General features: G+C 61.1%; 47 protein-coding genes and 3 pseudogenes. 13 read left to right on the top strand and 37 right to left on the bottom strand.

Translation table 11 applies throughout. From position 1 onward, the window contains the following. The 11 genes and pseudogenes from DMY87_RS24660 to DMY87_RS21075 form a co-directional block, all read right to left on the bottom strand. A pseudogene (locus tag DMY87_RS24660) lies at positions 1 to 1,150 on the bottom strand (methyl-accepting chemotaxis protein); the annotation flags it as partial. 180 nt (positions 1,151 to 1,330) lie between these two features. Continuing rightward, positions 1,331 to 1,807 (bottom strand): annotated as a pseudogene (locus tag DMY87_RS24665) (MCP four helix bundle domain-containing protein); the annotation flags it as partial. A 158-nt stretch (positions 1,808 to 1,965) separates the two neighbouring features. Next, complete coding sequence (locus DMY87_RS21040) at positions 1,966 to 3,648, bottom strand: methyl-accepting chemotaxis protein (protein WP_110793602.1); 1,683 nt, start codon at positions 3,646 to 3,648, stop codon at positions 1,966 to 1,968. A 17-nt stretch (positions 3,649 to 3,665) separates the two neighbouring features. Further along, a complete protein-coding gene (locus DMY87_RS21045) occupies positions 3,666 to 4,178 on the bottom strand; it encodes a chemotaxis protein CheW (protein WP_110793603.1) in 513 nt (170 codons plus the stop codon). Further along, on the bottom strand, positions 4,175 to 6,178 hold the full coding sequence (locus tag DMY87_RS21050) for a chemotaxis protein CheA (protein WP_110793604.1): 2,004 nt from the start codon (positions 6,176 to 6,178) through the stop codon (positions 4,175 to 4,177). Before DMY87_RS21050 ends, DMY87_RS21045 begins: the two co-directional genes overlap by 4 nt. Continuing rightward, complete coding sequence (locus DMY87_RS21055) at positions 6,175 to 6,543, bottom strand: response regulator (RefSeq protein WP_110793605.1); 369 nt, start codon at positions 6,541 to 6,543, stop codon at positions 6,175 to 6,177. Before DMY87_RS21055 ends, DMY87_RS21050 begins: the two co-directional genes overlap by 4 nt. Further along, complete coding sequence (locus DMY87_RS21060; protein ID WP_165826390.1) at positions 6,540 to 6,866, bottom strand: STAS domain-containing protein; 327 nt, start codon at positions 6,864 to 6,866, stop codon at positions 6,540 to 6,542. The genes DMY87_RS21055 and DMY87_RS21060 overlap by 4 nt, the downstream gene beginning before the upstream one ends. Beyond that, positions 6,863 to 7,495 carry an HD-GYP domain-containing protein gene (locus tag DMY87_RS24445; RefSeq protein WP_245409002.1) on the bottom strand — a complete coding sequence of 211 codons (633 nt, stop codon included), beginning with the start codon at positions 7,493 to 7,495 and terminating at the stop codon, positions 6,863 to 6,865. Before DMY87_RS24445 ends, DMY87_RS21060 begins: the two co-directional genes overlap by 4 nt. 132 nt (positions 7,496 to 7,627) lie before the next feature. Then, positions 7,628 to 7,909 (bottom strand): annotated as a pseudogene (locus DMY87_RS24450) (response regulator); the annotation flags it as partial. A gap of 233 nt (positions 7,910 to 8,142) precedes the next feature. Then, positions 8,143 to 9,003: a helix-turn-helix transcriptional regulator gene (locus DMY87_RS21070; protein ID WP_165826391.1), complete on the bottom strand. Its 861-nt coding sequence runs from the start codon at positions 9,001 to 9,003 to the stop codon at positions 8,143 to 8,145. 263 nt (positions 9,004 to 9,266) lie between these two features. Beyond that, the gene (locus DMY87_RS21075) at positions 9,267 to 10,799 is read right to left on the bottom strand and encodes a sensor histidine kinase (RefSeq protein ID WP_110793609.1); all 1,533 of its coding nucleotides are present in this window, start codon (positions 10,797 to 10,799) and stop codon (positions 9,267 to 9,269) included. A gap of 246 nt (positions 10,800 to 11,045) precedes the next feature. Here DMY87_RS21075 and DMY87_RS21080 point away from each other — a divergent pair, with 246 nt between their 5' ends. Both DMY87_RS21080 and DMY87_RS21085 read left to right on the top strand, forming a co-directional pair. Next, positions 11,046 to 12,278: a M24 family metallopeptidase gene (locus DMY87_RS21080; RefSeq protein WP_110793610.1), complete on the top strand. Its 1,233-nt coding sequence runs from the start codon at positions 11,046 to 11,048 to the stop codon at positions 12,276 to 12,278. A gap of 128 nt (positions 12,279 to 12,406) precedes the next feature. Continuing rightward, a complete protein-coding gene (locus tag DMY87_RS21085) occupies positions 12,407 to 13,438 on the top strand; it encodes a LacI family DNA-binding transcriptional regulator (protein ID WP_110793611.1) in 1,032 nt (343 codons plus the stop codon). A gap of 4 nt (positions 13,439 to 13,442) precedes the next feature. Here DMY87_RS21085 and DMY87_RS21090 read toward each other — a convergent pair whose 3' ends face one another. The 17 genes from DMY87_RS21090 to DMY87_RS21170 form a co-directional block, all read right to left on the bottom strand. Continuing rightward, the gene (locus tag DMY87_RS21090; RefSeq protein WP_110793612.1) at positions 13,443 to 14,474 is read right to left on the bottom strand and encodes an aldose epimerase family protein; all 1,032 of its coding nucleotides are present in this window, start codon (positions 14,472 to 14,474) and stop codon (positions 13,443 to 13,445) included. Beyond that, positions 14,467 to 15,453: an ABC transporter permease gene (locus DMY87_RS21095; RefSeq protein ID WP_165826392.1), complete on the bottom strand. Its 987-nt coding sequence runs from the start codon at positions 15,451 to 15,453 to the stop codon at positions 14,467 to 14,469. The genes DMY87_RS21090 and DMY87_RS21095 overlap by 8 nt, the downstream gene beginning before the upstream one ends. A gap of 14 nt (positions 15,454 to 15,467) precedes the next feature. Continuing rightward, positions 15,468 to 16,970, bottom strand: a complete 1,503-nt coding sequence (locus DMY87_RS21100; protein ID WP_110793614.1) for a sugar ABC transporter ATP-binding protein — start codon at positions 16,968 to 16,970, stop codon at positions 15,468 to 15,470. A 100-nt stretch (positions 16,971 to 17,070) separates the two neighbouring features. Next, positions 17,071 to 18,018, bottom strand: coding sequence for a substrate-binding domain-containing protein (locus tag DMY87_RS21105; protein ID WP_110793615.1), 948 nt, complete (start codon positions 18,016 to 18,018; stop codon positions 17,071 to 17,073). Between the two features lie 59 nt (positions 18,019 to 18,077). Further along, positions 18,078 to 19,139 carry a carbohydrate kinase family protein gene (locus DMY87_RS21110; protein ID WP_110793616.1) on the bottom strand — a complete coding sequence of 354 codons (1,062 nt, stop codon included), beginning with the start codon at positions 19,137 to 19,139 and terminating at the stop codon, positions 18,078 to 18,080. Continuing rightward, a complete protein-coding gene (locus DMY87_RS21115) occupies positions 19,139 to 19,810 on the bottom strand; it encodes a D-lyxose/D-mannose family sugar isomerase (protein WP_110793617.1) in 672 nt (223 codons plus the stop codon). The genes DMY87_RS21110 and DMY87_RS21115 overlap by 1 nt, the downstream gene beginning before the upstream one ends. A 9-nt stretch (positions 19,811 to 19,819) precedes the next feature. Beyond that, positions 19,820 to 20,959, bottom strand: coding sequence for a Gfo/Idh/MocA family protein (locus tag DMY87_RS21120; RefSeq protein WP_110793618.1), 1,140 nt, complete (start codon positions 20,957 to 20,959; stop codon positions 19,820 to 19,822). Positions 20,960 to 20,985: 26 nt separating this feature from the next. Next, the gene (locus tag DMY87_RS21125; protein WP_110793619.1) at positions 20,986 to 21,810 is read right to left on the bottom strand and encodes a class I fructose-bisphosphate aldolase; all 825 of its coding nucleotides are present in this window, start codon (positions 21,808 to 21,810) and stop codon (positions 20,986 to 20,988) included. Between the two features lie 139 nt (positions 21,811 to 21,949). Then, entirely contained in the window at positions 21,950 to 22,939 is a 990-nt protein-coding gene (locus DMY87_RS21130; RefSeq protein WP_110793620.1) for an ABC transporter ATP-binding protein, read from the bottom strand. Continuing rightward, positions 22,936 to 23,961, bottom strand: a complete 1,026-nt coding sequence (locus tag DMY87_RS21135) for an ABC transporter ATP-binding protein (protein WP_110793621.1) — start codon at positions 23,959 to 23,961, stop codon at positions 22,936 to 22,938. The genes DMY87_RS21130 and DMY87_RS21135 overlap by 4 nt, the downstream gene beginning before the upstream one ends. 3 nt (positions 23,962 to 23,964) lie before the next feature. Continuing rightward, positions 23,965 to 24,936 (bottom strand): ABC transporter permease, encoded by a 972-nt coding sequence (locus tag DMY87_RS21140; RefSeq protein WP_110793622.1) that lies wholly within the window; start codon positions 24,934 to 24,936, stop codon positions 23,965 to 23,967. A 10-nt stretch (positions 24,937 to 24,946) separates the two neighbouring features. Beyond that, positions 24,947 to 25,969 carry an ABC transporter permease gene (locus tag DMY87_RS21145; RefSeq protein WP_110793623.1) on the bottom strand — a complete coding sequence of 341 codons (1,023 nt, stop codon included), beginning with the start codon at positions 25,967 to 25,969 and terminating at the stop codon, positions 24,947 to 24,949. Between the two features lie 71 nt (positions 25,970 to 26,040). Next, positions 26,041 to 27,738, bottom strand: coding sequence for an ABC transporter substrate-binding protein (locus tag DMY87_RS21150; protein ID WP_110793624.1), 1,698 nt, complete (start codon positions 27,736 to 27,738; stop codon positions 26,041 to 26,043). A gap of 76 nt (positions 27,739 to 27,814) precedes the next feature. Next, positions 27,815 to 28,708, bottom strand: coding sequence for a proline iminopeptidase-family hydrolase (locus tag DMY87_RS21155; protein WP_110793625.1), 894 nt, complete (start codon positions 28,706 to 28,708; stop codon positions 27,815 to 27,817). Positions 28,709 to 28,739: 31 nt separating this feature from the next. After that, positions 28,740 to 29,330, bottom strand: a complete 591-nt coding sequence (locus DMY87_RS21160; protein ID WP_110793626.1) for an ANTAR domain-containing response regulator — start codon at positions 29,328 to 29,330, stop codon at positions 28,740 to 28,742. Then, positions 29,327 to 30,502 (bottom strand): transporter substrate-binding protein, encoded by a 1,176-nt coding sequence (locus DMY87_RS21165; RefSeq protein WP_110793627.1) that lies wholly within the window; start codon positions 30,500 to 30,502, stop codon positions 29,327 to 29,329. Before DMY87_RS21165 ends, DMY87_RS21160 begins: the two co-directional genes overlap by 4 nt. 339 nt (positions 30,503 to 30,841) lie before the next feature. Beyond that, complete coding sequence (locus DMY87_RS21170; RefSeq protein ID WP_110793628.1) at positions 30,842 to 31,483, bottom strand: TetR/AcrR family transcriptional regulator; 642 nt, start codon at positions 31,481 to 31,483, stop codon at positions 30,842 to 30,844. Positions 31,484 to 31,588: 105 nt separating this feature from the next. On the opposite strand from DMY87_RS21170, the gene DMY87_RS21175 reads away from it, so the two are divergent. The 5 genes from DMY87_RS21175 (at position 31,589) to DMY87_RS21195 (ending at position 38,789) form a co-directional block, all read left to right on the top strand. Then, positions 31,589 to 32,701: an efflux RND transporter periplasmic adaptor subunit gene (locus tag DMY87_RS21175; RefSeq protein WP_110793629.1), complete on the top strand. Its 1,113-nt coding sequence runs from the start codon at positions 31,589 to 31,591 to the stop codon at positions 32,699 to 32,701. Continuing rightward, on the top strand, positions 32,698 to 33,774 hold the full coding sequence (locus DMY87_RS21180) for an efflux RND transporter periplasmic adaptor subunit (protein WP_110793630.1): 1,077 nt from the start codon (positions 32,698 to 32,700) through the stop codon (positions 33,772 to 33,774). The genes DMY87_RS21175 and DMY87_RS21180 overlap by 4 nt, the downstream gene beginning before the upstream one ends. Continuing rightward, positions 33,771 to 36,845, top strand: a complete 3,075-nt coding sequence (locus DMY87_RS21185) for an efflux RND transporter permease subunit (protein ID WP_110793631.1) — start codon at positions 33,771 to 33,773, stop codon at positions 36,843 to 36,845. Before DMY87_RS21180 ends, DMY87_RS21185 begins: the two co-directional genes overlap by 4 nt. A 264-nt stretch (positions 36,846 to 37,109) precedes the next feature. Then, positions 37,110 to 37,769 (top strand): peroxiredoxin, encoded by a 660-nt coding sequence (locus tag DMY87_RS21190; protein ID WP_110793704.1) that lies wholly within the window; start codon positions 37,110 to 37,112, stop codon positions 37,767 to 37,769. A 201-nt stretch (positions 37,770 to 37,970) separates the two neighbouring features. Next, on the top strand, positions 37,971 to 38,789 hold the full coding sequence (locus DMY87_RS21195; protein WP_110793632.1) for a PIG-L family deacetylase: 819 nt from the start codon (positions 37,971 to 37,973) through the stop codon (positions 38,787 to 38,789). A gap of 41 nt (positions 38,790 to 38,830) precedes the next feature. Here the strand turns inward: DMY87_RS21195 and DMY87_RS21200 are convergent, their stop codons facing one another. The 5 genes from DMY87_RS21200 to DMY87_RS21215 form a co-directional block, all read right to left on the bottom strand. Then, the gene (locus DMY87_RS21200) at positions 38,831 to 40,069 is read right to left on the bottom strand and encodes a glycosyltransferase (RefSeq protein WP_165826393.1); all 1,239 of its coding nucleotides are present in this window, start codon (positions 40,067 to 40,069) and stop codon (positions 38,831 to 38,833) included. Beyond that, positions 40,066 to 40,188 carry a hypothetical protein gene (locus DMY87_RS24555; protein WP_280953049.1) on the bottom strand — a complete coding sequence of 41 codons (123 nt, stop codon included), beginning with the start codon at positions 40,186 to 40,188 and terminating at the stop codon, positions 40,066 to 40,068. Before DMY87_RS24555 ends, DMY87_RS21200 begins: the two co-directional genes overlap by 4 nt. A gap of 214 nt (positions 40,189 to 40,402) precedes the next feature. Continuing rightward, positions 40,403 to 42,574 (bottom strand): exopolysaccharide transport family protein, encoded by a 2,172-nt coding sequence (locus DMY87_RS21205; RefSeq protein WP_110793634.1) that lies wholly within the window; start codon positions 42,572 to 42,574, stop codon positions 40,403 to 40,405. Between the two features lie 85 nt (positions 42,575 to 42,659). Then, positions 42,660 to 43,802: a glycosyltransferase family 4 protein gene (locus tag DMY87_RS21210; RefSeq protein ID WP_110793635.1), complete on the bottom strand. Its 1,143-nt coding sequence runs from the start codon at positions 43,800 to 43,802 to the stop codon at positions 42,660 to 42,662. Further along, positions 43,799 to 44,929 (bottom strand): glycosyltransferase, encoded by a 1,131-nt coding sequence (locus DMY87_RS21215; protein ID WP_110793636.1) that lies wholly within the window; start codon positions 44,927 to 44,929, stop codon positions 43,799 to 43,801. Before DMY87_RS21215 ends, DMY87_RS21210 begins: the two co-directional genes overlap by 4 nt. Positions 44,930 to 45,463: 534 nt before the next feature. Here DMY87_RS21215 and DMY87_RS21220 point away from each other — a divergent pair. From DMY87_RS21220 to DMY87_RS21235, 4 genes are all read left to right on the top strand, one after another. Continuing rightward, positions 45,464 to 46,435 carry an NAD-dependent epimerase/dehydratase family protein gene (locus tag DMY87_RS21220; RefSeq protein WP_205908202.1) on the top strand — a complete coding sequence of 324 codons (972 nt, stop codon included), beginning with the start codon at positions 45,464 to 45,466 and terminating at the stop codon, positions 46,433 to 46,435. 96 nt (positions 46,436 to 46,531) lie between these two features. Next, positions 46,532 to 47,422, top strand: coding sequence for a glycosyltransferase family 2 protein (locus DMY87_RS21225; protein WP_110793637.1), 891 nt, complete (start codon positions 46,532 to 46,534; stop codon positions 47,420 to 47,422). A 37-nt stretch (positions 47,423 to 47,459) separates the two neighbouring features. Further along, positions 47,460 to 48,368, top strand: coding sequence for a glycosyltransferase family 2 protein (locus DMY87_RS21230; RefSeq protein WP_110793638.1), 909 nt, complete (start codon positions 47,460 to 47,462; stop codon positions 48,366 to 48,368). A 92-nt stretch (positions 48,369 to 48,460) separates the two neighbouring features. Further along, positions 48,461 to 50,161, top strand: coding sequence for an alpha/beta fold hydrolase (locus DMY87_RS21235; protein ID WP_280953052.1), 1,701 nt, complete (start codon positions 48,461 to 48,463; stop codon positions 50,159 to 50,161). Positions 50,162 to 50,210: 49 nt separating this feature from the next. Here DMY87_RS21235 and DMY87_RS21240 read toward each other — a convergent pair whose 3' ends face one another. From DMY87_RS21240 to DMY87_RS21250, 3 genes are all read right to left on the bottom strand, one after another. Then, positions 50,211 to 51,689, bottom strand: coding sequence for an oligosaccharide flippase family protein (locus DMY87_RS21240; protein ID WP_110793640.1), 1,479 nt, complete (start codon positions 51,687 to 51,689; stop codon positions 50,211 to 50,213). Then, on the bottom strand, positions 51,689 to 53,122 hold the full coding sequence (locus tag DMY87_RS21245; protein WP_110793641.1) for a hypothetical protein: 1,434 nt from the start codon (positions 53,120 to 53,122) through the stop codon (positions 51,689 to 51,691). Before DMY87_RS21245 ends, DMY87_RS21240 begins: the two co-directional genes overlap by 1 nt. A gap of 171 nt (positions 53,123 to 53,293) precedes the next feature. Further along, the gene (locus tag DMY87_RS21250; protein ID WP_245408999.1) at positions 53,294 to 55,168 is read right to left on the bottom strand and encodes a sensor histidine kinase; all 1,875 of its coding nucleotides are present in this window, start codon (positions 55,166 to 55,168) and stop codon (positions 53,294 to 53,296) included. A gap of 203 nt (positions 55,169 to 55,371) precedes the next feature. Between DMY87_RS21250 and DMY87_RS21255 the strand changes: the two genes are divergently transcribed. Continuing rightward, the gene (locus DMY87_RS21255) at positions 55,372 to 56,499 is read left to right on the top strand and encodes a PAS domain-containing protein (RefSeq protein ID WP_110793707.1); all 1,128 of its coding nucleotides are present in this window, start codon (positions 55,372 to 55,374) and stop codon (positions 56,497 to 56,499) included. Beyond that, on the top strand, positions 56,496 to 56,894 hold the full coding sequence (locus tag DMY87_RS21260) for a response regulator (protein WP_110793642.1): 399 nt from the start codon (positions 56,496 to 56,498) through the stop codon (positions 56,892 to 56,894). The genes DMY87_RS21255 and DMY87_RS21260 overlap by 4 nt, the downstream gene beginning before the upstream one ends. Before the next feature lie 6 nt (positions 56,895 to 56,900). Here the strand turns inward: DMY87_RS21260 and DMY87_RS21265 are convergent, their stop codons facing one another. Beyond that, the gene (locus DMY87_RS21265; protein WP_165826395.1) at positions 56,901 to 57,551 is read right to left on the bottom strand and encodes a BA14K family protein; all 651 of its coding nucleotides are present in this window, start codon (positions 57,549 to 57,551) and stop codon (positions 56,901 to 56,903) included. Positions 57,552 to 57,671 lie beyond the last annotated feature (120 nt).

Raw genomic sequence — 57,671 nt, forward strand, 5'->3', positions numbered from 1 at the left:
GCTTGGCCGGCACGTCCGCTGCCATCTTCCGGGCGACCGACTGGAGCTGTTTTGCCTGCTGCATCACTGCCTTGCTCGATGCTCCGTCCACCTTGAAGAAGGCGATGGAGGCCTGCAGTTCCTCGGCCTGGGCTGCAAGTTCCTCCGAGGTGGCGGACATCTCTTCCGAAGCGCCGGCATTCTGCTGGGTCACCTTGTCGAGCTGCTGGATCGCCTCGTTGATCTGGCTCGAGCCGATGTCTTGCTCGTGGCAGGCGGCCGAGATTTCCGAGACCAGTTCGGCGGTCTTGCGGATATCGGGCACGAGGCGCGTCAGCATCTCGCCGGCCTGGGTGGCGACCGAGACGGTTTCGCTCGACAGGCCGGAAATTTCGGCCGCCGCCGCCTGGCTGCGTTCGGCAAGCTTGCGCACTTCCGAGGCAACGACGGCAAAGCCACGACCGTGTTCGCCGGCACGGGCCGCTTCGACGGCTGCGTTGAGTGCCAGCAGGTCGGTCTGGCGGGCGATTTCCTGGACGATCGAGATCTTCTCGGCGATCGTGCGCATGGCGGTCACGGCCTTGTCGACGGCCTTGCCGCTTTCCTCGGCATCGGTTGCCGACTGGCGGGCGATCTTTTCCGTCTGGGCGGCATTGTCGGCGTTCTGCTTGATGTTGGCCGCCATCTGCTCCATCGACGCCGAAGCCTCCTCGGCCGAGGACGCCTGTTCCGTCGCGCCCTGGGAGAGCTGTTCGGAACCCGAGGACAGCTGCTGGCTGCCGGCGGAGACGTTCTCGGATGCTGCGAGCGCATCGCTGACAACAGCTCGCAGCCGCTCGACCATGCTTTCCAGAGAGAGACCCAGGGTGTCCCTGTCGGAAAGTGGCTTCGGCGTAACAGTCAGATCGCCATTGGCAATCTGATCAGCAATCTGCGCAGTGCTTCGCAGGTTGATCACCATGCTCAGCATAGATTTGCCCAGTGTATCCTTCTCGGACAGGGGAACGGGTGTCAGCGTCAGATCGCCTGCTGAAATCTGACCAGCGATGTTTGCTGTCTGGCGCAGGTTGCCGGTCATGACTTCCATCGTACCGACCAGATCTTTGATCTCGTCATTGGTCCGGACCTCGACCTGCTGGTCGAGGTCGCCAATTGCGACGGCCTCTGCGACGATCTTGATGGTCCGTAGTCCACGGCTTATCGTTATCGCAATCCAGAAGGCGGCGCCCAATGCCACCAATACGCCAACCACCGAGACAACTGCGAGGGTTGCAAAGGTTGACCGGAATGCGGCATCGGCTTCCTCGTCGCCTGTCTCGATCGATTGGCGAGTCATGGCGGCGAGGGATTCCGTCAATTCATCAAGTTTATCTGATGCCTTGCCGCCTGCAGTCTGGTTGACGTCAATGGCTTCCGGCAAACGGCCGGCGCTTACAAGTCCCTGGATGCGATCGTTGATCTCAATATAATCACTCCAGAAATCACTGATCTCCTGCCATTTCTGACGATATTCTTCTGGCGCCGATTTTTGCCCCTCGGCCATTGCCGCTTCAAATTCCTTACGCTCGGTCGCAATCGTCGCCAGAGCGGCGTCGACGCGTTCCTTAGACGTCGCCAGAAGGAGATCCCCTTCTGCAAGTCCGAGTCCATCAAACGCGCCTGCGAGCTGCGCCGCGACGGTGGACTGATGTACCGCGCCGGTGACAAGGGCATCCTGCATTGACGCCACGCTGCTGACGCCGCTCATCCCGAAACCCGCGCATGCGCCCATTAGGACGACCAGAAGCCCGTACGAGCAAGCCAATTTCGACTTAATTGTAAAACGCATGAAGGTAGCTTTCTAAGTTGGGACTGCCACGGGCCAGGGCTTTGACTTCAGATCTGGATGGGCTGGTACCTTGCGATCTGTCGCGCGATACCGTGATTTCAAATAAATGTCTCAGGCTGGACAGAGCCGCAGAGGGCGGCTCTGTCCGAGTTCAAACCTCACGCACTCTGCCGGAAATCGGCGTCGTCGCTGTCTGGGCCGCCCATGCTCATGTCGAGGGCAAAGCCCTGGCTCTTGGAGGTCCCGGCGCTTGCCTTGGCTACAGGGCGATGTGCCGGTGCCTGGCTTGCCATCTTGGCTGCGACCGCCTTCAACTGCTTGACCGGGTTGGCATTGCCGTGTTTGCCCGAGGTGTCCACCTTGAAGAAGGCGATGGAGGCCTGGAGCTCTTCGGCCTGGGCTGCGAGTTCTTCCGAGGTGGCGGACATCTCTTCCGAGGCACCAGCGTTCTGCTGAGTGACCTTGTCGAGCTGCTGGATCGCTTCGTTGATCTGGCTGGAACCAATATCCTGCTCGCGGCAGGCCGCCGAGATTTCCGAGACCAGTTCGGCGGTCTTGCGGATATCGGGCACCAGGCGGGTCAGCATCTCGCCGGCCTGGGTGGCGACCGAGACGGTTTCGCTCGACAGGCCCGAAATTTCGGCTGCTGCCGCCTGACTGCGCTCGGCGAGCTTGCGCACTTCCGAGGCGACGACGGCAAAGCCACGACCGTGTTCGCCGGCACGGGCCGCTTCGACGGCTGCGTTGAGTGCCAGCAGGTCGGTCTGGCGGGCGATTTCCTGGACGATCGAGATCTTCTCGGCGATCGTGCGCATGGCGGTCACAGCCTTGTCGACGGCCTTGCCGCTTTCCTCGGCGTCGGTTGCCGACTGGCGGGCGATCTTTTCCGTCTGGGCGGCGTTGTCGGCGTTCTGCTTGATGTTGGCGGCCATCTCTTCCATCGAAGCCGAAGCCTCTTCGGCCGACGAAGCCTGTTCGGTTGCGCCCTGCGACAGCTGTTCCGAACCAGACGACAGCTGCTGGCTGCCGGCAGAGACATTCTCGGATGCCGTCAGGGCATCGCCGACGACGGCCCGCAGGCGTTCAACCATGGAGTTGACGTGACCGAGCAGCATGCCGATCTCGTCGCTGGTGCGGATATCCGCAAATTTGGTCAGGTCACCTTCCGATACACGCTGTACGGTCGTTACTGCTGTGCTGATGCCACGGCTGATGGAAATGATGATCCAGATTGCGGCGGCAAATGCGGCGACTGAAGCGACGGCGGCAACGCCGATCACGATGGAACGGATGTTCGTATATTCTTCCACCGCATTCTTGCTCGCTTCCGCCAGACGTTCGCGCTCCAGCTGGAACACGTCGGCCAAGAGCGCGTCGATCTCGGAGGTCGTCGCACGGGCAGTCGTCGTCGAAATGCGCGATGCGGCGTCGAGGTTGCCGGCCAGGATGAAGCTGCGGATCTGATCATCCTGCTTGCGGAAATCGGCGGTGAGGCCTTTCAGCTTGTTCCAGAGAACCATGCCCTGATCGGTGGCCTTGCCAAGGATGATGTTGAAGGTTTCATCGTATTCGGCGCGGGCCTTGTCGCTGCTGACGATGTATTTCTCGGTTTCGTCGGTCGAAGCCGATACCAGCATGTTCTTCTGCTGGCGAACCTGCTGCAGCTGGGCGATATTGAGGTCCTGTGCCGCGCTCAGGCGGGCGGCCGGACCGTTCAGGGTATCGGACCAATGGCTGTTCACATCGGCAATGCTCGACACGCTGTAGACGGCAGTGCCGACCAGCATGGTGATGATGAAGCCAAAGGCCAGGAGAAGTTTGAGTTTGATGGTGAAGCGCATTGCCCCCTCGCTTTCTATCAAGCTGTCGCTGAAATGGTTGATCCGCGCTGCGAGGCGAAAATCGCCTGCAGGTTGGGAAGAATGATGAATTCGCCTTCCCTCTTGACGAGGGCATGGACGTAATCGGGGCGCCACCGCATCCCCACGATCGGTGGCGGCTCGCTGGCGGACGCCGGAAGGCGGGTCACTTCGTGAACCTTGTCCGTGCGTATGCCGATCAGGGAGAGTTCCCCGTCGAGATCGAGTTCCGTGACCACGATCCGGCTGTCGATCGTCACTTCGCCGGCTTCCATGCCGAAGGCGACGCGGATGTCGGCAAGCGGGATAACCTTGCCGCGGAAGTTGATGACGCTGCCGACGAAGGGCAGACTGCCGGGAACGCTGGTTTCAGGCAGGAGATCGAGGATTTCCTGGACGATCGTCGCCTCGATGGCGAAGGTCTCGCCGTTCAGCGTGAAGGTCAGAACCGAGAGATCGTCCGCGCCCATGAAGACCGCGCGATGGTCCGATTTTGCGTTTTGTTGGTTCATCCTGCAGCCCGCATTTGCGCCTCCTGTTGCTGTCCGGCCGCGATCAGGTGCGCGACGTCGAGGATCAGTGCGACATTCCCGTCTCCGAGGATCGTCGCGCCCGAGAAGGACGACACCTGATCGTGCAGTTTCGACATGGATTTGATGACCGTCTGGTGATCGCCGATGATCTGGTCGACGACGAGACCCACGCGCTCCCGGCCGGTCGAAATGACCACGACCTTCTGGTGGGGATCCGGCTGGCTACCGGTGCGGAACAGTTCGCGAAGACGCAGGAACGGCACGAGATTGTCCCGCAGCGAGATGAAGCTGCGCCCACGCGAGCGGAGATCCTCTTCGACTGACAGTTCCAGGCACTCTTCCACGGCAGACAGCGGTATGACGTAATTGCCATTGCCCACCCGGATGAGCAGCCCGTCAATGATTGCGAGCGTGAGAGGAATGCGCAGGGCAATTTCCGAGCCTGAGCCTTCGTCGCTCTTCACGTCGATCGAGCCGCGCAGCGCTTCGATGGTTTTCTTGACGACATCCATTCCGACACCGCGGCCGGACAGGTTGGTCACCTTTTCGGCGGTGGAGAAGCCAGGCTGGAAGATCTGCTGCAGAAGTTCCTGATCCGACAGGGCTTGTCCAGGCTGGATCAGACCATTGGCTTCCGCCTTCGCGTGAACCCGCGCCCGGTCGATGCCACGGCCGTCGTCCTTGATGGTGATCACCACCTCGCTGCCGGTCTGGTGGGCAGAGAGTGTCACCTGGCCCACGGCCGGCTTCCCTGCGGCAAGACGGTCCTGCGGCAATTCCAGCCCGTGGTCGATTGAATTGCGGACCAGGTGGACCAGAGGATCTCCCAGCCGGTCGATCACGGTCTTGTCGACTTCCGTGCTCTCGCCTGTGGTGACAAGTTCGATTTCCTTGCCGGTCTCGCGAGCAAGGTCGTGCACCAGTCGCCGGAACCGGCTGAAAAGACTCGCGACGGGCATCATGCGCAGGACCATCATCGTGTCGCGCAGTTCACCGGCCAGGCGTTCGATTTCCTCCGAAACCGAACGCAAGCCGAGATCGACAACGGAGCCGGCCATCTGGCTCAATCGTGACTGCGCTATCACCAGCTCGCCGACGCGATCCATCATTTCGTCGAGGCGAAGCGCCGGGACGCGGACGTTGTCCGACTGCCTCTGGGACTTGGCGTCACCCGCCGGCGCGCGCTGATCCTCGCGGGCCACCGGCGTATCAACGGTCGATGCTGCTGTGGGTTGAGCGGCAACGGGTCCGGCGCTCGCCACTTCGCCCGCCGGGGTTACGTCCTTCAGGTCCATGACCATCTCGTCCATCACGAAGATGAATACATCCTCGATATCCGAACGGGGTTTGTCGGTCACAATGGTCGCACTCCAGCCGAGATAGAGCTGCGTTGGCTCGATGGCCTCAAGCGATGGCAACGAGTCGGTGTTGACGTTCAGCGTGCATTCGCCGAGGTCTCGAAGCTCGTCGAGCAGACCCAGCGGATTGGTGCCATTGACCATGGAATCGGCCGGCAGGCGGAAATCGAGCTGCCAGGTGCGCAGCGACGGCTCCGATGTCGCTGCGGCCGGCTTGGCGGCTGCGGGATGTCCTGCGCTCGATGCTTCCCGGCCGACGGCCTTGTGCAACTGGTCGAGCAATCTGGTGCTCATCGCATCGTGGTCGCCATTGGGCTGGTCGAGCAGAGCCTGCATGTGGCCCTGTGCATCGAGGACGGCGGCAATCAGCTCGCTTGTTGCCGGCGCCTCGCCTTTGCGTACACGGTCGAAAGCCGTCTCACAGTGGTGGGTAAAGGCTGCCAGCTGGTCGAAGCCGAACATGGAACCCGATCCCTTGAGCGTGTGCAGGCCACGGAACACGGCATCAATCTGCGCCTTGTCGTCGAGGTTGCGGGTCAGATCCAGGAGGCCGGCTTCGATGACCTCAAGCTGCTCGGCTGCTTCCGTGCGGAAAACCGCTATGGGATCGAGATTGTTCATCGGCCGAGGACCTTGCGTGCAATCTTGGTGAGGTTGTCGGCATCGAAGGGCTTGGTAAGCCAGCCCGTGGCGCCTGCGGCCTTTGCCTGCTGCTTGATGTCACCATCGGATTCCGTGGTGAGGAAGATCACCGGCGTGCCCATATAGGCGGGCAGCTGACGCAGATTGCGGATCATGGTCAGGCCATCCATGTTCGGCATGTTCAGGTCGGTCACGATCAGGTCGAAGCTGCCGGACTTCATCTTCTGCAGCCCGTCAGCGCCATCAACGGCTTCGGTTACGTTGTAGCCGGCATTGGTGAGTGCGATCCGGGTGGTCATTCGAATGCTTGCGGAATCGTCTACGGTGAGGATGTTTGCACTCATCTCTGGTCTCCATTCATGGTCACAAGGGAACCACCTTCGACCGCAGCGGACAGGCCTGCCCGTTCGAGCGTGGTTGAAAATCTGCCGCGCGCATCGGCGCGGATGCGAAGATCGATGCCGTCTTTCGCCGCTGTTGCCTTGGCCGAGAGCAGGAGCTGCGGCAGTGTGAGATCACAGTCGCAGTCTTCGGCGATTTCGATCTCCAGGGGGCGTCGGTCTGTCTTTGCGCTTTGGAAGGCGGCCAGCAAACGATCGCGGGTCTCCGCAGCCGTCTTTATGGTCAGTGCGCCTTCGAGGCGGAGCGTCGTCAAATCCTCGGTCATGCTGCTGTTTCCAATGTGTTGGTCTTTGCGTAGAGCGGGCGGATGAGGTGCCATTTGCGATCGAACGCGGCGACGCAGGCGGGGTCGAAATGCGCACCACTGCATTTCAGGATCTCGCGGTGGGCTTCGTCCACCGGCCACGCCTTCTTGTAAGGACGCTCGGAGCACAGGGCGTCGAAGACATCGGCAATCGCCACGATGCGACCTTCGAGGGGAATTGCATCACCGGAGAGCCTCTTCGGATAGCCGGTGCCATCCCACTTCTCGTGGTGACTGCCCGCGATAGTCGAAGCAATGCGAATGATCGCGGATTCGCTGCCCTCAAGGATCTCCGCACCCAAGGTGGCATGGGCACGCATCTGGTCCATTTCCCCTGCATCAAGCGGACCTGCTTTGAGCAGGATCGCGTCGGATACGCCGATCTTGCCGACGTCATGCAGAGGGCTTGCCAGGTAGATTTTTTCGCAGGTAGCGCTGTCAATGCCGAGTTCTTCGGCAATCATCCGGGCAATGACTGCCACACGTTCAAGATGAAGTGCTGTTTCTCCGTCGCGGCAGGCCATGGCTTTCGACAGGCGCCAGATGATTTCCTTTTCCTGCGCGGCAATTCTCGTTTGCGCAGCAGCCACGTCCCTCTCCAGAGCTTCAGCGTGATTGGCGAGCGCCTGTTGCGCCAATCGCAACGCGAGAAGATTGCGGACGCGGATGCTGAACTCCGCCTGGTCAATCGGCTTGGTGAGAAATTCGGTTGCGCCGGCCTCGATCGCGGCGAGCTTGATCGCCGGATCTGTCTCGGATGTCAGCATGATGACCGGAACCTCTTTGGCCCGCGGCAACTGCCGAAATTTCGAAATCAGTTCGATGCCATTCATGCCCGGCATGTTGTAGTCAACCAGGACAAGGTCTGCCTGCTGGGTTTGCAGAACAGAGAGTGCATCCTTCGGGTCGAGGAACGGCAGTATATCGCAGGCTTCAATCGCTCTGATCGCGCGCTGAATGAAAGATAAAATGGATGGACTATCGTCGATTGCGAAAATAAGCATAGTTGTTCCTCGGCCGAGCAGAAGTCTCTGCGTGGCGGGGCAGTTTTATACTGGGGATTTTGTGAGGTCCGCTTCATGCGGTGACGTTTGGCCTTCCATTGGGAGGCCCGTGCATGAGACAAGATTGGCGCTTGCGTGTTAACGCAGACTTAAGCGTGTATTCATTTCATCGGGGCACGCAATATTATGCGTTTTTCGGATACTGTTGCGTATTCGTGATGTCGGCGGCGGGCTTATTCGCCACCGCGACGCTCTCTGCGCGTGTCCGAGGGTGATTCGCCGTACAAGGCGCGGTATCGGGCGGCGAAGTATCCCATGTGACGAAAACCCCAGCGGGAGGCAATTCCTTCAATCGTTTCGTCACCGGAGCCGTTCAGCAACTCATCGTGGACACGGCTCAGGCGTGTCTGCAGGATGTAGGCATTCGGCGTGGTGGACAGATGATGCCGGAACGAATTCTGCAGGGTTCGGATGCTGGCACCCGATCTCCGGGCAAGCTGTTCGACCGAAACATCCTGATCCGCATGGCGATCCAGCCAGTCGATCGCGCGTTCGAGATGACGTGGCAGGGCCGACCCCTCATCCGCCTTGGCATCGGATTTGGGCCAGAGACTGACGAACATCATGATCAGAGCATCATGGATCAGCGCCGAGGCGGCATGATCCTGCGAAGACGCTTCCGCTGGATCGAACCCCTGGAGCAGGTGACTGGCAATCCGTTGAATGATCTCAATACCGGGCGTGTCAGGGCCGATGTGAGATTGGAATGCACCGAGCCCTCGTCCCACGCTGCCATACCCCCGGTGCAGGTGGGGCGCCACCTGTTCAAAGGGGACGAGGAAGGCAAGCTTGCTGGATCCCGGGCGGGCAACGATCTCAACTCGGCGCGTATCCTTCAGCAGAACTGCAGTACCGGCACCCGCTTCGATCTCGTCTTCTGACGCGGTGAACTTGAAGGTGCCGGTTTCGATGAAATGAATTTCGATCTGGTGTTGCAGCGAACAGCCATACCGCGTGCGGTATCCGGATTGCGTGCTCATGTGCCAGAGCGTCATGTCCTGGATTGAGGTGATGTCGCCATTGATGTCGAACAAGCCGGTATCGTGGAATCGCAGGATCTCAGCCGGACGAAAAACCGCTTCGGTTATCGTTTGCGTCTCGAAAGCGTCCTCTGAATGAATTCTGTGCTTCTTCAAAAGTGACATGGAACCGGGATTTATTGAAAAATCGTGTTAAGATCAGGCATCTTTTTGGACGCCTATTCTAATCCGGCGGGAATCGTCGAGCCACTGCTCGCCTTGGCGGTTGCCACGAATCGGCAGAAGTGCACTATGTGCCCGGCGAAATTGGCTGGGTCTCAGACCAGTCTTACACGAGCGGAAAAATGCGTCCCGGCATTGCCTTCAATGCTGAAGCTACCGTCCAATTGCCGAATGGAGCCCTCGATCAGGCGCGTGCCTGTTCCTTTTGACTGATGCGCTGGGTCGAAGCCACGGCCGTTGTCGATCACTTCGAGCCTGCAGAAGCCATCCTCGCCCGGCCCCCGCAATATCACTGTTACCACGCCTTCATCGCCATCCGTGAAGGCGTATTTCATGCAGTTGGTGACGAGTTCGTTGATCAGGAGAGCGAGCGATGTGGCCCGATCATTGGACACGGCGGTGGTCGCAAGGTCGAACTTTACCTGCACATCCGCGCCGTAGGCGGCAACGACGTTCTGCGCAACAGTCTGCACGAGTTCAGCGGCATCCACCTCGCTGAACGAGTCCCGCTGATAGATCTGTTCGTGGACCGCCACCATGGCCTTGATCCGGTTGCTCAAGGCCTCCGACTTCTCATTGCCCTTCATATGCAGACGGATCAGCGACATCACCGACTGGAGGTTGTTCTTGACCCGATGGTGGACTTCCCGAAGCAGAAATTCGTTGTTTTCCAAGGCGACCTGCAGGGCCGCAGACTGGTGATCCTGGATCCGTAGCAATTGCCGTGTTCGCCAGGTGGCGGCGAGAGACCCGAGACAGGCGAGAACGGTGACCGTGGCCAAGACCGCCATGTCACGCCAGAACGGTTGCATCAGCAGTCCGTAGTCCGCTGCGGCAACGGCGATGAAGGGGGTGCCTAAAACCTTGCGATAGCCAACCAAGCGGCGCACACCATCCACGGGCGAAGCCTCGGACAAGTAGGTGCCCTGATCGGCCTCTTCCAGATATTGGGTGAAGAGGGGATGCTCGCTCATGTCGAGCCCCTGGTCCGGCTCCGGATAGCGCGCGACCAACTGGCCGTCGTTTCGAATGAAGCTCACCGTAAAGCTTCCGCCGAGATCCACCGATTCCCAGATCGGTTTCATGATGTCACCAGACAGGGATACGGTGACTGCCCCGGCGAAGGCGCCGTCCCTTTCGAGGCGGCGACTGAAGACAAAGATCCGGTCGTTGTTCAACCGGCTGATCAGGAGAGCTGAGACATATTCCGACCGCCCCTCCTTGAGCGCGACGAAGTAATCCCGGTCGGTGATGTCAATCGGTTTGACCCCAGGGTCCGTCGAGTAGAGCGTCCGGCCGTGTTCGTCGATGACGTAAGCCTTGACTGATCCAGGCAGGCCCTCCACCGCATCCGCGATGTCTCGTACGGTGCCGCCGTAGCCGGGATCACGCGGCGCCCGCACGGTGTCGGCGATACGCCTTGTCGCTTGCACGCCAAGTTCGTAAACCCATGTCGCATGGGTCGCGACAATCTGCGTCGATGTCACGACCCTGTCTTGTGCCGTTCGCACCGTGTTTCTGTAGGATTGCGAGCCCCAGGTCACGGCAAGTGCGACGAAACCGATCCAGGCAATGAGACCGGCCCTTGCCGCGAATTTCTGCGCCGAACCGGATGACTGCCGCTCCATCTACACTCCTCAATCCCGATCAAAGTCGTGCATATGTGCGTATACCCGTCGCAAGTATCGCGTGCGCCCATGTCACACTTAGTCCACCGCGCAGGTGCCATCAAGTTCCATGCGCGTCTTGTCATATGCCACCGGGCGCTAGGGCGCATTTACCATTGTGGAAATGGTCGCATGTTCGGCATAACTCTGGCACTTCGCGGCGTGTCTCGGTAGATCCATCGCGGGACAAAGAAGGAGAGTGTCGAGATGAGCGACATCGACAGGATGCGAGCGCAGGCGCTGATGCGGGACGCCGACATCGACGCTCTGGTGCTCTTTCAGCCTGAGGCTTTCCGCTACGCGATCGGCGCGCCCGCGGGAGTCGCCACGATGTGGGGTCGAGCGGGCGCGGCCGCAGCCCTCGTGCCTCGCGATGCAGGATCGCCGCTTGGCGCCGTCGCCAGCGACCATGCCGCATCTGCAATCCGAGCGAAGGCACCGGGGCTCGACCTGCGCACCCACCGGATCTGGATCGATATGGTCGACCTCGGCGGCGCCACGAAGGTCGGCGAGATTGACGGCTTTTATCGACGCGCTTCAATCGGTGGCGCGCGACCGGAGACGTTCGACCGGACCCGGTGCTTCGATCTGCTTGGCGACCTCTTGAAGGAGCGGGGCATTGGGCGGGGCCGGATCGGTGTCGATCTGGAGTTCATGCCAGCCGCAGACTTCGAGGCACTGCGTCAGGCGCTGCCCGAGATCACCTGGATCGACGGCTCTGCCGTGCTGCGTCGCCTGCGGGCGGTCAAGACTGAGGGCGAGATTGGACGGTTGCGGCAGGCGGCAAAGGCTGCTGAAGGTGGGTTGGTTCGCATGGTTGCGACCATCCGGCCCGGTGTCGCGCTCGGCGAACTTTCGGCGGCCTGGAAGGCGGGTGCCCAGGAGACGGCTAAAGCCGCTGGCTTCGCCCTCAGCGGACATTGGGATTTCATCTCTGTCGGAACCGATCTCTCGGATATGACCGCCGTCGTGACGCCGGGCGCGCTGATCAAGGCCGATGTCGGCACGTTGGTCGACGGCTATTCTTCGGACGGCGCGCGCACGTTCACCTTCGGTCCTGCGCCATCCCTTGCACAGGACGTGTTCAAGGCATTGGAAACCGCCTTTGCCACCGGGCTCGAACAAGTCCGGCCCGGCAACACCTTCGGTGCCGTTCACCGGGCCATGTTGTCTTCCATGCGCCGTGATGGGTTTGGCGAATATTATCGCGGCCATTTCGGTCACTCGGTTGGCGGTAGTGTCGGGATCGAGGAATGGCCATTCTTTTCCGCTGACAATCCGGAAATTATCGAAGCCGGTATGGTGGTGGCGCTTGAGGCTCCATTTTACGGGCAGAATTTCGGAGCCCTGATGATCGAGGACCAGTTTCTGGTCACGCCATCGGGGATCGAGTGCATGAATGCGCTGCCACGTGGATTGCGGGATGTTTCCTCAATGTGAGCGTCCATAGATCGCGTGCGTCTGTGTCTTCCCCTTAAGTCGGGTCTCATAGGATTGCCGGACAACTTGTCCAGAGCTGGAATTGTGCGTACTCCAGTGTCTTGTGAAGCAATGCGGGAAGGCAGGGCGTGACAACCAGTATTCGGACGATAGCCAAGGTTGCCGAGACCTCGGTCTCCTCGGTCTCGCGTGTTCTCAACAACAGCGGCTATGTCTCGCCAGAAGTCCGGCAGCGCGTCGAGGCTGCGATCAAGGACCTCAATTATGCGCCGAGCAAGGGCGCGCGCATGCTGCGGGGCGAGGCAAGCCGGATGATCGGCCTGATGCTGCCATCCATCGACGTGCCGTTCTTCGGCATTCTCGCCAGCACCATAGAACGCGAGCTGTTCGAAAGAGGTTATCAGACGCTGATCTGCAGTTCCGCCGAGAACGAGGATCACGAGGCGCGTTATGTCGCGATGCTTCGGGCGCAACGCGTTGAGGGCGTGATCGTTGCCAGCGCCTATGGCGGCACGGCGCATTTGCAGCCGCTGGTCGATTCCGGCATCCCGATCATCGCGATCGACCGCGAATTGGTGGGCATTTCCGATGACGTCTTCATGGCGGATCATGTCGAGGGCGGGCGTATCATGGCCCGACATCTGGTCGATCTCGGTCACCGGCAGATTGCCGTGGTCGGGGCGCCGGGACATAGCCAGCCGATCCAGCTTCGCCTTGGCGGCATTCGAGAGGTCCTTGAGGAGCGCGGCTACCCCCCGGCTTTTGAAGCGATTGGCGAGGACCACAGTTTTGCCGCGACCTATGCTTTGGCCAAGGGTGTGCTGGAGCGGCGACCGGACGTGACCGCGATCATCGGCACCACCGATATTGCGGCTGTCGCAGCGATCCATGCCGCACGAGATCTCGGGCGCTCGGTGCCGGCGGACTGTTCGGTGATCGGCTTCGATGATCTGCCGGAGGCGAGCTATGTTCTGCCGCGCCTGACCACCGTCGCCCAGCCCATCCGCGAGGTCGCCCTTGAGGCGACGCGCAGGCTGGAGGAGCGGCTTGTCGATCGGCAGCAGGGATCTGACCGACGACCGGTCACGCGCGTCCGGCTGCCGGTTCGCCTGATCGAACGGGAATCTACCGGACCCGTTCCGGAAAGCTGTCAGGGATAGGTTCTCAGACGGCCTCGACACCAATCGTGTATTTTGTCGTGAACGGCGTTCCTGCCTGGAAGGGGTAGCTGGTTTCCACACCTGCCTGGTTCAGCGGATTGGGACATGTGGATATGCGCACGCCGAGATCGAAGGCTGCACGGACGGGTTCGATCCCAATTGCGAGATGGCGGCCGTTCCATGGCCGATACGCGCGGCCACGATTGGATATCCACAGCATCAGGCTCGGGAAGACCTTCGGATCCCACTGGAGCGTTGCCCGATAGCGCTCTGCCTTGTTGGTCAATACGACACGACCGCAGACACCTGTCAGCAGCAGCAGCGTTTCCGATTGACCGCCGAGCGGCAAGCGGGCCAGCGACAATGGCCTTTCTTGTCTGCTCCACAGCCTGTCGAGGGTTTCAAAATGGCGGTTGGGCTCGACCATGGACAGCGGCACATCCTCGTCCAGTGGATGGGACCATACCGTCCCGTGCGGGCCGACATCGAGGAGGGCGTCACCTTCGCCTTCCGGCAGGCGGAAGACAGGATGGAGGCCGATCGGCAGGTTGCAATCCCTGCGAGGTGTCACAGTCAGGCTGCAGGTGAGCTCCGTCCGTCCGTCCACGCCGTCCACGTGGCGTTCCAGCGCCTCGATCGGATGATCGTCGGGATAAAGGATCGTGCCACTCAGCCGGTTTCCGGTTGAAGCCTGCAGATCCCAGTGATGGTTTGCGCCATAGCCGTGCGGATGACCTTCCGAAGGGAGACGGTGATTGCCTATCCGGGCGACCTTGGCATGCCAGGGAAGGGGTAGGCGTCCGGCTGGCGGAGCGCCGAAGGGAATGCAGGGCCAGTCGCCGCGCAGCCGGCGCAGGACGCCCGGTTGATCGCGCATGTCCTCGTCTTCCCATGGCGCGACATGCAGGGGAGAGACGGAGCGGCCGTCCTCCAGATCGAAACGGACCGGGGCCAGCATACCACCAAGGCTTTGCAGTGTGGCTTCGCCGCGATCCCAGCGCATCGAGATGCGCTCGATGTGTTCCTCTTCAGCCATGGCTAGCCTTCGGGCGATCGATGATGAGGTTGATGAAGACGGCGCCGAGGATCAGGACCCCGCGCACGACCTGCTGGGCATAGGGGTTGAAGCCCCAGAGCGTCATGGCGTTGAGCAGGACGCCGAGAAAGAGCACGCCGACAAAGGCGCCCCAGATCGAACCCTTGCCACCGAAGAGGCTGACGCCACCGATGATGACGGCCGAGATCACCTCAAGCTCCATGCCCTTGGCGATGGTCGGATTGCCGGAGTTCAGAAGCGAGGAATAGACGATGCCGCCGACCACGGCGAAGAGGCTGGTGATGACGAGGCACCAGGTCCGGGTGCGGTTGACATGCAGGCCCGACAGGCGAGCGGCTTCGGCATTGCCGCCAATCGCATAGACCGAGCGGCCGAAGCTCGTGTAATTGGCCAGCACATGGGTGACGATGAAGGCAAGGAGCAGCAGGTAGACAGGGAAGGGAATGTGGAAGATGCGGCCGCTGCCGATGAAATAGTACCAGGAAGGGAAAGACTCGATCGGTGTGCCGTCGGTGATCAGGTTGGCGAGGCCCGCGAGTGTGGCCATCATCGCGAGCGATGAGATGAAGGTCGGCACCATGAAGCGGTTGCGCAGCCAGCCATTGAAGATGCCGATCGAGGCGCCGAAGGCGAGTGTGAGAACGCCAGCCGCGACCACATGCCAGATTTCAGGCTCGAAGGCGCCGCCCGAGATCAGGCTGACCAGCCAGGCGAGCACGCAGGCCGAGGCCGCGACCATCGAGCCGACGGAGAGGTCGATCTCGCCGACGATGATCAGGAGCGTCATGCCGAAAGCGATCATCCCGGGCACTGCGATGGTGCGCAGGATGTTGAGCTGGTTGTCGATGCTCATGAAGCCGCGCGCGGTGAAGGCGACGAGGATGTAGAGGGCGATCAGGATGATCAGCATCGAATTGCGTCGTGCGAAGGTCGCGAAGGTGTTGCCCGAGCGGGTCATCGGCCTCTCCGAATTCATGGGTTGGTCTGCCGCGCCATGCAGGCGGCATAGAGTGTTTTGGGATCGAGGCCATCATTGACGAATTCCTCGGTGATGCGGCCGTCGCGCAGGATCAGGATGCGGTCACAGCATTCGACGAGGTCTTCCAGTTCGGTGGAGACGACGATGCTCGACAGGCCTTCGAGGGCCTTCGACCAGATGATCTGGTAGATCTGCTGCTTCGCCTGGACGTCGACCCCTCGGCCCGGTTCGTCGAAGAGCAGGATGCGCGGGGCGTTGTTGAGCCAGTTTCCGACGACGACCTTCTGCTGGTTGCCGCCGGAGAGGCTGGAAACGGGGAGCGCCGGGCTGCCGATCTTGATCGACAGATCGTGGATCTGGCGTTCGACGGCGGGCCGCTCCTTTTGTTCGGTGACGAAGCCGCGATGGCTGAAGCGCTGCATGGCGGCAAGGCAGAGGTTGGCATGGATCGAGAGGATCTGGACCAGCCCGCTCTCCTTGCGGTCCTCCGAGGTGTAGCCGATGCCGAGGTGTTTCATGGTCGGGATCGAGACCGTCTCGACCTGATTGCCATCGACCAGGATCTCGCCGCCGCCGACAGGTCCGGCACCGTAAATCGCGCGCAGCAATTCGGTCCTGCCGGAGCCGAGCATGCCGGCGATCCCCAGGACCTCGCCCCGATATAGATCGAAGCTCACGCCTTGGACCATCGGCTCGATCCTGAGGTCGCGAACGCTGAGGATCGGTTGTCCAGCGGCGATCTGGCGAGGCGGTCGTGTTACCGGGGTGATGTCGCCGAACATCATCTGGAGGATGACGGCAGGGGTCGCATCCGCCATGGAGCAGGAGCCGGTGAAGTGACCGTCGCGTAGCGCCGTCACGGTGTCGGCGATTTCGCCGAGTTCGGCGAGGCGGTGGGAGATGTAGATGATCGTCACGCCCCGGTCGCGCAGGCGTCGAACCAGGCCGAACAGTTGTTGCACCTCTGCCTGGGCGAGCGCCGAGGTCGGTTCGTCCAGCTGCAGGACGGTCGGATTGAGCGACATCGCCTTGACGATTTCGACGAGTTGCTGGCGGCCGATCGAGAGGCTCGATACCGGTTGGGCCGGGTCTATGTCGCCAGCCCCCATTTCATCGAGGAGTGCCTTTGCCTGCCGGAGCAGGCCGGGCCAGTCGATGAAGGGGGTGTTCGCATGGCGGGGCAGGCGGCCGAGATAGATGTTCTCGGCGACTGAGAGATGCGGGACGAGGCTGAGCTCCTGATACACCGTGACGATCCCCGCCTTCAGCGCATCCGAGGGGTGGGCGAAGCTGCAGGGGTGGCCGTCAACGAGGATCTCGCCCGAGGTCGGCTGGACGGCGCCGGCGAGCATTTTGATGAAGGTGCTCTTCCCCGAGCCGTTCTTGCCGAGCAGCGCATGGACCTGGCCCTTCGCGAAAGAATGGCTGAAGTCGTTCAGTGCCTTGACGGTCCCGTAGTGTTTCGTCAGGTGCCGCAGTTCGAGCGCGTTTGCCATCGTTGCTCCGTGCATTCCAGCGTGCAATCGGGAAATGGGGGTGCAGAGCCCGGTCGTGCTCTGCACCCGTTCCAGCGGGATGGAGGTCTCTCCGCCGGCCTTACTTCAGCGACTCGGCGAAAGCCTTGACGCCGTCCGGCTGCGTGCGCGACAGGAGCAGCGTCGGGACAGAGGTCTGCTCTGCCACCTTTTCACCCTTGAGGATTGCCAAAGCTGCGTTGACGCCGCTGGCACCCATCTCGAATGGCGACTGGGCGGTCACGGCCTGCAGCACGTTGTCGGACGAGAGCAGGCCCTTGGCCAGCTGTTCCGAGCCGTCAATGCCGAAGACATAGACGGAGCCTGCCTTGCCGGCGTTGCGAACGGCCTGCATGGCGCCGATGGTGCCGCCTTCATTGGCTGCATAGATGACGTTGACGTCGGCGTTCGCCGTCAGGATATCGGTCGCGACGGAGACGGCCTTTTCCGGCAGCCAGGCGTCCTGTTCGGTGACGACGTCGATGGTGTTGCCGTCAGCGGCCGCTTCCTTGAAGCCTTCGGTGCGCTCGCCGCTCTGTTCCGGCAGAAGTGACTTGAAGCCGAGGATCGCGACCTTGGCCTTGCCGCCCAGGGTTTCCTTGATGAAGCTCGCAGCCGCCTTGCCGGTCGTGGCACCGAGATCCTTGTTGGAAGTCGAGAATGTCGCCTGGGCGATGCCTGCTTCCGTCAGGCCGCCATTGACGGCAACGACAACGATGCCGGCATCGCGGGCACGCTTCAGGGCCGGAGCTGAATTCTTGGCGGAGACGGGGGCGATGACGATCGCGTTCACCTTGCGGGCGATATAGGTGTCGATCGCCTGGCTTTCCTTGGCCTGGTCGCCGTCGATGTTGATTTCCAGCACTTCGGCGCCTGCCTTTTCGCCGGCGTCGCGCATACCGGCCTGCAGCGACTTCATGAACTGGTCGCCCTGAAAGACGATGCTGGCGATGACAGGTTTGTCTTCGGCCGCGGCGATGCCGGTGCTGGCGGTCAGGCCGAGCGTGGCTGCGATGATGAGTTTCTTCATGGTCTTTCCTCCCTAAGGTTTCGATTGTTGATCACGGCCTCCTCGCCGTGACCGGCCTGCTATCCGGCTGTCGGAACCCTGTCGCCGATTTCGGCGAGCAGGATCGACATGTCGGGTATGCCGTCGGTGGCTGTTGCGCCGCCGAGACAATGGACCGCTGCGCGATGGGCGACAGCGGATATGGTGTCGATCGGCCAGCCCTCGTGCAGACCGTGGAGAACGGCTGCACAGAAGGCGTCTCCCGCGCCGACGGGGCTGACGATCGCTGCGGGATCGACGGGGTAGGCTGGCGTTCTGACCGGCGCATTGCCGGGTGTGAACCAGATGGAAAGCTCTGGCGCATGGATGACCACGCCTTTGACAACGCCGCCGTCCAGCAGCTTCTGACCCGCCGTTTCCACTGATGACATCAGGAGCGCGCCAGCCTTGTCGCGAACCGCTATCCCCGTCGCGCGTCCTGCTTCGGTCTCGTTGACGATGACGTAGTCGCAATGGGGCAGTGCCACGGCCACCTGGTCCGCAAAGGCGGGATCCTCGCTGGAGACGAAGTCGACGCAGGTCGTTAGCCCGGCATCGCGCGCGGCTTTCAGCAATCGCGCCGCACCGGACGAGCCGTGTTCGCCTTTCCGGTCAAGCGCCGGCAGGAGCATCAGGTAACCGAGGTAGAAGATCCTGTGTCCGCTTGCGGCGTAGGCTGCGGGGTCGATAGCGCTGTCGGTCAACAGATCGTTGGACCCGCCGTGATAGAAGAAGGTCCGGCTCTGGCCCGGCACGTTCATCACATGGGTATGGGCTGTGGCATGGCCGGGGAGCGTGCGAAGCCCCTCGACGTCGATCCCGAGGGCCGCATGGCGATCACGCACATAGTCGCCGTCCCGATCGTCGCCCAGGGCGCCTGCCACTGAGAGGCGTCCGGGGAAGCCGAGCGAGGCAAGGTCGGTCACGACATTGGCCGCGCCACCGCCGACCCCCATGTCCTGGTGAAGGATATGTGCGAGGCTGCCTTGTTCCGGCCAATAGGACAGCGTGTGAATGCGGTCGACAATAAAATTGCCGACGCAGACGATGCCGCCCGGTTCTTGTCTCTCGCGCCTGTCTTGAACCTCCTCCCCGGTTCGCATCAGACGCCTCCTTCGTTCCAGAGAGGCCGGAGAGGTGGTTCGTCCTCCTCGATATCAGCGAAGCGACCGATCGGATCGAGGAAATAGTTGTCGGTCCGGTCGTCGTTGACCTGGCTGACTTCGCCGACCAGAACCGGACCCTTGCCCCTCGCGCCATAGAAGCGGTGGTAAAGGCCGGTCGGGATGGTGACGCTCTGGCCGGGATGCAGGATCAGCGGCTCCCAAGTGCCGAGCTGGTGTTCGATCCCGTCCACGAGGACGGTCACGTCGGAGGCGGTCGTCTTATCTGCGGCGTCGGCGGCGCAGAATTCGATGACGAGATCGCCACCGGCGCGGTTGATGATGTCTTCCTGTTTGGCTTTGTGCAGGTGCGCGGGTGTCAGCTGGCCTTCCTGGATGAAGAGCAGCTTTTCCGCATAGCTGCGTTCTCCGTCCAGACCGAGGATGCCGTTGCGCAGGCAGAAGAGCACGAGGCCCTGTTCGGTAAAACGGCCAGAGCCGAAGTCGGTGACGTCCCAGCCGAGCTGACGGCTGCGCAGATAATGTGCGACCTCCGGCTTGGCCGCGACGTCGACAGTTGTCCACTGACCCCAAGCAGGAAGAGCCCACCGCCAAGTGTCCAACATTCCGATGGCAAAACGCAGCGCGGCGTTGATTTCAGAGCGTTTCATTGCCGCGCCTCAATCGTAGTCGACGGTGACGACGCGGTTTTCGAGACCGGACTGAAGGGCTGCCGTCAGCACCGCATGGTGGGCAGCAGCCTCAGCCGGGCTGGCGCAAGGGAAGCCATTCGCCGCGCCACCCGCCAGTTCGTCGACAAAGGCCGCCCACATCTGCTGGATCGCATCGGCGAAACCGAATTCGAAGATCTTGCCGGTGATGGCGGGGAAGACCGAGCCGTAGCCGAGGTCCTCCGTGTTCCAGGACTGCGTGCTGCCCTGGTAGTCCATCCATTGCCATTGGCGCGGCTGCTTGGTGGAGAAGAAGGCGCTCTTTTTCATGCCGAGGATGCGGATGTACCAGGTGTTGGATTCGCCGGGTGCGATGCGCCAGGTCTTGAGCACCAGCGGGAAATCCTGATCCTCGGTGCGTACGCGGCTGCTGATCGTTGCATTGTCCCAGGTGGTGCAAGGCACCATGTTGCCCTTGCCATCCGGACGCTCGGTCACCCGCTTCACGAGATTGGCGTGCAGGGTCTCAGGCCGCCAGCCGAGGCGGAGCGGCACGTGCAGGACATGCATGCCGAGATCGCCCATGCAGCCATAGGCGCCGTTGATGTGCTCCATGCGCTTCCAGTTGATCGGCTTATTCGGATCAATGTCGGAAGAATGCAGGAAGCCGGCCTCGACTTCGAGGATCTCGCCCATCTGGCCGCTTGCAGCCAATGCGATCACCTTCTGGGCGCCGGGGAAATAAGGCATTTCGGACGAGCAGCGGACGATAAGCTCCGGATGTTCAGCGAGCATTGCCATGATCGCCTGATTCTGCTCCCGGTCCATGCCGAAGGGCTTTTCGCCCAGCAGGTGTTTTCCGGCTTTCAGAATGTCCGTGTAGAACTCCGCATGCAGGACATGCGGGACCGCGCAATAAATCGCATCCACGTCCGGATTGGCGAGCAGTTCGCGGTAATCGGTGGTTGCCTGCCGGACCGAGGGGACATGGGTTTGAAACCATGCCATCAGGTCGGGATTGGTGTCGCAGACCGCGACGATCTCCGGCCGGGCCTTGGCGTCCGTCAGATGCATCCAGCGCGCGGCGGCGCTGGCGAATTCGCGTCCCATCAGGCCGCAGCCGATGACGCCGAAACGAAAAGTCTTCATGGTTTTCCTCCTCCCGTCACGCACCCTCAGCTAAGGTGGCGCGACGCCTCTTCGGCGGTTGCGCCGTCATGGACGATCGCCATCAATGCCCGGGTCATGCCGCCCGGATTGGCGTGCTGGATGACGTTGCGGCCATAGACGATGCCGCGGGCGCCCTGTTCCATCAGAACCTTGGTGCGTGAGAGGATCTCCTGGTCGGAGACCCTGCCGCCACCGCGAACGAGGACCGGCAGGCCCTGTGCAATCTCGATGACGCGGTGGTATTCCGAGACGTCGTCGCAGGGATCGGCCTTGATGATGTCGGCACCCAGTTCGGCCGCCTGACGGACCAGCGGCAGGATCTTGTCGATCGCGCCGTCCACCATGTAGGCGCCCTTGGAATTGTCCTGCATGACCAGCGGCTCGACCATCAGCGGCATGCCGTAGATCTCGCATTCGCGCTTGAGGCTGTTCACGTTACGCACACAGGCGCGGTAGACCTCCGGCTGGTTCGGCAGCATCAGCAGGTTGACGACCACGCAGGCTGCATCGAGCGCGATGGCCTGTTCAACCGGGCGGTCGATGACTTCGGAAAAGAGCGCGCTGGGCAGCGGGTTGCCATAGATATTGGCGATGTCGGTGCGCAGCACGAGGGCAGGGCGAGCCTTGCCGGGGATCGATTGCAGCATGGGCGCGGTGCCCGGCGGCAGCTGGATCGCATCCGGGGCAGCGGCGGCAATGATGTCGATCGCCGTGCGCATATTCTCAATGCCGGCCAGGAAGGTGCGCTCGTTGAACATGCCATGGTCGATCGCGACGTCGAAGCAGTTTCCAGACGTGCCGAAGAGGCGGTTGAGCCGCGCTGATTTCATCGATTTTCCTCCCGATGTGGTATCGTTTTCATGGAGGCTATCGATCGATTGCTGCGTCGTCAACGACGAATGTGGAAACGTTACCACATTTTCTCAGGCGCGAGATTTTGTCACGTAATGCTGCTGCGCGACCTGACGTTCAGTCGAGAGGATAGTGACAGGCGACCTCGCGGCCTGCCGAAACCGAGGTGAGCTTCGGCCGGGTCTCGCGACAGAGGTCGGTGGCATAAGGGCAGCGCGTGGAAAACTTGCAGCCTGATGGCGGCGAGAGCGGGCTTGGGATTTCGCCCGTGAGCAGGATGCGGTCTCGCTTCCCCCGGTTGTGTGGCTGCGGAATGGCCGATAGCAGGGCCCGTGTATACGGGTGGTGCGGCCGCGCGTAGAGTGCTTCGGTCTCGCCGGTCTCGACGATCGAGCCCAGATACATGACAGCGACACGGGTAGAGACATGGCGCACGACGGCGAGGTCGTGGGCAATGAAGACATAGGTGAGGTTCAGTCTCTCGCGCAATTCGCCAAAGAGGTTGACCACCTGCGCCTGCACCGACACATCGAGAGCGGAAACGGGTTCGTCCGCGACGATCAGCTTCGGTTCGACTGCCAGCGCGCGGGCGATGCCGATGCGCTGGCGCTGGCCGCCGGAGAATTCGTGCGGATAGCGGTCGAGATATTCGCGGCGCAGGCCGACCAGTTCCATCAATTCGTCCAGCCGCTCGCCGATCGCAGCACCCTCACGGATGTGATGGACGGAGAGCACCTCCGCCAGCATGTCGCGCACTCGCCTTTTCGGATTAAGCGAAGCGGACGGGTCCTGGAAGATCATCTGCATCTTGCGGCGAACGGGTTTGAGGGCTTTCGTGTCGGCTTTGCCGATGTCCTGGCCATCGAAGGACAGTTCGCCTGCGGTGATATCGTAGAGCCGGGTGAGGCAGCGGCCCAGCGTCGACTTGCCGCTGCCGGATTCGCCGACCAGTCCGAGCGTTTCGCCGGGGCGAACCTCGAGATCGATCGCGTCGACGGCATGAAGCACCTTGCCGGAGCCGGGCATCATGGTCTTGCCGACGGTGAAATTCTTGGTGAGCCCCTTGGCCTGGAGGAGCGGGGCGGCGGGGGGGATCTGAGTGGTCATGCCATTTCCTCGAGGGGGAGGGCTGCTTGCCGCAGGGCGGGGCGTTCGTCGTCGTCGAGGACGCAAAGGGCCGTCTGGTCGCCGGCGCGGCGCAGCGGCGGGCGCTCGGTGCAGGCGGCGCGGGCGAAGTCGCAGCGGGGCGCAAAGCCGCAGCCTTCGCCGATCGTATCCGGTGTCGGCGGCATGCCGGGGATCGAGCGGAGCTTGTCCAGCCGTTTGCCGGTGAGCGGCGGAATGGAGGCCATGAGGCCCCAGGTATAAGGATGCAGCGGGCGCGCAAAGACGTCGTCGGTCTGCCCTCGCTCGACGATGCGGCCGGCATACATGACGGCCACCTGCTCGGCGACCTCGGCGACAACACCCATGTCGTGGGTGATCAGGATGATCGCCGAGCCGAAATCCTTGCGCAGGCGCAGCAGCAGGTCGAGCACCTGGGCCTGGACCGTGACGTCGAGTGCCGTCGTCGGTTCGTCGGCGACGAGCAGGGCCGGATTGCAGGAGAGCGCCATGGCGATGACCGCGCGCTGGCGCATGCCGCCGGACAGCTGATGCGGATAGCGGTCGACGGCCTCGCCCGGATTGGACAGTCCAACTTCGCCGAGCAGTTCGACCGCGCGGCGGCGGGCGGCGCGGGCGGAGATGTTCTCGTGCGCGCGGATCTGTTCGGCGATCTGCCAGCCGATCGTATAAACGGGCGTCAGCGCCGTCATCGGGTCCTGGGAGATCAAGCCGATCTCCTTGCCCCTGATGGAGCGCATCTGGCTTGCCGGCAGGTCGAGGATGGGCCGGCCCTTGAAGGACACCGCGCCGTCGACTCGGGTGGTCTTGGCATCGTGCAGGCCGAGCAGAGACAGCAGCGTGACCGACTTGCCGGAGCCGGATTCGCCGACGATCGAGAGAATCTCGCCTTCGTGGACGCGGAAGGAGACGTCGCGCACCGCCTGGACCGGTCCACGATCGGTGGCGAAGGAGACCGAGAGGCCGTCGACGTCGAGGAGAATGGGTTTGTCCGAGGTGGCCATCGCTCAGTTCCCCCTCACGCGTGGATCGATCAGCACATAGACGACGTCAACCAGCGCATTGGCGATGACGACGAAGAAGGAGGCATACATGACGGTGCCGAGGATCATCGGCAGGTCGAGGTTGAGCAGGGCCTGGTAGGTGAGGCGGCCGACGCCGTTCAGGCCGAAGACCACTTCGGTCAGCAGGGCAGCTCCACCGACGAGTACGCCGAAGTCGAGGCCGAACATGGTGACGAAGGGAATGAGCGAGGTGCGCAGTGCATGGCGCAGCATGACGCGGGCGGGCGACAGGCCCTTCGCGCGGGCCGTGCGGATGAAGTCTTCCTGGTAGGCTTCAACGAGATTGGCCCTCAAGACGCGGCCATAGATGCCGATATAGAGGGCGGCCAACGTGAACCAGGGGATCACGAGCGTCTTGAACCAGCCGATCGGGTCCTGCATCAGCGGCTTGTAGCCGAGGGCCGGCACCCAGGAGAACAGCCAGGTGTCGTGAAAGCGGCTCTGGCTGATCAGGTTCATCATCTCCCCCAGCCAATAAACCGGCATGGAAACCCCGATCAGGGCCAGCGCCATCAGCCCCCGGTCGATCAGCGTGTCGCGTGTCAGGGCCGCCAGCACGCCGACGAAGATGCCGCCGACGATCCAGAGCACGGCAGCGCCAGCGACCAGCGACAATGTGACGGGCGCGGCTGCGACAACGGCGGGCACGATGCGGTAGCCGCGATTGACGAAGGAGGTCAGGTCCTGGGTGATGAAGAGGCGCTTCATCATCACGCCGTATTGGATCGGAAGGGGCCGGTCGAAGCCGAATTCCTTGCGGATCGCCTCGATGGTTTCCTGCGAGGCATTGCGCCCGGCGAGACGCGCAGCGGGGTCGGAGCCGGGTGTGGCGAAGAAGATCAGGAAGACGAGCGCCGAGATGCCGAACATCACGAAGATCATCTGTCCGAAGCGCTGGAGAACGGCAATGGTCATGGAGCCCTCCTCAGGCCAATTTGGTGCGGGGATCGAGGGCGTCGCGCAGGCTGTCACCAAGCACGTTGAGCGAGAGCACCGTCAGGACGATGGCGATGCCTGGGGCGAGCGACACGATGGGCCGCGTGTAGAGCAGGGTCTGACCGTCCTGGATGATCGTGCCCCAGCTGGCATCCGGTGCCTGTACGCCGATCGACAGGAAGGAGAGGGAGGATTCGGTGATGATGTTGAGGCCCATCATCAGGGGGATGAAGACGATCAGCATGGTCGTCACATTGGGCAGGATGTCATGCAACAGAATGCGCCAGGAGGGGATGCCGAGGCCGCGGGCGGCGAGCACGAATTCGCTTTCGCGCAGCGACAGGACGCGACCGCGCAAAGGGCGCGCCACATAGGGGACGTAGATGATCCCGATGATGAAAATCGGCAGCAGGAGGCTGTCCGATCCGATCTCGATCGGGCCGATGACGATGCCGTTGGAGATCAGCACGATCGAGAGCGAGATGGCGAGCAGGTAGACCGGGAAGGCCCAGAGGATGTCGAGAATACGCGACAGGATCTTGTCGACCCAGCCACCGAAGAAGCCGGCGGATATGCCGATCAGGGCGGCAAGGACAAGACAGATGACGGTGGCGGAGGCGGCGATGAACAGCGAATTGCGCCCGCCATAGAGAACACGTGCTGCGACGTCACGGCCTTGCGTGTCGGCGCCGAGAAAATACTGCGCACCCCAAGTCGGACCGATGGGCGTGACGCCGAGGCCCAGGCCCTCCGTCGAGGCTTGCATGACCTTGACCCGCTTGCCATCGAGCATGATGCGGCCGCTGAGGTTAGAGCGGAACGGATCGCTACCGGCAACATAGCTGGCATAGAGCGGGGCAGCCAGGCTCGACAACACGATGACGAAAATGACGAAGGCTGCCAGCAGTGTTGGCCGGTCGCGCTTCAGGATACGCCAGGCACGCCGCCACGGACCCGAAGACGGTCGGGTCAGGGGAGCGTCGGCGTGAATGGTTGGAGTTGCGTCGGTCATCTGGTCCCCGTTAGCCCGATTGGTGGTTCGGGTGGCAGAGGACTGCCACCCGTTCGTCCGTCAAAGGGTGTTCACTTCACCCAGGACTGCGAGGCGATCCAGCGGTTCTGCTTGTTGAACAGGTAGTTGCCGAGGCGGGCCGAGGTGAAGTTGACGCTTTTCGGGGTGAACAATGGGGCCATGGGGGCCTGCTCCATGAAGCCCTTGTCGACTTCCGCCCACTTGGCATTGGCGGCATCGGGATCGGTGAGGGCCAGCGTCATCGCTTCCTTCATTTTGGCGTCGAGATCCTTGTTGCAATAGCCCGAGATGTTGATGGAGGAATCGCTGCCGGGGGTGAAGGAGCTGCAGGACAGGAGGACATTGAGGAAGTTCGATGCCGCCGGATAGTCCATATACCACTGGGATATACTGATCTGGACGTTGTTGTTGGTGTTCTGGATATAGGTGAACTGGATGTTGGGCGAGACGGCCTTCATCGAGGCATCATAACCCAGTTCGGAGAGTACGCTCTGGATGTAGGTGCCGATGCCGCGTGCGGTGGCATTATCCTCGGCGATCACAGTGACCTTCTGGCCCTTGGTGCCGGATTCCTCGACCAGCTGCTTGGCCTTTTCCATGTCGGGGCCGACCCATTCCGGGCCGGGCTCGGCGGTGTAGATGCAGTCGTCGACATGGCCGGGGAAGTCGGGCGGCAGGATCTGGCAGGTCGGCTGGGCCAGAACTTCGCCGCCGAACAGGCCGACGAGGGCGTCACGGTCGAGGGCATAGTTCAGGGCCTGGCGGGCCTTGACGTTGTCGAAGGGGGCGATGTTGGTGTTCATCGGCGCATACCAGAAAGCGGCGAGCGGATCGATGTGGATCTGGCTTGCATATTTGGCGCCGATTTCCGGCAGGCGGTCAGCTGGCGGCGTGTCGAACATCCAGTCGATCTGGCCGTTGACGATGGCGTTGATGGTCGCTTCTTCGGTCAGGCCGAACTTGTAGATGATCTCGTCGGCATAGCCGTCCGGCTGGGCGTCGACGCTCCATTCCTTGAAATGCGGGTTGCGTTTCATGACCAGCTGTTCTGTGGGATTATAGCTGTCGAAATAATAGGCGCCGGTGCCGGGGATCGGCGTGGTGCCGGCATCGGCGGCCGGCGCGTCGGCCGGCAGGATCGAGGCGTGCGGGACGGCGAGTTTGGAGAAGATCTCCGAATCCGGCGCGACGAGGTTGATCGTCACGGTGCCGGCCGTATCGTCGGCGATCACGCCGCCTTCGAGCGTGCAGGTTTCGGCTTCCGCAATGCATTTGTCGGCGCCGACGAAGCCGTTGTAGAAGCTGCCGGTGGTCGGGCCCTTGACCTTGAAGATGCGCTGGTAGGATGCCAGCACGTCCGATGGCTTCAGCTCCTTGCCATTGGAGAACATGATGCCCTTGCGGATCTTGAAGACATAGGTCTTGCCATCATTGGTCGGCTGGGGGATCTCTTCAGCGATCGACGGGACGATCTCGAAGCCGTCGGTGCCGCCGGCCTGCTTGAACTTGACGAGGCCGTCATAGGTCATCTGGTAGAGCTGCCAGAACTGGGCGGTGTAGTTGATCATCGGATCGATGGTGCCGGCGGCCGAAACGGCGGCCAGCGTCATGGTGCCGCCGCGGTGCTTGGCCATCAGTTCGGCGCGGTCCTCGGCCAGAGCTGCGCCGGATAGCGCTGTCTGGGCCAGTAGAATGCCGGCGGTCAGGAGACCGGCGCGGCGGGCAAGAGGCTTCAGATAGAGTGTCATGATGCTGTTTCCCTCTGTTTTTGTTTGAACGTCTTCGTCGCATGTGCCCGTTGGCCGGGCTTGTCGTTGGTGTTGGTCAGGGTGCCTTCTCGTCGAGGAAGGCAGAGACTTCGGCCATGCAGGCTTTGCGCTCCTCGACATGCGGCATGTGGCTCGATTGTTCGAAAATCCTCCAGCGCACATCCGGGATTTCGTCAGCATAGGGCTGCACGCAGGCTTCCGTCGCCTCGTCGTAGCGGCCGGAAATCAAAAGGGTGGGAACGTTGATGGTCGAGAGGCGACCGACGATCGACCAGTCCTTCATCGTGCCGATGACGTGGAACTCGTTGGGACCGTTCATGGTGTGATAGACGGTCGGATCTGTGCCGATCGCATCGAATGTGCGCTTCACCTCGTCCGGCATCGGCACGACGCGGCAGACATGGCGCTGGTTGAAGACATCCGTTGCCTCCATGTATTCCGCGCTGTCGGTCGTGCCGGCTTCCTCATGGCGCAGCAGCGTCGCCTGGACGTCGGCGGGCAGGTCGGCACGCAGGCGGTTGGCTTCCGAGATCCAGGTGCTCATCGCAGCCGGTGAATTGGCGATGATCAGCGCCTTCAGGCCGGCGGGACGTTCCACGGCGAATTCCGCGCCGAGCATGCCACCCCAGGACTGGCCGAGCAGGCAATAGCCGCCGCGAATGTCGAGGTGATCGATCAGGTTGTGCAGTTCGGCGCGGAAGAAGGGGACCGTCCAGAAGTCCGCGCCTTTTTCCGGCAGGTGGGTCGATTTGCCGTTGCCGACCTGATCGTAGTGGATGACGGCTCGGCCGGTGGCCGCGACGTCCTTGAAGCTGTCGACATAGTCGTGGGTGCAGCCGGGGCCGCCATGGGCGACGATCAGCGGCGGCTTGCCCGAGGCGAGATCGCCGGTGATCCGGTACCAGGTCTTGTAGTCGCCGTAAGGGGCGAAGCCTTCAGTGATCGACACGCGTGATGCTCCTTTGTGGTCTCATGATTTCTCAGCCGCCAGTCTTTGTGCGGCGGTCGTCGCGGCAGATCGCCTCCGCCGTTTCTTCTGTTGTCATGCCCCAATCCATGGCGATCTTGCGCAGCCGCTTCCAGGCGCCATCCTCGTCGAGCTGTTCGGCCTGCAAAAGCTTGAGGATGGCGCGGACGACGACGGGACGCTGGCGCAGCCTGTCTTCCAGCACGCGGATATCGTCTGCCTGGCTGCGAGCGATCTGGTAGGCGTGGGCGGCGATCAGGATCGCGCTATAGGCCCCGGTCGAGCCGATCGGTTTCAAGAGATGGGCGTTGGAGCCCTGCGCCAGCGCCCATTCGACGCGGCCGGGGGCTTCGGAGCCGATCAGGGCGACCATCGGCATCGGGGCAAAGCCGCGCGGCCAGGGGAACTGGCCGTCATGCCCCATGTCGGCGTCGAAGAAGACGATATCGGCATTGACATGCGAGGCATCGATCTGCGGCCAGACCACCTCAACCGTCATGTGCAGGAGATCCAGCTGGCGGGCGAGCGCCTCGACCGAGGGGTGTTCCCGATGCAAGATGAGGGCGCGCCAGGTGGCAAGGGAGAGGCGACCGGGGCGGCTCATTTGACCACCTTCAGATGACTGCCCTGACGCTGCAAATGGCTGTCGCCATCACCCTGCTTCGGTCGGTGAAAGGCGTGAACCAGATAGGGGTCGGCCTCTACCGGCTCGGCTGCGCTGTGGAAGATGTCAAAATCGCCGCTCGTGTCCGAAACAGCGAGATGCGGGCGAAGGGCGGCATGATGGGTCCGTGGGTGAATGGCGACTGGCCCCATGGGGGTGTCGAAAGATCGTGATGTCACGACGCGGAGAATAGCGTCCGGCGCGTCGGTGGCTGCATCCTTCATCGCCTGCGCCAGGATTGTCACGCTCATATACGTCGCACAGAAAGACGTTGTGATGCGTCGCTCGGCTCCGTAGCGCGCAGCCATCCGGGCTTTGAATTCGCGGTTCTCCGGAATATCCAGCCGGTTGAAATAGGGTGCAGCGGCGATGTGTCCGGCGCGGGCCTCGGGGGTCAGACTGTCCAGCTCCGTTTCCGAAAGGTTGCACCCAACGATGGGTGGCGCTGCGGGGCGATTGCGACGCCACAGGTCGTAGGCCGCGAAGAAGGCTGTGGCTGAGGCGCCGACGAGATTGCTGAGGATGAAATCCGGCCGTTTCTGCTCGATCTCCGTGATCAGGTGATCGACCTCAACCGCGCCGAGCGGAACGAAACGTTCGGAGAGCACCTGTCCGCCCGAGGCCTCGGTGAGTTCGCGCGCGATGCGACTGTTTTCCCAGCCCCAGATATAGTTCGAGCCGACGATGAAGGGCCTGTTGCCGAAGCGCGGCAGGACATGGTCGAAGAGGGGCAGGAGATGCTGGTTGGGGCAGGCGCCCAGATAGATGGCGCTGTCGCTCGCCTCATATCCCTCATAGGGAAAAGCGTACCACAGGAGCGCACCGTTCCGCTCGATGGCCGGCAACACATCCTTGCGGCTCCAGGACGTGATGGTTCCGATGACATGGCGGCAGCCGTGATTGCGGATGGCAGCTTCCGTTCGCAGCGGATAGAATTCGGCACGGCCGGCGGGGTCATCGATCCTTGGCTCAAGCCGAAATGGCAGTGCGCCGTCGGCATTGACTTCAGCGATGGCCGCAAGAGCGCCAGCCAGAGCTTCGCGACCGAGAGCCGCATAGGGTCCGGTGGTGGAGTACAAGATGGAAATGGGATGTGCTTCGCGTGTCCTCATGCGACGCCCCAGGTCTGGCGGTGCGGCCGCAAGACGAATCCCATCAGAACTTCCAATGCCTTCATGGTTGACACCCACGCCTGCTGTGGCCGCGTTCCCGCCCACTGGCTGTCAGAAACGAAAAAGGCCCCGCACCGCGTCTAACGCGGTATCGGGGCCCAATTGCCATCTGGCATCCAATGCCTTTTCGGGGTTCAAGCTAGGATATGGATGTTTTGTGGTCAATCACTTTGTTTGCCCAAATTTTGGGCCAAAGGGCTTTGAACGTCTCAGCTTCCTGCGGAAATCGGATCGGCGTCCACTTCATGCCGGCGGGAAATTCCTGCGACAAGGCGGCAATCACTGTTGTCGCAGAATGCGGCAAAGCAGCTTGGCCAGATCTTCCCGAAACTGCGGGCCGTCGTCCTCGAGATTGGTCAAGGCTGCCGCCACCGTGCTGATAGAGGAGATGAGCGCCACAGATCCGATGGCGAACATCAGCGAGAGCCCTGAGTCCGGCTCGCCCTCCATGTCGGCAAGGAGTCCCATTTTCTGGAGTGACACCAGGATCGTCTGATGCATCGGCTTCAGTAAAGCCTCTGTAATCAGCTCTTTACGATCGTCACTTACATTAGAAATGAGTTCGGTAAGAAGGACCCGTGAGAAGGCCGGAAGCTGGAAGATCAGGTCAACGAGATGGGTGCTGATGAATGGCAGCCTGTGCTCCTGTGGCAGGTCTTCCGCCTGACGCATGAATTCCGCAGCTTGAAGCCTCGAATCGTCACTGACAGAGCGCACGACGGCCTCCCACAGTCCGAATTTGGAGCCGTAGCGATAGGAAATGAGGGCGACATCGACCCCCGCTCGCGTTGCGATCAAACGCAGAGGTGTCTTGTCGAAACCGTGTTCCGCGAAGCTCGTCAGTGCCGCTTCGAGCAGGGTGTCGGTGTCTTGTTCGTCGCCCTTCCTGGGCCGTCCCCGGTTTCGCTCCGCTGAAGTCATATGTGCATACGCCTCTGAATTGACTTAATCGCCATTTGAATACATATATTCAATGCGTGATGAATAAAACTCTTTTCGTCGTCAACCTCACCACCGGAACGTCTCATGGTCAATCAATCCCAACGTCTGCAAGGCGGCAGATTGCGAAGGGTAACGCTGTTCGCCGCCTTTTCCGTTCTCGCGCTTTCCTCCTGCGAGGGTGACAACAAGAAGACCGAGGTTGATGTTCCTCAGGTCACCGTCGAGGTTGCCAAGCTCGACCGGGATGTTCTGCGTGCTGCAGGCACGGGGGAAATCAAGGCGCAGGTCGAAAGTGAGCTGTCTTTCAAGCTCAGTGGCCGGGTGATCGAGCGGCAAGTGGGTGTCGGGGATCGCGTGACCGCCGGTCAGGTGCTCGCGACGCTGGATCCGACGGAACAGCTTGCCGATATCCAATCCGCAGAGGCCGGCGTTTCGGCGCAGGATGCAACGCTGCGCAAAGCCAGCTCCATCCTCAATCGCCGCAAGACACTGATCCAGACCGGCGCGTTGTCGCAGCAGGAAGTGGATAGTGCGCAGCAGGAGTTCCTGTCTGCCCAGAAGGACCTGGATGCAGCCAAGGCCAGACTGGAGACGGCGCAGGAGGCGTTGAAGCAGACTGAGCTTCGAGCAGATGCGGACGGAACTATCACGGCCCGGAATGTTGAAGTGGGGCAAGTAGTGCAGGCGTCTGCCACTGTCTTCACCCTGGCGCATGACGGTGCGCGCGACGCGGTGTTCAACGTGCAGGAAAACGCCCTGAGCACCGGGGCAGAGCCGATCTCGCTCAATGTGAGCCTTCTGTCGCGTCCGGATATCTCGGTGCCGGCCAAGATCCGCGAGGTCAGCCCCACCCTCGATCGCTCGCTCGGAACCGTGCGGGTCAAGCTTTCGGTTGAAAATGCCCCTCCGGAAATGACCCTCGGCGCTGCCATCGTGGCAAGTGTCGTGCTGGCGCAGCAGGACCGCATCTCGATTCCCTGGCAATCGATTTTTTCCAAGGAAGGCAATCCGGCCGTCTGGGTCGTCGATCGTGATGCACTGACGACTGCGCTGAAGCCGGTCAAGATCGAGCGCTACGACGCCGATCGGGTCGTCCTCACGTCCGGCATTGAGCCGGGGGAACTCGTCATCGTCGATGGTGTGCAGTTTCTCCGAGAGAACCAGAAAGTTGCCATTCTGAAAGGAGCGGCTCAATGAGAGCTCCCGCCTTGATTCCACTTCTGCTTCTGGCAGGGGTCCTTTCTTCGTGTTCCGACGACCAGCCGGAAGCCGTTGCGCCGGTACGTCCGGTTCTCTTTGTCGTCGCCGAGCCGAGAGCGGCTGTCGTGTCCGGGTTTACCGGCACGGTTGAAGCCAAATTCAGTACGGACCTCGGATTCCAGGTGCTCGGGCGCATCACGGCCCGGCATGTCCATGTCGGCGACCTTGTTCAGAAGGGGCAGGTTCTCGCCAATCTGGATTTTGCGGCCCTGGAACTCAGCGTGAAACAGGCCGAGGCGGACCTCGCCTCCGCCAACGCCAAACTTGATCTGGCACGTGTTACCGAGCAGAGGCAGAAGACGCTGGTGGCCTCGAATGCCAGCACTCGAGAGCAACTCGAAGAAGCGGTGCAGGCCCGCGAGGCTGCCGAGGCGACTGTTCAGCAACTCGAGGCGAGCCTGGACAAGGTTCGCGAGCAGCTGACCTATGCCACGCTGACGGCAGATACGGACGGCGTTGTTTCCGCTGTTTCAGCAGAGGTCGGTCAGGTCGTTTCGGTGGGAACCCCTGTTGTCACCATTGCCCGTCTCGAAGCGCGCGATGCGGTCGTCGACATTCCGGACCGCTACGGTGCTCTCACCGCCATCGGCACGCCGTTCGAGATCACGCTTCAGGCGAACCCGGCAAAGACGGTACGCGGCACCGTTCGCGAAACGACGCCTCAGGCTGACCCCGCGACGCGCAGCCGGAGAACCAAGATCGCTCTCGAATCCCCTCCGGACAGCTATCGCCTCGGCAGCACCGTCACGGCCTCGCCGATCGCCCGCACGGACGATCACCTGTGGCTTCCGGAAAGTGCCGTCGGCGGTACTGATGGCAAGCCGTTCGTCTGGGTCATCGACGCCACCAAGAGTACCGTTTCCAGGCGCGAGGTCGAGGTGCAGCCATCGCTGGGCGGCGGTTTCGACATCATCAGCGGCATCAATCGCGGCGACCGCATCGTCTCGGCCGGAGTGAACTCGCTCACCGATAACCAGCCCATCCGATTTTCGAATGAGACCCCCCTATGAACAAGTCATTCAATCTTTCCGAATGGGCCCTGCAGCACAAGTCGCTCGTCTGGTATTTCATGATCCTGTCGATGGTGGCCGGCATCATGTCCTACATCAATCTCGGACGTGAGGAGGATCCGGATTTCAGCATCAAGACCATGCTGATCCAGGCCTCGTGGCCTGGTGCCTCCGTCGATGAAATGACGAGCCAGGTCACCGACCGTATCGAGAAGAAGCTGCAGGAACTGGATTCACTCGACTATACCAAGAGCATAAACACGCCGGGTCAGACGACGATCTACGTCAACCTGCTGGAAAACACCAAGGCAGCGGACGTGAAGCCCACATGGGTCAAGGTCCGCAATATGATCAACGACATCGCGCCGACATTGCCGCAGGGCGTCCAAGGTCCGGCCTTCATCGACAGTTTCGGCGATGTCTACGGCAATATCTATGCCTTCACGGCCGATGGCCTCACGCAGCGACAGCTGCGCGACTATCTCGAATCCGCTCGCCAGCAGATCCTCTCCGTGCCCAATGTCGGTAAGGTCGAGATGATCGGGGCGCAGGACGAAGTCGTCTACCTCGATCTTTCGCCCAAGCAGATGGCCGCCTTGGGCATATCTCAGCAAGACATCGTCCAGACGCTGCAGAATCAGAATGCCGTTGTGGCGTCGGGGACGCTGCTGACAAGTTCGGAACGAATCAATCTGCGCGTCTCCGGGCAGTTCGCCTCCGATGAAGCGCTGCGCAACATCAATCTGCGCGTCAACGATCGCTTCTTTCGCCTGAGCGACGTGGCCACCATCACCCGCGGTTACTCCGATCCGGAACAGCCGCTGTTTCGCGTCAATGGGAAACCCGCGATTGGCCTGGCGATCGGCATGAAGCCGGGCGCCAACCTGTTGCGCTTCGGCGAAGCTTTGACGGAAAAGATGGACAAGGTCATCGCGGATCTTCCGATCGGGATCGGTGTTCATCATGTCGCCGATCAGGCCGTCGTTGTCGAGGAAGCCGTCGGCGGATTTACCAAGGCTCTGTTCGAGGCGATCGCCATCGTGCTTGCGGTGAGCTTCATCAGTCTTGGCATGCGGGCCGGTTTTGTCGTCGCCGTCTCCATCCCACTCGTCCTCGCCATCACCTTCGTCTTCATGGAGTATCTCGGGATCTCCCTGCAGCGCATTTCGCTCGGGGCCTTGATCATCGCGCTCGGCCTGCTGGTCGACGATGCCATGATTGCCATCGAGATGATGGTGTCGAAACTGGAGCAAGGGGAACCCTTGCCCAAGGCGGCCACGGCCGTCTGGACGTCGACGGCCTTTCCCATGCTGACCGGGACGCTGGTTACCGTCGCCAGTTTCATTCCTGTGGGCCTGAATGACAGCGCGGCCGGTGAATTTACCTTCACGCTGTTCGTCGTTATCGGCATTTCTCTGATCGTCTCGTGGATCGTTGCGGTACTCTTCGCGCCGCTTCTTGGCATTCTCATTCTGCCAAGCGCCATGAAGAAGCACGCGGAAACCAAGGGCTTCTTCTCGCGTACCTTCAGCGGCCTGCTGAAAGTCTGCATGACCTGGCCGAAACTGACCATTCTGGCGACGGCCGGTCTCTTCGGCCTGTCGCTCTTCGGCATGGGCTTCGTGCAACAGCAGTTCTTCCCGGCTTCCGATCGTCCTGAGCTGATTGTCGACTGGACCGCGCGGCAGAACTACACGCTGGCGCAGACCAAGGCCGAGATGGATGGGTTCGAGGCAAAGCATCTCATCGGCAACGAGGACGTCGACCACTGGACGTCCTATGTCGGCCAGGGGGCGAAGCGTTTCGTTCTCTCCTTCGATGTTCAACCGAATTCGAGCAATTTCGGCCAGATGATCGTCGTGGCGAAAAGTGTGGAGGCGCGTGACCGGCTGATCGCATCGCTGTCTCAGGCTGCCACCGTCGAATATCCGGGTACGGATGTCTTCGTGAAGCAGATGGAACTTGGACCGCCTGTTGGCCGGCCGATCCAGTACCGCGTTGCGGGGCCGGACCCGCAGAAGGTTCGCACCTATGCTGCCGATCTGACCTCGGTTCTCGGCGACAATCCGCGACTTGGGCGCATCGTCTCGGATTGGAATGAGCCGGCGCGCGTTGTGAAGGTCGATCTGTTGCAGGACAAGGCGCGCCAGCTTGGTGTCAGTTCCTCGGATATCGCGACAGCGCTCAACAATGTGACGGGTGGTTCCACCATCACGCAGATCCGAGACAGCATCTATCTTATCGATGTCGTTGGACGTGCTCCGAAGGCCGAGCGGGAGTCGATCGAAACCTTGCGCAACCTGCAACTGCCGGGCAGCAACGGTCAGGCCGTCCCGTTGGCTGCGATTGCAAACTTCCATTATGAGCTGGAGCAACCGGTCGTCTGGCGCCGCGATCGAATGGCGACGATCACACTTCAGGCGGCGATCACCGACGGCTCGCAGCCGGCGACCGTCGACCAACTGTTGAAGCCGTCGATCGACGCCTTCTCGGCGAAGCTGCCGGACGGCTACACTGTTGAGACGGGCGGATCCGTCGAAAGCAGCGCAAAGAGCCAGGCACCGATCGTTGCCGTCGTTCCTCTCATGCTGCTGACCATGACCACGATCCTGATGTTCCAGTTGCAGAGCTTCCAGCGGCTTTTCATGGTGTTCATCGTTGCACCGCTGGGATTGATCGGGGTGGTTGTCGCCCTGCTGTCGAGTGGTGCGCCGCTCGGTTTCGTGGCGATCCTCGGCGTTCTGGCCCTGATCGGGATCCTGATCCGCAACTCGGTCATTCTCGTGGTGGAAATCGACTCATTGCGAAAAGCCGGAAAGGATGCGTGGGAGGCTGTCAGGGAGGCCGCAGAGCACCGGATGCGACCGATCATGCTGACGGCTGCGGCCGCAAGTCTCGCGCTGATTCCGATCTCACGCGAGATCTTCTGGGGGCCTATGGCCTATGCCATGATGGGGGGCATCGTCGTCGGGACCGTGCTGACGCTGCTCTTCCTGCCTGCGCTTTACGTGGTCTGGTTCGGTATCAAACGTCCAGAGACCGAAGAGCCTTCCGAGACCGTCGTGGCCTGACGTGCAAAGCAGCCGCGCCGGCGCGAACTGGCGCAACAGCAAGACAGCAATGGCGGCCGTTTCGTCGGCCGCCATCCGCGTTTGACGGCGAGCAATACGTATTCAGCCCGCCTTTCCGCGAACCTGCCTGTTCGGAATAATCTACTCCGATCTTCAGCGTGGCGGGAAAGATCTGACTGAATTCATGGGGGAATTGATACGAACGCGCTTCCTTGAGCCGGCGTTTTGGTCTTCACTGGCGGCAACCTTCAGGAGGATTTTTTCATGACCTTGCGCATCAACCAGACCGCTCCGAATTTCACCGCCGAGACGACCCAGGGGGCCATCACGTTCCACGACTGGATCGGTGACAGCTGGGCCGTGCTCTTCTCTCATCCGAAGAATTTTACGCCGGTTTGCACCACCGAATTGGGCGCCATGGCGGGCCTCTCGGACGAATTTGCCAAACGAAACGTCAAGGTTATCGGCATTTCGGTCGATCCCGTCGAAAGCCACACCAAGTGGAAGCAGGACATCAAGGTCGCGACCGGTTTCGACGTCGGCTATCCGTTGATTGGTGACAAGGATCTGAAGGTGGCCAAGCTTTACGACATGCTGCCCGACGATGCCGGTGAAACGTCTGAAGGTCGCACTCCGGCCGACAATGCCACGGTGCGGTCGGTCTATGTCATCGGGCCGGACAAGAAGATCAAGCTCATCCTCACCTATCCGATGACCACGGGCCGCAACTTCGACGAGATCCTGCGGACCATCGACTCGATTCAGCTGACCGCCAAGCATCAGGTTGCGACGCCTGCCAACTGGAAGCAGGGTGATGATGTGATCATCACGGCGGCCGTGTCGAACGAGGATGCTCTCGCCCGTTTCGGCGCTTTCGAGACGGTTCTGCCTTACCTGCGCAAGACCAAGCAGCCGGCAGCCTGACTGATTGCTCCCCCGCCCTTGCCGTTCACGGTGGGGGCGGGTGCATCGGCCCAGTGCGTCTATTGGCTGGCGGCAGCCGCTTAACCTTAACGCTAGCCCACCTCCCACCCCGTGTTGCAACACGGGAGCAAGGCGGGCAGTGTGGCCGAGTTAAAGGCTGCAGGACGGCGGATTTATTCGCCCTGGACCGAGATAGGCTCGATGCTCAATTCCAGCGATTTCCATCAGTGCGTCATCATCATGGCGCATCCAGACGACGAGATCCTCTGGGCCAGCTCGGTTCTGGCTGCGGCAAAGAAAGTCGTGCTCTGTTATGGGAACTCTGTCGACGCGGCTGTCAGCCGGGGACGGGAGGCGCTGCTGCGCGACTTTCCAATTCCCTCTGTTGTTAGCCTCAATATTCGAGAATCGCGCAGTTTTCTCACTACCGACTGGGAGCACCCTGTCGAGACGCCGCATGGGATCCTGTGCGGCCGCGACAGAGATTGTTATGCCCGCAACTTCCATCTGATCGCTGCGGCCATCGAAGACCATGTTGCAGACGGCGACGTAGTCGTTACCCACAATCCCTGGGGGGAATATGGGCATGAAGAGCATGTGCAGATCTATCGTGCGGTCTCGGAGCTGAAGAAGACGCGGAACTTCCGGCTTTTCGTCACCGGCTATGCGAGTGATCGGGTGCTTTCCTTCATGGAGATGAATGCACCACGGCTCAGTTCTGCCTTCGCGGTTCTTCCCACTGACAAGGTTCTGGCGGAGACATTGAAGCGCCACTATCAGAAGCACGACAGTTGGACCTGGGACGACGGTTACGAATGGCCGGAACAGGAGCTGTTCTACGAGATCACATCCGTCGACGCGCCCCTCCGGCCTGCACGGGGCATCATGGCCTCTCACCCGGTGAACATGCTGTGGATCGACGGGCGCCTTCCGCTCTGGCATCGCCTGTTACGTCGCCTGAAGCGGCAATTCGTTGTGGGGCTTGAGGCGGCTTTGCGTCGAGCGCGGCGCACACGCTGAAAGCTAACGGTCTCGACTATGGGGCTTTTTGGGCAACGCTGTCACATTTCGCCTGCCAGCAGGTCCGCGTAAATCCCGGTCAGTTTATCAGCCCAGCCGTCGGGCGTGTTGGCCATGGCGATCGCCCGGGCATAGGCCCGTTCGCTCATCTGTCGGATGTCTTCACGAGCCATGGCATCCATCGAATGCAAGGCCGCGGCAAAATGGGCCACATCCTGGGTGTTGCAGGTAATGCCGGTGCCGTCCTTGATCACTTCGTCGGCTAAAAATGCCATTTCGGTGAGGATCAAGGGAATGCCGCTTGCCGCCGCTTCCACAGCAACAAGACCGAAAGGTTCCGGCAGCCGGGAGGGGATGACGAGTGCGCGGGCGGTCGTGATGAGTTCGCCGATCTCCTCAGCCCGGCGCCAGCCGTGAAAGATCATTTCCGGGTATTGCGCGACGAGCGCCTCTTTCAGCGGACCGTCTCCGACAACCTCCAGCCTGACGCCTGCGAGCCTTGCTGCGGCAAGCGCATCCTGAGGACCCTTTTCCTGCTCCAGGCGGCCGATGAAGAAGTAGCTGCTGTTGTCTTCGACCGGAACCCGGTGGTCGACAAAAGGTGAAGCGGGGTTGCGAATGGCCAGGAGGTCCTCCGCGCGATAGCCGGCCCGCAGAAAGCCAGCGGCCATCTTTTCGTGAATCAGCAGGAACTTGCCCCAGGGAATGTCACTGCCCATGGCGGAGAAGAGCCGCGCCTGACGGGTGATCCGCCAAAGCTTGTGGGCATAGGACCGGCGATCGCAATGGGTCGTGAGACAGTCTCTTCCCAGAGGAACCAGCTGACACTGGGTCTCCCTGGGATAGTTCATATAGGCGCCATTCGGGCAGGCATGAAAGGAATCGTGCGCATGGATCAGCGTGCGTTCCGCGACGCGATGGAGCGGCACAAAGATTGAAGGCGAGAGGATCTGCGACCAGATGTGGACGTGATAGATGGTGCGCGGTGTATCGTTATGTTCGATCCAGTCGCGGATGAGGGCGCTTGCGGAGCCGTTGTGAATGCCGTTGAGCACCGTTTTCAACGGGTTGCCCTTCAGCAATTCCTTCTGTCCGAGCCGCACGACATCTGCGCCGAGTTCCGAGAAAAGCGGGTTGTCGCCGTCGTCACCAACGATCATGGTCACGGGAATATCTCTGGCGCGCAGCAGGCGCAGAAGCAGAAGCACAAGTGTGGTCGCTCCACCGCGGGCGATGGAGAAGTCATTGATGATGACGACACGCTCCGCCGGCTGGTTCACGGCTTGCCGACCTTCCATTGCTGCAGGCAAAACACGACGTTGCCATCGGCTCGAACGGCACGCGGTGTATGTGCCAAACCGGCTTTCGTGTGGGTGCTCGCTTCGACGGCGACCTTCATATCCAGTTCCTCAACCTCGCGACATCCGGTCGTTCAACCCCTGATATCCCTGCCGCACAGCCTTAGCCGCATTTCCTCTCGATAATGATAACCGGCTGCACTTGCTGGTGCGATCAACTGTTACTTGTGTCGTATTCTCAAGGCAGGCTTAAAATGGGCCTAACGGTCCAAGCCTCTGCGGGGCGAAGCCTAACCGGCGTAAGGGCTTCGCCGGTCAACCGGCGCGGGGAATAGTCTCCATCTCCTCGTCGAGGAAAAGGGGAGTGATCGGCGAAAGTCCGACCTGTTCCAGGGCGGAGACGGTGTCTTCAACGTCGTTGCGGTTGAACCAATTGCCGATGACGGCGAAGCTGTCAGCGGCGTCCTCCACCGCTGGCATCAGTTTTTGCCGGTTCCAGCGCCCCGAATAGACCAGGACCACATCGAACTGAAGCCCTTCTGCCTGCAGCCAGTCCTTCAATGACAGCGCAGTGTGGATACCCTTGGTCGAAATGCGCGGAGAACGTCTGCCGGCCGGCATCAACCACAGGCCGGGCGTGCGGTCCGGATTGACAAAGTCGCCTTCGATCCGCTGAAGCGAGATGGCATCGAGCAATCCCGGCTTCCCGGTTGCCGCAACGAACCGCGTAAGATTGGCCTCGTTCTCGGCATCCACCAGGAGCAGGTCCTTGCCTGTCCCGGCAAGGCTCTTGGCCAGGTTCATTGCAGTGCGATGACCATTGCGATGCTGGGGCGAGGTCAGCAGCACGATGCAATGGTTCGGCTGTCCCGTAGCCTGCCGCATCAACTGACGCATCGCCGTGGCGTATAGATCGCTTGCATCGTCGACTGGGCCGGTTACGCGGGGTTTGCGGTTCTTCACAACAACGGGGACATCTTCCGGCTCTTTGGTGTCGTTGTCGGGCGATGGATCAGGAACCTGGGCGGCCTTGCGCCGGAACCAGTCGCGCATGGGCCGGCGGCGCTTGGGCTCAACCAGTGCAGTTGTGGCCGTGGCTGGCGCAAGGTCGGCTTGTGTCGGCGTGCCAGCGGTGGTCGGTCTGGCGTCGCGCGCCAGGGCAATGCCGCAACCAACCAGGAAACCGAGGATCGTGGCGCCGGCAACGATCAGGGAGCGACGGGGGCCGGCCTTGGTGAGGGGTATCTGCCCTGCGGAAATGATCTGCGGATTTTCGCTGACGGTGCGTTCCTGCCCCGACAGCTGACGCGTCCGCAGCAGGAAGGATTCGTAGACGAGCCGATCGCTGGCCAGCTTGCGTTCCAGTTCGCGCAGCTGGACCATGGATTCATCGGACTCGTTCAGGCTGGCCTTGAGGCTGGCGAGATTCTTCAGCATGAGCTGTCGTTGGCTCTTCAGCTTCTCGGCATTGCGGGCCAGAGAAGTCTCGAAGTCCCTCAACTGGGTGTTGAGAAGTGCAGAGACGGCTTGCGTGCGGGCACGGGCGCTTTGAAGGGAGGGATGGCGATCCCCGAAGGAGGACTGCAGCACCGACTGCTGTTCCAGTGCTGCATGGTAGCGGGTGCGCAATTCGATGATGGCCGGCGTCAGTGACGAATCCGGCGTGTACCGCAGATATTCCGGGTTTGACCGCGCCAGCTTCAGTTCCGACATCAGCGCTTCATTCTCGGCGATCGTGCCGGAGATCCGGGTGATTTCCGTGTTGGTCTCGGCAATCTGCTGTTCGGCCGTCGGGCGCCCACCGACGTCAATGATGTTGTGCTCGGCCTTGTAGGCCTGCACGGCACGGTCGCCATCCTCTACCGCCTTCTCGAGGCTTGCAAGCTGCGCTGAAAGGTCTGTGGTTGCTTGGCGCACGACCCCGTTGTTCATCTGGATGCGGGTCTGGATGTAAGTGTCGGCGACGGCATTGGCCAGGCGCGCGGACTTTATGGGGTCGCTGGTGGTCACGGAGAGATCAATGACGAAGCTCGCCTTGTTGAGATCGGCGACGATCGCTTTCTGCAAAGCCTCAAGTGCTCGTTGGGCGCGCTTTCGGCGATCGGTCTCGTAGGGTTTGGCTGCTCCGAATTCCGGGTCGTCGACAAGGGATTCGGATTCCACCACAGCACCGAGGACCCTCACGGACGTCAGGATGAATTGCTGGTTCAGCGCGCGGGCTTCGGTGGCCTTACTGTCGCTGTAGATCTCGCCTTCGACGATCCTCGACCCTTCAGGGTCGACGAGGATGCTGACCGTGGAGACGTAGTAATTCTTCAGCAGCAGCGAGAAAATCACGGCCATGGCCGCAAAGAGCATGGTAATTGCAATGATTCCAACAAGGCGGCCGCGCAGCACGGAAAAGAAATGCGCCAAGTCGATCTGGGGGATTGCGCCAGTATCCTGCGTCTCTTCGCGCTCCACAGGGGGGATCGAATTCTCGACCATGCTACATACCGCTCAATGGTTGGCTGATTGTCCGGAATCACCGCTGATCCGAGCGAAGCCTATTGGCGATGTCTTAAGATATTATTTACCGTGATTGCATGTCAGTCGGACCGGCGTCGCCGGGTCGGTCGACTACGTTCAAGCCCAAGAGGTGTGCCAGTTTACGCGCGGCCGTATCCCAGGTGAAAAGAGCTGCCTGGTGTCGTCCGCTTTCGCGCATGTGCGCGCGCAATTTGGGATCGGCGGCAAGGCTCATGATCTTCTCAACCCATTCATGAGGCGTGTGCGGGTCGGCCTGCAAGGCCGCGTCACCGCAAACTTCCGGAAGAGCACCACACGGTGCGATGATCGCGGGACAGCCGAGGATCATGGCTTCGAGAGGCGGAAGGCCGAAGCCTTCAGTGGTCGAAGGACAGGCAAAGGCCAGCGCATGGATCATCAGCGCCGCGAGTTCGGCATCGTCGATCCGCCCGACGAAGCGCACATTGGGAGGCACTTCGAAGCCGAGGCTCTCAAAAGTCGACTTGCTGGCCGAGCCGAACAGCACAAGCGTCAGATGTGCGAGGCGCTGGTCGGCGAAGGCCTGGAACAGCACGCGGATATTCTTGTGTGACTGCGTACTCGAAAGCGCGAGCACGTAGCGCTCTTCGTCTAGGCCGCTCGCTGCGACGAAGCCATGGGCCGGAGCATTTGCGAGCACATGATCGCAGCCGTTATGAATGACGGTGATCTTCTCGGCGGGCGCCACGCCGTATCGGACCAACTGCTCCTTTGAGTATTCGGAGACTGTCAGGATGCCCCGGCTGGTGCGCCCGAGCAGCGGCTGGATCAACCGGTACCAGAGCTTGAAACCCAGCGAATAGGATGCCGGTGTCAGGTAGACCTGAGCGTCATGGATCATGGTCAGGGAATCGAAATGGAAGACGGGTCCCATATTGCAGAGGTTGACCAGAAGAGCGTTGCGCGCGATCCACGGGAGGTTGATCTGTTCCCACGGATATTCCCGGGGCAGTCCGCTCGCAAAGCCCCGTTTGATCACGCGTATCATTGAGAAGGACGGTTTGCGTTGTGCAGAGGTCGGAGCAACCACCGCCACGTCGGACAGTTCGATGGCACTCCTGCGGCTGATCACCAGCCGTTCAAAGGCATGGATCAATTCTTCCGCGACACGATGGACGCCGGTGGGTGCAACCGTCAGAAACTTGCCATTGAAGACGATCGGTTTCATGCGCTCTTGTCCCAAACCTGCCGCTCCAATGGGGTCTTTCGGCTCTGACGGTCAACGCAATCCGCTATGGATTTTTTCAGTTCTGCGCGGAAACGGTCGGGTTCAAAGCTCATTGCATGCGCCCGTATGGCCGCAGGATCGAACATGCTGTTGTCGGCTTCGAAGCGCGTCAGCGCCGCGCTGAGTGAATCGACTGTCTGCTCATGGAAAAAGAACCCGGTCTTGCCATCCATGACCGTTTCCAGTGCTCCGCCTCGGGCGAATGCGATGACCGGCCGACCGCTTGCCATCACCTCCAGAGGAACGATGCCGAAGTCCTCGACGCCGGGGTAGATCAGTGCGCGGCACTCGGAGAAGCACCGCTCCATTTCCGCGTCCGATACCGAGCCGAGGAAGCTGACAGTCGGTCCAGCCGATTGCTTGAGTTTGGCGGAGGCGCCATCGCCGATCACCACCAAGGGCAGGTTCAGCTGCGTGCAGGCGGCGACTGCGAGTTCGATTTTCTTGTAGGGCGTGATCTGGCCGGCGCAGAGGTAAAAGTCCTTCGGCCCGTCAGAGATCTTGAAGCGGCCGACTTCGACCGGCGGGTGGATGACCTCCGCTTCGCGGCGATAGAATTTCCGGATGCGCTTGGCCACGTAGTCCGAGTTGGCGATGAAATGGTCGACACGGTGCGAGGTGGTGACATCCCATTGCCGCAGACCTGGCGCTGCCATGAACAGCATGGCGCGCGCGAGCAGGCCGGATTCGGCCATGTATTGCGGGTATAGATCCCAGATGTAACGCATCGGGGAATGACAGTAGCAGATATGCAGAGCATCTGGGCGCGTGATAACGCCCTTGGCTGGGCCGGCTTCGCTCGAAATCACGAGGTCATAATCGGTAAGGTCGAGGGACTCCAGAGCGTGCGGCATCAGCGGCAGCATCTTCTGGTAATGCTTGCGTCCACCGATCTTCTGCAGGAACGAGGTGGTGATCTTGTGGCGACGGATTTTTGGCGACAGGCGATCCGGGTCGGCAACCAGCGTGAAGATGTCTGCGTCAGGAAATAGATCGCAGAAGGCTTCGAGGACCTTTTCTCCTCCCCGCATCGTGACAAGCCAATAATGTACCAGTGCGACTTTCAAGAGAGACTCCACCAAGGCGGTTGTTTATCCAGACCATCACAGCGATCAGTCGTAGGCGGCAGCGAATATCCGAAAAGCATGAAGAACAAGACCTGCATTCGCATGGGAGAGGGCGGTCTTGTATAATTTCTGTACGAAATCGGGATTGATGCGATGAGAAAAGATAAAGTTGGTTAATGCCTCCTCACATCTCGCGATCCCTCTGATGTGTCGCTCCTCGCCTCCAGGATGCGAAGATCTGCCATTTTAACGGGCCTCTCTTTGTTTTGCCGCTATCTGGCCCGAGACCAAGAATTAACCATTCCTGTCATTTCCGGTCGCGCTCGTCCCGGATTCATACAGAAATTACACCAAATGCGCATTGTATCGCAGCGGGGCCCGTCGCATCGCGGCGCCGCTGAGTGCCGGTATCCGGTTGCCAGGCCGATATGGCGTGGCGATCGTTCACTGCCGGTGCCTGGCGATCAGGAAGACTGAAATTTCGGGGTGCCGCTAACAAGCGCATCCGATATCTGATGCAGGAAGGCATAGCGCATGCAAGGCGAGGGTTTGAAAAACGTCCTGGTATTCGGCGGTTCCGGCTTTATCGGAACGCGTCTGGTTGCGCGGCTTTTGGGCGAAGGACATCGCGTCGTGTCGGTGGACATCAAGCCGCCGCGTGTCCGGTTGGACGGCGTTGCCTATCTGCAGGCCGATGTCCGGGATCTGTCCGGGTTCGACCCGGGCATGCCGATCGACCGCATTTACAATCTTGCGGCCATTCACACGACCCCTGGCCATCCCGATCACGAATATTACGAGACCAATATTCTCGGCGCGAACGCAATCACGGCGCTGGCGAGGCGGCTTGGTGTCAAGATGATCGTGTTCACCAGTTCCATCTCCGTCTACGGGCCGGGCGAGGAAACGAAAAGCGAAACGACGCTGCCGGCACCTGTGTCTCCCTACGGCTGGTCCAAGTTCATGGCCGAGCGCATCCAAATGGCCTGGCTGGAAGAGGACACCAGCCGGAGGCTGGTCATATGCCGGCCCGCGGTGATCTTCGGCCCCGGCGAAGGCGGGAACTTCACCCGCATGGCAACGCTCTTGAAGAAGGGTTTCTTCATCTATCCCGGTCGCAAGGATACGATCAAAGCCTGCTTCTATGTCGACGACCTGCTTGAGGCGCTGCAATTTGCCGTCGACAGGCAGGAACGGTTCGTCCTTTTCAACGGCTGCTATCCCGACCGCTATACGCTTGAACAGATCGTCGAGACCTTCCGCAAAAGCCATATGCCGGGTGTCAGAACCTTCATGGTGCCACGGATCGTGGTGACAGGCGCTGCTGCCCTGTTGAAGCCGTTCTCGGCCCTGGGGCTTGGGATCCACCCCGATCGCGTGACCAAGCTGGTGAAATCGACGGATGTCGTGCCAGACTGGCTGTCATCGGTCGGTCTTGCCCGCCCCGGTCGGCTTCCGTCGGCCATCGAGCGATGGCATGCGGCGAGCGGCGGTCGGTTTGCCTGACCGGTGCCTGCTATCCGAAGGCGGATTGGTGCCTGCGTTTCGGCATTGCTGAGCAAAAACAACAGGGCGGAAGAGGCCGCTTCGGGGATAGAGCGCATGGGCAAGGATAACATCACTCTGGCGGTCGCCATCGCGACAGCGGGGCGGCGTGACATCCTCACTGAGACTGTTGCTTTGATGAGCAACCAGATCCGCCAACCGGACGAGTTCCTGATCTGCCCGGCGCGGTTCGAGGATGTCGATGTCGAGGGCGTGCGGGGCCATAACGACGTTGTGCAGATCGTGGAAGGCGCCGTCGGTTCTTCCCACCAGCGCAATGCCATGATCGAGGCATCGAATGCCGACGTGATGGTCTTCTTCGACGATGATTTTTTACCGTCACCCTCCTATCTCGCCGAAGTCGAGGCACTGTTTGCCGCTGACCCACGGGTGATGGTTGCCACAGGTCATGTGATTGCCGACGGCGCGCTGGGACCGGGGCTCGAAATGGAACAAGGCCGGGCGATCCTGACGCAGGATACGTTTCGCGGACCGTACTCTGTGACGCCGATCTTCAATGGCTACGGCTGCAACATGGCGATCCGCCTGGCGCCGGTGCGCAGTCACGGCATTCGCTTCGATGAGAATCTGCCGCTTTATGCCTGGCTGGAGGATGTGGACTTTTCCCGACAGATGGCTGCTCACGGAAACGTCGTTCATGCCACGCAACTGCGTGGGGTCCATCTCGGCACCAAGAAGGCTGGTCGTAGTCCGGGACGCCGTCTGGGCTACTCGCAGATCGCCAACCGCATCTACATCCAGCGCAAGGGTAACATGAACGTCTTTCAGGTCTGGGACGGGAATATCCGCAACCTTTGCGCCAATCTGTTCAAGAGCCTCAATCCCGAGCCCTGGGTGGATCGCCGAGGGCGCCTTTCGGGAAATCTGATGGCGCTTAAAGACCTGATCACCGGCAAGCTTGATCCCAAGAAGATACTGGACCTGTGAACGCAGGTGCTCGAAAGGGCCGAAGGAAGAAACACAGATGCAATTCTCGCTGATCATATCGACGCTCGGGCGCAATGCCGATGTGCTCGAATTCGTTCGTACCATCGAAGCGCAGACCTGCCGTGACTTCGAGGTTGTCATCGTGGACCAGAATGATGACGATGCGCTGGCCAAAGCCATTCCGACGCTTGGGCCATCCTTCCCGCTGAAGTATCGCCATGTTCCGGGGGTTCGCGGTGCAAGCCGCGGCCGCAATATCGGCTTCGAGTTGGCCGAGGGCGATCTTGTCTGCTTTCCCGATGATGATTGCCTCTATCCGCCGCATCTCCTGGACGATGCCTTGGCACTCTTCGCCAGCAAGGGTGTCGACATCGTCTGTGGGCGGGCGGCGGACCAGAACGGTCGAGACATCAACGGGCGATACGAGCCACAGGCACAGGCGGTGTCCAAGGCGAATGTCTTCTCCACACAGATCGAATGGATGCTGTTTTTCACTCGCACCGCCTTCAAGGCTGTCTCGGGTTTCGATGAGGATGTCGGCGTCGGGGCATCGACGCCATGGCAGGCAAACGAGGGACAGGACATCGTCCTGCGTATGCTCGAACACGGTTTTCGCGGTTGGTATGATCCCGCTCTCTTCGGACATCATCCGGAACTCAATGTTGTTCATCCAGATGCACGCATGCGCAAGAAGGCACGCGGCTATGCCCGCGGTATGGGCTATGTGCTCGGCCGCCATGGCTACTCGTTCGGCTACTTCGTACGATATGTGGTGCGCTCAATTGGTGGCATCGTGCTGTCGTTGCTCAAGCTAAACGGCGCAAGGGCAGCCTATTACGCCCATGTCTCCGCCGGGCGCATCGAGGGTTATCTGGGCGGCCGGCGCGGCGCGATGAAACATGCACGGCTGGAAAGCACATCCATCGGGCAGGGGCGGGCACAATGAGGCGCGTGGCATCGGGCGAAATGCATGGGCCGGAGGTTTTCGCAAGCTCTGGCGAGTCTGCACAGCCCATCTGTTTCGACGGGCTGGCCGGCATGTATCACGCAGCTCACGGTGACACTGCTGTTCTTCTCCTGTCACCCTGGGGGTTCGAGGAGTTGTGTTCGCGCATGACCTACCGTCTGCTCGGGGAGCGGTTCGCTGCACTCGGCTATCCCTGCCTGCGCTTTGATCTCCCTGGTACCGGTCATTCGACCCTTGCCAGCGCCGAAATCTCGGACGAGAACTCTTGGCGGACGGCGGTCTGCAAGGCGTATGATCACCTTTGTACCCTCAGCCAGGCGCAAAGGGTCATAGTCGTTGGACAAGGCTTGGGTGGGTTATTGGCCGCTCACCTTGCACAACAAAGGCCTGTCGCTGGGCTCGTTTTCCTCGCGCCGGCCACGCAGGGGCGTGGACACTTGCGTGAGATCGCTGCGTGGACGGCCATGACCAAGGGCGAGTTCAAGGTCAGTTCGACGGATGGTCCGCCCGGAGGCTTCATGTCGGCCGGTTTCGTATTGTCGGCCGCGACGGTGAACGAGATCCGACAGTTGCAGCCCTTGGGAAGTCTACCGGCGGTGGTTCAGCGGGTTCTGCTTGCAACACGCCCGGACAATGCCGCTGATGCCCGGTTGTTGGAGGAACTTTCTGCCAATGGTCTCGTGGTTGAAACCACCGTGTTTGCCGACCATGCCGACTACGTCTCCAGTCCGATCTTCGGATCGATCCCGACCGACACCCTTGATAAGGTCGCGAACTGGGTGACGCAGCGCTTCCCTGTGCTGACCGGCCGACAGGCTCCCGTCACCGTCGGGCAGGCAGTGGCGCACCTCGACGGTGACGGCTATGACGAAAACTTCTTTCGCTTCGGGCCTTCCGACATGTTCTTCGGCGCTTTTACCAGGCCGACTTCTGGCCAGAAGACCAAGACAGCGGTTCTCATTCTCAATGCAGGGGCCGATCATTCCGTCGGATGGGGGCGCTATTCGGTCGACCTTGCCCGCGATCTTGCCCGCCAAGGTTTCTCATCAATGCGGATCGATCAGGCCGGCATTGGGGAAACGCCGCTCTGGCCTGGTCAGCAACAACCGGTGATGTATTCGCTGCGCGCGAATGACGATGTCGCCTGCGCGATCGGCTGGATGGAGGCCGAGGCCGGGATCGAACAAGTCGTTCTCCTCGGCCGTTGCAGTGGAGGATACCCGGCATTTCTTTCTGCGGTTTCGGATCGTCGGGTCGTGGCCTCCGTGATGATCAACGTGCGCAAACTGCATTGGGAACCGGATGAGGACATTCTCAAAGCTATCCGCGATCCGGTCGAACCGGTCGATACATATCGCCAGAACTTGCGCAGTGCGCGCCAGTTCAAGCGCATCATCAACGGTGAACTCAAGGTGTCGACGGTGTTGAGAAAGCTCTCGCGCACACTTGTCGAGATCGCAGCAAAGAAGCTGGCGCCATTGTTCGGCAACCGCTCGCGTCACACCCGCATCAGCCGTATCGTGCGGGCCCGGTTGCAGTCGCTGACGGCGAGGCATGTGCCGGTTGCCCTGATTTACAGCGAAGGGGATCCGGGACTTCGTGATCTGCAGGAATGGGCCGGTCGGGATCTTGCAAAGCTCGCCGCCTATCCGAATGTGGCAGTTCACGTGATCGGAGGGGCCGACCACAATCTCAGCCCCGTGTCCGTGCGTTCGGATGTGACCAACGTCATCGCTCAGTTCTTGAGAGGCAAGCTTTCTCCATCGAATTGATTGGAGGTTGCAGCCAATGACCGAATGGAGCCGCTCGGGCGGTGCGAATTCACTGCCTCTGCAGGATCTTCGACAGGATGCGGAAAGCGCTCGCCTCCACGCCGCCAGGACGCTTCGCAATCACCCATAATGCATAACCGGATACGGCGTAGGTCAGGCAAAACAGGATGCCGGACGCAAAGAATGCGACGTAGAGGTCCTGTTCGAAATCAAGATAATGCTTGCATGCAAGCAGAACCAGAACGCTCGGAATGATCGACAGGATCGGCCGTTTGGCGACGCGAAGCTGATCTACGATTCCAATTCCGGCCGCAGATCTCACCAGTGCCATCGAGGAGACGCTGACCGCGAGCGAACCGCCGGCGCGTGCAATGATCGCTCCTGGAATGCCGAAGAAGGTGACGCCGACGAGCGACAGCGGCACGCGAACGATGAGTTCCATCAGGGAACGCGTGGCCAGGCTGCGGGAGTGGCCGAGAACCATGACCAATGGCGGCATGGGGATCGCCGGGACTGCGAGCAGGCCGGCCAATGCCAGGCCCGCCAGGATCGGCGATGCGCCGTCCCATTGCGGCCCGAGAAGGACACGGATGACGGGGCCGGACAGCATCGCCATGAAGACGAAGATCGGCAGCAGCATGAGGATCAGGCCGCCGCTGCTGCTGAGATAGGCTTCGCGGATGCGTCCATTGTCGCGCGCGGATGCGAAGGCTGCCATCAGCGGACCTGAGGCCGGAGCAACCACAGCCTGGTAGGGTAAGGCGGACAGATCGTTGGCGGCGGCGAAGCGCCCGAAAGATGCGACGTCGATGAAGCGCGGAAGGAGAATACGGTCGATCTGCCAGTTGATGGCGCTGATCGTCTGGGAGATGAAGTTCCAGCCAACCAGATCGGCAAAGAGCGGCCAGTCCGCCAATGTCAGGCGCGGCCGCATCGGTGCCATCACGTAAGAGCAGAGCATCATCACAGTCGGCGTCATGACCGTCCCGGCCGTGATGGCCCAATAGCTGCCCGTGGTGACGGCAATGCTGATCGCGACCGTTGCCGCCAGTGTCTTGCCGAGCAGCTCCAAAACGCCTCTGCGGCGAAAATCCATCGCCTTTTCGAACAGGATCATCCGGGGGCTGATCAAGCCGCGCGTGGCCGGGGCGAGTGCCAGCGTGCAGACCAGCAAGACAAGTCGCTCGTCGCCGTAAATCCGCGCAATTGGCCATGCCAGCGCCGCCATCAGGCCCGCGACCAGCAGGCCGCGCAGCAGACCCAGCGTAAATGCCGTGCTGTAAGCACGGGCCGTGATCTCTGGCAGGCGCAGAAGCGCGGAGGCCAAAGGCAGTTCAAGCACGGCTTCGACGATGAAGATCAGCGTCATGGCCGTCGCGACCAGGCCGAAGTCGGCAGGCCCGAGGAAACGCGCCAGAACCAGCAAGGTCAGGAAGTCGATGACGCGCGAGGCCAGCCGGGCGCCTACGGTCCAGAGCCCGGCATGGATCGTCCTGTCGGTCAGCGGCGCGGCAGACGGTTCCGTCATCAAACCAGCCTTTGCGTGCCGGCCGACCGGCGGCGGGAGGGATTGGTCGCCGCACCTGACTTCACAGGCACCGTCATCGCGGTCGCAGCCGCAAGGGCATAGATGCAGGCGTTCATGATGCCGAAATCGGCCGAGGTGCCGGCGAGAATGCCCATGATCAAGACTGGCGGCATATAGAACCGTACGGCGGTCAGGATCACGGCACCTTCATCGTCGCCGGGCGCTGCCCGACGCAGGAAGGTCTGGATCATGAAGCCGTAATAGAGGAACCCGCCGATCAGTCCGGTATTGCTGAAGACGGCGACAAGGCCGTTCGATGCGCGCGTGCCGCCCATGCCGACGCCCAGTCCCCATGTGTCGAAGAGCGCCTTCAGCGACACCACGGTCCACATGCTGCGTTCCTCGAAGGAATCGGACGAGGCCTTCTGAAAAACGATGGTGTTGACCAGTTCGAGGAAGGGATCGAAGACGGCTGCGTTGAAAAGCGCGAGGAGATAGACTGCGCCCACCGCGAGTATGAGAGCCCAGAATTCCAGAACCAGTCCTTCGCGTGCTCTGCTGCCTTTGGCCGCCGTCAGCAAGCGCCAGAGCCATTCCGCCCCTGCGACGGCACCGAAAACGGCCAGTCCACCATAGGCGGTCGACGAGGTCGAGAGCAGGGCGAAGATGGTCAGTAAAACGATCAGGCATGGGGCGCCGATGAGCCGTAGCCAGGGGCGGGCAATGGCCCTGCGCAGGAAGTAGATCGCCGTCAGGAAGCCGACCGCAAGCGAGCCGAAGGCCGATGCTTCCGGCATCAAGCCCACCACACGCTTGACGTTGGCGATCTCGACATCTGTCAAATAGACGTAGGTGGCTGTCCGAAACATGTCGAGGTAGGGGCCGAGACCGGCGAGGTCGAGCATCCCTGTGACGATCACCATGACGGCGCCGATGCAGAGTGCGCCGAGAACGTGTTGGCGGATCGCCGAGGCTCGAAACGCCAGGGCACAGGCAAAGACGGTCAACACTGAAATCGACAGATACATGATCTGGGAAATGTTCTGCGGCGTGGGGTAGAGCGGCTCTCCGTTCGTCGCCTCCTCCAGGCGCATCGGTATGATGGTCACCATGCCGGCGAACATTCGTGGCATGAACAGTGTCGTCCAAATCGCGACGATCCAAAACAGTGTCAGGAACAGGCATTGCGACGGGCGCAAGGCGATGCTGAGCATGCGCGCCAGACCATTGGTGCCGCCGCCATACATGAAAACGATCACCAGCGCGATGATCGGCGGCGGGGTGAAGCTCAGCCCCTGCGTGAGTTCCGGGGGAATGACGGCAAAGGACCCGAAGGCCATGGAACCGAAGAGGAGATAGAAAATGAAGGGGCCACGGCTCAGTATTGCTGCCAGAAGCAGCACCCAGAACAGTATGATGGAAACGAAATCCATGTCGCTTTCTCGGCTGGCCCGACACAGGCGGAAGCGCTCGGCACCTGCCGCCAGGGTTCGACCAAACCACAGTGCCGTGAATCTTTGCTTAAACTTTTAGCCGACGGTCAAATTGCTCGCCATCGTGGTTCGCCGGCAAGAAACGGCATCGATTGTCTCCGCAGCCACCGCCTAGCGCTCAAGACGATCGATGGGGACGCGCAGGACAATGCGCAGGCCATGGGCGGCCCAGTCGAAATGGATCTCTCCGCCCAGTTGCTGAGCGGCGCTTGTCCGCGCGAGCTTGCTGCCAAAGCCGAGGCTTTGGGGAGCCGCGATCTGTCGTCCAACGAGCGCTTCATTCCACAGCAGCTCCAGGGCACCTTCGACGATGTCCCATCGAACGTCGAGTTTGCCTTCAGAATCGGCAAAGGCGCCGTATTTGGCGGCATTGGTGGCCAGTTCGTGGAGTATCAAGGCAAGGCTTGTCGAGGCCTTCAGCCCGATCTCTACCAGTGGGCCGGACAAGGAGACCCGTGCAGGATCCTCGACATGGGGGCTGAGGATATCCTCGACCAAGGTACCGAGGGAGCCGGTCTCGGGTGCCTGTGGCCCCGAAGCGATGGCGGGCTGGACCAGTTCGTGGGCCTTGGAGAGGGCGCGCAGGCGGCCTTGAAGCGTGTCGACCATCGCCGGCACTGTGGCGGCCGTCCTCGCGGTCATGTTGATCATGCCTGAGGTGATGGAAAAGAGGTTCTTGACCCGATGGTTGAGTTCCCGCAGCAGCAGCTGGCGCGCTTCCTCGGCAATCTTCAAATCATGGATATCGGTGCAGGTGCCATACCAGCGCGTGATCCTGCCGTCGTCATCCCGCACGCATTGGGCTCGACCGATTACCCAGCGATACGCGCCGGAGTGATGCCGCAGCCGATATTCGACATGATAGGGTTGCCCGGTGGCAAGGCTGTGCTGCCAGATCTTCCAGGCTTCCGCTCGATCGTCCGGGTGGAAGGGATTTTCCCAGGCAATGCCATCTGTCGCGCCCTCGCTCAGACCCGTGTACTCGTACCAGCGTTGATTGAAGTAGTCGTGATGCCCGTCGGGCGTCGTCGACCAGATCATCTGGTCGATCGAATTGACGATCGCTTCGAAGCGCTTCTCGCTTTCTCGCAGGGCGGCCATGGCCTTGGCAGCCTCGGAAACGTCGGTCGCCTGAACGAAGATGCCGAGCGTATGGCCTTCCGTATCGATGAACGGCTGAAAAATGAAGTCGACCTGATATTCCTGGATGCTGCCGTCCGGGCGGACGAACTGAACGGGCACGGTTTGCCCGACATGGGGCGTGCCAGTCCGGTACACGGTATCAAGGAGATCGGTGAAGCCCTGCTGCTCAATGCCTGGCAGCGCGTCTGCGACGGTCTTCCCGACCAGATCTCCGCGCTGCACAAGAGTCTCATAGGCGGAGTTCGCCAGCTTGAAGACGTGCGAGGGCCCTTCGAGAATGGCAATGGCGGCGGGAGCCTGGGCGAACATGCGGTCGAGCCGCGAAATTTCCTCCTGGGCCTGCCTGCGGGCAAGCACTGCGGCTGTCGTTTCGTTGCCCTGGTTGAAGATGCCAACGATGGCGCCGTTCTCATCACGAATAGCCGTGAGACTGTAATTCCAATAGGTCTCCGTCTTCGTGCCCGAGCGGACCATCGGCAGCATCTGGTCGTAGGTCGACAAGCCCTTGCCGGTCGCCAGCACCTCTTCGAATTGTGGGCCGACGACCTCCCAGATGTCCGCCCAGACTTTGCGAGCAGGCTGGCCGAGGGCTGCAGGGTGTCGTTCGCCAGGAATGGGCGCCCAGCTGTCATTGTAGAGCAGGCGCAGTTCCGGTCCCCAGTAGATTGCCGTGGGAAATGCCGAGCTCAGACAGATCGAAAGAGCCGACCTCAGTGATGGCGGCCAGCTGTCTATTGGCCCCAATCCGTCAGACCAGTCTCGGTCACGGATCAGTTCGGCCATATGGCCGCCGTGTTTCAGGAAAGCGGGATAGGAGGCGAACTCATCGGCCGTGGATGTCAAGTCTCAACCTCGAAATACGAACGCCCGCAAAGAGATTTGGAATACGCCAATTGCCGCACTAAGTCCATGTGGTTGCTTGTCTAAAATTCAGACCGGTGCAGATCGGAGCACGTCGTCATCTTTGTGATTTTTCTGTCAGGGAAGGGAACTTTTTCAATGAACGGATCATTTGTGTGGGCAGTCTGGCCCAGGACGATATGTATATGACTGATGACAATTCCCCTCAGCGTGATGCTCAAGACGCTGGTGACAGGCTTCTCGCGTCGCATCCGTCCGAGGATCCCTTCGCCGCCGCGTTCAAGGCCACGCGAATGCCGATGTTGATCACGGATCCGCGGCAGCAGGACAATCCCATCATCTTCTGCAATAGAGCCTTCGAGACGCTCACTGGCTACGGCATGGACGAGCTGATTGGGCGCAACTGTCGTTTGCTGCAGGGGCCGCAGACTGATCGCGCTGCTGTCCAGCGACTGCGTGATGCGGTTGCCGCCGAACGCGACGTGGCGCTCGATATTCTCAACTACCGCAAGGATGGCACGACATTCTGGAACGCGCTGTTCGTCAGCCCCGTTCGCGATATCAGCGGCGAGGTCATCTACTTCTTTGCGTCACAGCTCGACTTTACCAATATCAAGAGCAAGGAAGTCGAACTCGCGCAGGCGCGCATGTCGGCCGAGGAGGAAGTGGCGCGTCGGACACGGGATCTGAGCGAAGCACTGAACGCCAAGACCATGTTGGTGCATGAGGTCGACCATCGGGTTAAGAACAACCTTCTCACCATTGCATCCATCGTCAAACTGCAGGCTCGCATGTCCGAGAACGACGTGGTCAAGCGCACATTGTTTTCGGTGCTCAACCGCGTCGAGGCGCTGAGCACGGTGCAGCGGAAGCTGTTCAAAAACAGCGACCTTGGTCGCTTCGATGTGGCGGACTTTGCCAAGGATCTGATCGAGGACCTTGTTGGCGCACTGAAGCGCGACGATATCCGGGTCACGACCGACCTGTCCCCGGTGCTGGTACCGTCCGTCAAAGCCTCGCCTTTGGCGCTGATCGTCAATGAACTCGTGCTCGACGCCGTTCGCAGAGGCTTGAGCGATGGGGGTGGCGAGATTCATCTCCAGGTGAAGCGGACAAATGGGCATTTTGTCATTCGGGTTACGGACACAACCGATCCTGTTCCCGTCAATCCCGACGAGGAGGCATTCGGACGGCTGATGCTGGAAACCTGCGCGAAGCAGCTCAGGGCCGACGTCGAGCGAAGCGTCGAAGGTCACCGGACCGACGTGCTGGTGACCATGTTGGTGGAAGATATGAAGGGTGTCGACGCTTGAGAATTATGATCGTCGAAGACGAAGCGCTGCTCGCGCTCGAATTGGAACTGGAAGTGGAAGCTGCGGGCCACGAGGTGGTCGGCACGGCTGCATCGCGCACTGCGGCGCTCGACATCGTCGAACAGGCCGAACCTCAATTCGCCTTCGTGGACGTCCATTTAAGTGACGGACCGTCAGGGATCGAGATCGGACGCCATCTGGCCGTGACGGGAATTCCCTTTGTCTTCGTCACGGGCAATGTGAAGCGAATCCCTGACGACTTTGTGGGCGCGATTGGCGCAATCGAGAAGCCCTATACGATGAACGGCTTGCAAAATGCGCTTACCTATCTGACGGCACGCATCTCAGGGCAGGAGCCCGTGGCACCCCCGCCCGGTCTGATTCTGGCGGACTGAGTGCGCTCAAAACGAGCGCAATTCACACTGCTTGCGCGGTCCGCCACCATAGGGCTGGTAGGAATTGTCTTGCGCACGATAAGAGCGATAGCGCTGCAGGCAATTCTGAGCATGGGCAGAGCTGATCGCCACAGAAGTGGTGCCATCGGCTACGTCCTGAACCAGTATTGCATTTTCACCCTGAAGCTGACCGGTGGTGGGGCCCTCCAAATGGGGCGAGATGCAGGTGCGCATATCTCCACCGTATGACATGTAGCTGTTGTCATCCGCGCTATAGGATCTGTAGCGCTCCTTGCACCAATCGACATGCTGCTCGGGCAGACGATTCATGTCGCCGCTGTCCGCCAAAGCGCTCGTCTTGATGATGTCGAGGTCCGCCGCGACAGAGGTCGCTGTCAGCTGGACATCAGCCTCCTGCTTCTCTTCAACGCTCGCCATGACGACCTGGCTTCCGTAGCGCGGCGGCAGACGCTCGTAAGTCTGGGCCTGCGTATCGATCCTGACCGGTGTGAGGGTCCAGAGGTCCTTCACATCGAGACCGGTGAAGTGCGGTTCCTCCTCCTGAGGGACGAGTAGTGCCGATGCCATCACGACACCACCCAGCATCACGGTCACGGCAAGTGCGGTACCCGCGAGCAGCGAAGCTACGGATTTCATTGAAGTCTCCATCGATGCGACTATGTGGATGGAGAATGATTTGCTGCCCGGTCGGTTCCATCTGGAACAGGCCGGCTGCTGGAAATGGTTACCGTGTGGTATGACAGCCACCGAATTGAA

It is taken from the genome of Peteryoungia wuzhouensis, assembly GCF_003205195.1.
Taxonomy (GTDB): domain Bacteria; phylum Pseudomonadota; class Alphaproteobacteria; order Rhizobiales; family Rhizobiaceae; genus Allorhizobium; species Allorhizobium wuzhouense.

Bases quoted from the DNA above. Each gene is read 5' to 3' on its own strand.
- DMY87_RS21040 (WP_110793602.1), bottom strand. From the start codon at position 3,648: ATGCGCTTCACCATCAAACTCAAACTTCTCCTGGCCTTTGGCTTCATC.
- DMY87_RS21045 (WP_110793603.1), bottom strand. From the start codon at position 4,178: ATGAACCAACAAAACGCAAAATCGGACCATCGCGCGGTCTTCATGGGC.
- DMY87_RS21050 (WP_110793604.1), bottom strand. From the start codon at position 6,178: ATGAACAATCTCGATCCCATAGCGGTTTTCCGCACGGAAGCAGCCGAG.
- DMY87_RS21055 (WP_110793605.1), bottom strand. From the start codon at position 6,543: ATGAGTGCAAACATCCTCACCGTAGACGATTCCGCAAGCATTCGAATG.
- DMY87_RS21060 (WP_165826390.1), bottom strand. From the start codon at position 6,866: ATGACCGAGGATTTGACGACGCTCCGCCTCGAAGGCGCACTGACCATA.
- DMY87_RS21075 (WP_110793609.1), bottom strand. From the start codon at position 10,799: ATGGAGCGGCAGTCATCCGGTTCGGCGCAGAAATTCGCGGCAAGGGCC.
- DMY87_RS21080 (WP_110793610.1), top strand. From the start codon at position 11,046: ATGAGCGACATCGACAGGATGCGAGCGCAGGCGCTGATGCGGGACGCC.
- DMY87_RS21090 (WP_110793612.1), bottom strand. From the start codon at position 14,474: ATGGCTGAAGAGGAACACATCGAGCGCATCTCGATGCGCTGGGATCGC.
- DMY87_RS21095 (WP_165826392.1), bottom strand. From the start codon at position 15,453: ATGACCCGCTCGGGCAACACCTTCGCGACCTTCGCACGACGCAATTCG.
- DMY87_RS21100 (WP_110793614.1), bottom strand. From the start codon at position 16,970: ATGGCAAACGCGCTCGAACTGCGGCACCTGACGAAACACTACGGGACC.
- DMY87_RS21105 (WP_110793615.1), bottom strand. From the start codon at position 18,018: ATGAAGAAACTCATCATCGCAGCCACGCTCGGCCTGACCGCCAGCACC.
- DMY87_RS21110 (WP_110793616.1), bottom strand. From the start codon at position 19,139: ATGCGAACCGGGGAGGAGGTTCAAGACAGGCGCGAGAGACAAGAACCG.
- DMY87_RS21115 (WP_110793617.1), bottom strand. From the start codon at position 19,810: ATGAAACGCTCTGAAATCAACGCCGCGCTGCGTTTTGCCATCGGAATG.
- DMY87_RS21120 (WP_110793618.1), bottom strand. From the start codon at position 20,959: ATGAAGACTTTTCGTTTCGGCGTCATCGGCTGCGGCCTGATGGGACGC.
- DMY87_RS21125 (WP_110793619.1), bottom strand. From the start codon at position 21,810: ATGAAATCAGCGCGGCTCAACCGCCTCTTCGGCACGTCTGGAAACTGC.
- DMY87_RS21130 (WP_110793620.1), bottom strand. From the start codon at position 22,939: ATGACCACTCAGATCCCCCCCGCCGCCCCGCTCCTCCAGGCCAAGGGG.
- DMY87_RS21135 (WP_110793621.1), bottom strand. From the start codon at position 23,961: ATGGCCACCTCGGACAAACCCATTCTCCTCGACGTCGACGGCCTCTCG.
- DMY87_RS21140 (WP_110793622.1), bottom strand. From the start codon at position 24,936: ATGACCATTGCCGTTCTCCAGCGCTTCGGACAGATGATCTTCGTGATG.
- DMY87_RS21145 (WP_110793623.1), bottom strand. From the start codon at position 25,969: ATGACCGACGCAACTCCAACCATTCACGCCGACGCTCCCCTGACCCGA.
- DMY87_RS21150 (WP_110793624.1), bottom strand. From the start codon at position 27,738: ATGACACTCTATCTGAAGCCTCTTGCCCGCCGCGCCGGTCTCCTGACC.
- DMY87_RS21160 (WP_110793626.1), bottom strand. From the start codon at position 29,330: ATGAGCCGCCCCGGTCGCCTCTCCCTTGCCACCTGGCGCGCCCTCATC.
- DMY87_RS21165 (WP_110793627.1), bottom strand. From the start codon at position 30,502: ATGAGGACACGCGAAGCACATCCCATTTCCATCTTGTACTCCACCACC.
- DMY87_RS21170 (WP_110793628.1), bottom strand. From the start codon at position 31,483: ATGACTTCAGCGGAGCGAAACCGGGGACGGCCCAGGAAGGGCGACGAA.
- DMY87_RS21175 (WP_110793629.1), top strand. From the start codon at position 31,589: ATGGTCAATCAATCCCAACGTCTGCAAGGCGGCAGATTGCGAAGGGTA.
- DMY87_RS21180 (WP_110793630.1), top strand. From the start codon at position 32,698: ATGAGAGCTCCCGCCTTGATTCCACTTCTGCTTCTGGCAGGGGTCCTT.
- DMY87_RS21185 (WP_110793631.1), top strand. From the start codon at position 33,771: ATGAACAAGTCATTCAATCTTTCCGAATGGGCCCTGCAGCACAAGTCG.
- DMY87_RS21190 (WP_110793704.1), top strand. From the start codon at position 37,110: ATGACCTTGCGCATCAACCAGACCGCTCCGAATTTCACCGCCGAGACG.
- DMY87_RS21195 (WP_110793632.1), top strand. From the start codon at position 37,971: ATGCTCAATTCCAGCGATTTCCATCAGTGCGTCATCATCATGGCGCAT.
- DMY87_RS24555 (WP_280953049.1), bottom strand. From the start codon at position 40,188: ATGAAGGTCGCCGTCGAAGCGAGCACCCACACGAAAGCCGGTTTGGCA.
- DMY87_RS21205 (WP_110793634.1), bottom strand. From the start codon at position 42,574: ATGGTCGAGAATTCGATCCCCCCTGTGGAGCGCGAAGAGACGCAGGAT.
- DMY87_RS21210 (WP_110793635.1), bottom strand. From the start codon at position 43,802: ATGAAACCGATCGTCTTCAATGGCAAGTTTCTGACGGTTGCACCCACC.
- DMY87_RS21220 (WP_205908202.1), top strand. From the start codon at position 45,464: ATGCAAGGCGAGGGTTTGAAAAACGTCCTGGTATTCGGCGGTTCCGGC.
- DMY87_RS21225 (WP_110793637.1), top strand. From the start codon at position 46,532: ATGGGCAAGGATAACATCACTCTGGCGGTCGCCATCGCGACAGCGGGG.
- DMY87_RS21230 (WP_110793638.1), top strand. From the start codon at position 47,460: ATGCAATTCTCGCTGATCATATCGACGCTCGGGCGCAATGCCGATGTG.
- DMY87_RS21235 (WP_280953052.1), top strand. From the start codon at position 48,461: ATGTATCACGCAGCTCACGGTGACACTGCTGTTCTTCTCCTGTCACCC.
- DMY87_RS21240 (WP_110793640.1), bottom strand. From the start codon at position 51,689: ATGACGGAACCGTCTGCCGCGCCGCTGACCGACAGGACGATCCATGCC.
- DMY87_RS21245 (WP_110793641.1), bottom strand. From the start codon at position 53,122: ATGGATTTCGTTTCCATCATACTGTTCTGGGTGCTGCTTCTGGCAGCA.
- DMY87_RS21255 (WP_110793707.1), top strand. From the start codon at position 55,372: ATGACTGATGACAATTCCCCTCAGCGTGATGCTCAAGACGCTGGTGAC.
- DMY87_RS21265 (WP_165826395.1), bottom strand. From the start codon at position 57,551: ATGAAATCCGTAGCTTCGCTGCTCGCGGGTACCGCACTTGCCGTGACC.